This is a genomic window from Streptomyces sp. NPDC107538, assembly GCF_055657445.1.
In genome coordinates this window covers 1-57,317 of the sequence record NZ_JBVKAY010000024.1, presented here as the reverse complement: position 1 = coordinate 57,317, position 57,317 = coordinate 1, and the positions used below count along the sequence as shown (strand labels likewise).

46 protein-coding genes and 6 pseudogenes (1 of these 52 running past the window's edge) are annotated in these 57,317 nt (G+C 70.0%); 30 read left to right on the top strand and 22 right to left on the bottom strand.

Going from position 1 to position 57,317, the window contains the following annotated elements; genetic code table 11:
* A protein-coding gene (locus tag ACZ7MG_RS42090; protein ID WP_471395809.1) for a cellulase-like family protein crosses the window boundary here: on the bottom strand, positions 1-317 show its 5' portion. The gene continues 964 nt to the left of window position 1, outside the view; 317 of the gene's 1,281 nt are visible here — the first part of the coding sequence; it begins with the start codon at positions 315-317; the stop codon falls past the left edge of the window.
* Positions 318-394: 77 nt separating this feature from the next.
* Between ACZ7MG_RS42090 and ACZ7MG_RS42085 the strand changes: the two genes are divergently transcribed.
* Positions 395-2,443, top strand: a complete 2,049-nt coding sequence (locus ACZ7MG_RS42085) for a glycoside hydrolase family 2 protein (RefSeq protein ID WP_471395808.1) — start codon at positions 395-397, stop codon at positions 2,441-2,443.
* A gap of 69 nt (positions 2,444-2,512) precedes the next feature.
* On the opposite strand, the gene ACZ7MG_RS42080 is transcribed toward ACZ7MG_RS42085, so the two are convergent.
* The 3 genes from ACZ7MG_RS42080 to ACZ7MG_RS42070 form a co-directional block, all read right to left on the bottom strand.
* Complete coding sequence (locus ACZ7MG_RS42080) at positions 2,513-3,442, bottom strand: carbohydrate ABC transporter permease (protein ID WP_471395807.1); 930 nt, start codon at positions 3,440-3,442, stop codon at positions 2,513-2,515.
* A complete protein-coding gene (locus ACZ7MG_RS42075; RefSeq protein WP_471395806.1) occupies positions 3,439-4,344 on the bottom strand; it encodes a carbohydrate ABC transporter permease in 906 nt (301 codons plus the stop codon). The genes ACZ7MG_RS42080 and ACZ7MG_RS42075 overlap by 4 nt, the downstream gene beginning before the upstream one ends.
* A 64-nt stretch (positions 4,345-4,408) precedes the next feature.
* Positions 4,409-5,758 (bottom strand): ABC transporter substrate-binding protein, encoded by a 1,350-nt coding sequence (locus ACZ7MG_RS42070; RefSeq protein WP_471395805.1) that lies wholly within the window; start codon positions 5,756-5,758, stop codon positions 4,409-4,411.
* A 165-nt stretch (positions 5,759-5,923) separates the two neighbouring features.
* Here ACZ7MG_RS42070 and ACZ7MG_RS42065 point away from each other — a divergent pair, with 165 nt between their 5' ends.
* The 6 genes from ACZ7MG_RS42065 (at position 5,924) to ACZ7MG_RS42040 (ending at position 11,161) form a co-directional block, all read left to right on the top strand.
* Positions 5,924-6,667: an SDR family NAD(P)-dependent oxidoreductase gene (locus ACZ7MG_RS42065; protein ID WP_471395804.1), complete on the top strand. Its 744-nt coding sequence runs from the start codon at positions 5,924-5,926 to the stop codon at positions 6,665-6,667.
* Positions 6,668-6,731: 64 nt separating this feature from the next.
* Positions 6,732-7,478, top strand: coding sequence for a FadR/GntR family transcriptional regulator (locus tag ACZ7MG_RS42060; protein ID WP_471395803.1), 747 nt, complete (start codon positions 6,732-6,734; stop codon positions 7,476-7,478).
* Positions 7,475-8,620 (top strand): galactonate dehydratase, encoded by a 1,146-nt coding sequence (gene dgoD / locus ACZ7MG_RS42055; RefSeq protein ID WP_471395802.1) that lies wholly within the window; start codon positions 7,475-7,477, stop codon positions 8,618-8,620. The genes ACZ7MG_RS42060 and dgoD overlap by 4 nt, the downstream gene beginning before the upstream one ends.
* 47 nt (positions 8,621-8,667) lie before the next feature.
* Positions 8,668-9,288 (top strand): bifunctional 4-hydroxy-2-oxoglutarate aldolase/2-dehydro-3-deoxy-phosphogluconate aldolase, encoded by a 621-nt coding sequence (locus ACZ7MG_RS42050; RefSeq protein WP_471395801.1) that lies wholly within the window; start codon positions 8,668-8,670, stop codon positions 9,286-9,288.
* Positions 9,285-10,259: a sugar kinase gene (locus ACZ7MG_RS42045; protein ID WP_471395800.1), complete on the top strand. Its 975-nt coding sequence runs from the start codon at positions 9,285-9,287 to the stop codon at positions 10,257-10,259. Before ACZ7MG_RS42050 ends, ACZ7MG_RS42045 begins: the two co-directional genes overlap by 4 nt.
* Positions 10,260-10,273: 14 nt before the next feature.
* Positions 10,274-11,161, top strand: a complete 888-nt coding sequence (locus ACZ7MG_RS42040) for an SMP-30/gluconolactonase/LRE family protein (protein ID WP_471395799.1) — start codon at positions 10,274-10,276, stop codon at positions 11,159-11,161.
* A gap of 139 nt (positions 11,162-11,300) precedes the next feature.
* Here ACZ7MG_RS42040 and ACZ7MG_RS42035 read toward each other — a convergent pair.
* From ACZ7MG_RS42035 to ACZ7MG_RS42020, 4 genes and pseudogenes are all read right to left on the bottom strand, one after another.
* Positions 11,301-13,037 (bottom strand): annotated as a pseudogene (locus ACZ7MG_RS42035) (beta-galactosidase); the annotation flags it as partial.
* 30 nt (positions 13,038-13,067) lie between these two features.
* Positions 13,068-13,192, bottom strand: a pseudogene (locus ACZ7MG_RS42030) (carbohydrate ABC transporter permease); the annotation flags it as partial.
* Positions 13,193-13,205: 13 nt separating this feature from the next.
* Positions 13,206-13,459 (bottom strand): annotated as a pseudogene (locus tag ACZ7MG_RS42025) (hypothetical protein); the annotation flags it as partial.
* A gap of 15 nt (positions 13,460-13,474) precedes the next feature.
* A complete protein-coding gene (locus ACZ7MG_RS42020; RefSeq protein ID WP_471395798.1) occupies positions 13,475-14,785 on the bottom strand; it encodes an ABC transporter substrate-binding protein in 1,311 nt (436 codons plus the stop codon).
* A gap of 515 nt (positions 14,786-15,300) precedes the next feature.
* Here ACZ7MG_RS42020 and ACZ7MG_RS42015 point away from each other — a divergent pair.
* Together ACZ7MG_RS42015 and ACZ7MG_RS42010 are read left to right on the top strand one after the other, a co-directional pair.
* Entirely contained in the window at positions 15,301-16,350 is a 1,050-nt protein-coding gene (locus ACZ7MG_RS42015; protein ID WP_471395797.1) for a LacI family DNA-binding transcriptional regulator, read from the top strand.
* A 139-nt stretch (positions 16,351-16,489) separates the two neighbouring features.
* On the top strand, positions 16,490-18,544 hold the full coding sequence (locus tag ACZ7MG_RS42010) for an RICIN domain-containing protein (RefSeq protein WP_471395796.1): 2,055 nt from the start codon (positions 16,490-16,492) through the stop codon (positions 18,542-18,544).
* Between the two features lie 97 nt (positions 18,545-18,641).
* Here the strand turns inward: ACZ7MG_RS42010 and ACZ7MG_RS42005 are convergent, their stop codons facing one another.
* A complete protein-coding gene (locus ACZ7MG_RS42005) occupies positions 18,642-19,334 on the bottom strand; it encodes a TetR/AcrR family transcriptional regulator (protein ID WP_471395795.1) in 693 nt (230 codons plus the stop codon).
* A gap of 99 nt (positions 19,335-19,433) precedes the next feature.
* On the opposite strand from ACZ7MG_RS42005, the gene ACZ7MG_RS42000 reads away from it, so the two are divergent.
* The 9 genes from ACZ7MG_RS42000 (at position 19,434) to ACZ7MG_RS41960 (ending at position 28,999) form a co-directional block, all read left to right on the top strand.
* On the top strand, positions 19,434-20,375 hold the full coding sequence (locus tag ACZ7MG_RS42000) for an NADP-dependent oxidoreductase (RefSeq protein ID WP_471395794.1): 942 nt from the start codon (positions 19,434-19,436) through the stop codon (positions 20,373-20,375).
* Between the two features lie 31 nt (positions 20,376-20,406).
* Positions 20,407-21,087 carry an SDR family NAD(P)-dependent oxidoreductase gene (locus tag ACZ7MG_RS41995; RefSeq protein ID WP_471395793.1) on the top strand — a complete coding sequence of 227 codons (681 nt, stop codon included), beginning with the start codon at positions 20,407-20,409 and terminating at the stop codon, positions 21,085-21,087.
* A 44-nt stretch (positions 21,088-21,131) separates the two neighbouring features.
* On the top strand, positions 21,132-21,503 hold the full coding sequence (locus ACZ7MG_RS41990) for a DoxX family protein (RefSeq protein WP_471395792.1): 372 nt from the start codon (positions 21,132-21,134) through the stop codon (positions 21,501-21,503).
* 55 nt (positions 21,504-21,558) lie between these two features.
* Entirely contained in the window at positions 21,559-22,197 is a 639-nt protein-coding gene (locus tag ACZ7MG_RS41985) for an NAD(P)-dependent oxidoreductase (RefSeq protein WP_471395791.1), read from the top strand.
* Positions 22,198-22,212: 15 nt separating this feature from the next.
* Positions 22,213-23,253 (top strand): LLM class flavin-dependent oxidoreductase, encoded by a 1,041-nt coding sequence (locus tag ACZ7MG_RS41980; RefSeq protein WP_471395790.1) that lies wholly within the window; start codon positions 22,213-22,215, stop codon positions 23,251-23,253.
* A gap of 133 nt (positions 23,254-23,386) precedes the next feature.
* Positions 23,387-24,088 carry an NAD(P)-dependent oxidoreductase gene (locus ACZ7MG_RS41975; RefSeq protein WP_471395789.1) on the top strand — a complete coding sequence of 234 codons (702 nt, stop codon included), beginning with the start codon at positions 23,387-23,389 and terminating at the stop codon, positions 24,086-24,088.
* A 73-nt stretch (positions 24,089-24,161) separates the two neighbouring features.
* The gene (locus ACZ7MG_RS41970) at positions 24,162-25,079 is read left to right on the top strand and encodes an NADP-dependent oxidoreductase (protein ID WP_471395788.1); all 918 of its coding nucleotides are present in this window, start codon (positions 24,162-24,164) and stop codon (positions 25,077-25,079) included.
* A gap of 113 nt (positions 25,080-25,192) precedes the next feature.
* Entirely contained in the window at positions 25,193-26,074 is an 882-nt protein-coding gene (locus ACZ7MG_RS41965) for a dioxygenase family protein (RefSeq protein WP_471395787.1), read from the top strand.
* Between the two features lie 285 nt (positions 26,075-26,359).
* A complete protein-coding gene (locus ACZ7MG_RS41960; RefSeq protein ID WP_471395786.1) occupies positions 26,360-28,999 on the top strand; it encodes an MFS transporter in 2,640 nt (879 codons plus the stop codon).
* On the opposite strand, the gene ACZ7MG_RS41955 is transcribed toward ACZ7MG_RS41960, so the two are convergent.
* Positions 28,912-29,703, bottom strand: a complete 792-nt coding sequence (locus ACZ7MG_RS41955; RefSeq protein WP_471395785.1) for a DsbA family protein — start codon at positions 29,701-29,703, stop codon at positions 28,912-28,914. The two genes, ACZ7MG_RS41960 and ACZ7MG_RS41955, sit on opposite strands and share 88 nt — an antisense overlap.
* Positions 29,704-29,808: 105 nt before the next feature.
* Here ACZ7MG_RS41955 and ACZ7MG_RS41950 point away from each other — a divergent pair, with 105 nt between their 5' ends.
* Complete coding sequence (locus tag ACZ7MG_RS41950; RefSeq protein WP_471395784.1) at positions 29,809-30,210, top strand: winged helix-turn-helix transcriptional regulator; 402 nt, start codon at positions 29,809-29,811, stop codon at positions 30,208-30,210.
* Between the two features lie 398 nt (positions 30,211-30,608).
* On the opposite strand, the gene ACZ7MG_RS41945 is transcribed toward ACZ7MG_RS41950, so the two are convergent.
* Positions 30,609-31,286 (bottom strand): SDR family NAD(P)-dependent oxidoreductase, encoded by a 678-nt coding sequence (locus ACZ7MG_RS41945; RefSeq protein WP_471395783.1) that lies wholly within the window; start codon positions 31,284-31,286, stop codon positions 30,609-30,611.
* A gap of 182 nt (positions 31,287-31,468) precedes the next feature.
* On the opposite strand from ACZ7MG_RS41945, the gene ACZ7MG_RS41940 reads away from it, so the two are divergent.
* From ACZ7MG_RS41940 to ACZ7MG_RS41920, 5 genes are all read left to right on the top strand, one after another.
* Positions 31,469-32,161: a TetR/AcrR family transcriptional regulator gene (locus ACZ7MG_RS41940; RefSeq protein WP_471395782.1), complete on the top strand. Its 693-nt coding sequence runs from the start codon at positions 31,469-31,471 to the stop codon at positions 32,159-32,161.
* Positions 32,162-32,752: 591 nt separating this feature from the next.
* Positions 32,753-34,159 carry a C4-dicarboxylate transporter DctA gene (gene dctA / locus ACZ7MG_RS41935; protein ID WP_471395781.1) on the top strand — a complete coding sequence of 469 codons (1,407 nt, stop codon included), beginning with the start codon at positions 32,753-32,755 and terminating at the stop codon, positions 34,157-34,159.
* On the top strand, positions 34,159-35,310 hold the full coding sequence (locus ACZ7MG_RS41930) for a glycerate kinase (RefSeq protein WP_471395780.1): 1,152 nt from the start codon (positions 34,159-34,161) through the stop codon (positions 35,308-35,310). Before dctA ends, ACZ7MG_RS41930 begins: the two co-directional genes overlap by 1 nt.
* 42 nt (positions 35,311-35,352) lie before the next feature.
* Positions 35,353-36,252 carry a LysR family transcriptional regulator gene (locus ACZ7MG_RS41925; RefSeq protein WP_471395779.1) on the top strand — a complete coding sequence of 300 codons (900 nt, stop codon included), beginning with the start codon at positions 35,353-35,355 and terminating at the stop codon, positions 36,250-36,252.
* A 112-nt stretch (positions 36,253-36,364) separates the two neighbouring features.
* Entirely contained in the window at positions 36,365-37,459 is a 1,095-nt protein-coding gene (locus ACZ7MG_RS41920; protein WP_471395778.1) for a tartrate dehydrogenase, read from the top strand.
* Between the two features lie 667 nt (positions 37,460-38,126).
* On the opposite strand, the gene ACZ7MG_RS41915 is transcribed toward ACZ7MG_RS41920, so the two are convergent.
* The 6 genes and pseudogenes from ACZ7MG_RS41915 to ACZ7MG_RS41890 form a co-directional block, all read right to left on the bottom strand.
* The gene (locus tag ACZ7MG_RS41915; RefSeq protein WP_471395777.1) at positions 38,127-39,884 is read right to left on the bottom strand and encodes an ankyrin repeat domain-containing protein; all 1,758 of its coding nucleotides are present in this window, start codon (positions 39,882-39,884) and stop codon (positions 38,127-38,129) included.
* A 613-nt stretch (positions 39,885-40,497) separates the two neighbouring features.
* Positions 40,498-41,528 (bottom strand): annotated as a pseudogene (locus ACZ7MG_RS41910) (IS630 family transposase); the annotation flags it as partial.
* Positions 41,529-42,637: 1,109 nt separating this feature from the next.
* On the bottom strand, positions 42,638-42,793 hold the full coding sequence (locus ACZ7MG_RS41905; protein ID WP_471395776.1) for a hypothetical protein: 156 nt from the start codon (positions 42,791-42,793) through the stop codon (positions 42,638-42,640).
* A gap of 138 nt (positions 42,794-42,931) precedes the next feature.
* Positions 42,932-43,291, bottom strand: coding sequence for a hypothetical protein (locus ACZ7MG_RS41900; protein WP_471395827.1), 360 nt, complete (start codon positions 43,289-43,291; stop codon positions 42,932-42,934).
* Positions 43,219-43,701, bottom strand: coding sequence for a transposase family protein (locus tag ACZ7MG_RS41895; RefSeq protein WP_471395823.1), 483 nt, complete (start codon positions 43,699-43,701; stop codon positions 43,219-43,221). Before ACZ7MG_RS41895 ends, ACZ7MG_RS41900 begins: the two co-directional genes overlap by 73 nt.
* Before the next feature lie 222 nt (positions 43,702-43,923).
* A pseudogene (locus ACZ7MG_RS41890) lies at positions 43,924-44,417 on the bottom strand (dihydrofolate reductase family protein); the annotation flags it as partial.
* Between ACZ7MG_RS41890 and ACZ7MG_RS41885 the strand changes: the two are divergent.
* Positions 44,401-44,562, top strand: a complete 162-nt coding sequence (locus tag ACZ7MG_RS41885; RefSeq protein WP_471946785.1) for a hypothetical protein — start codon at positions 44,401-44,403, stop codon at positions 44,560-44,562. The pseudogene ACZ7MG_RS41890 and the gene ACZ7MG_RS41885 sit on opposite strands and share 17 nt — an antisense overlap.
* On the opposite strand, the gene ACZ7MG_RS41880 is transcribed toward ACZ7MG_RS41885, so the two are convergent.
* On the bottom strand, positions 44,550-45,548 hold the full coding sequence (locus ACZ7MG_RS41880; protein WP_471395775.1) for an ArsR family transcriptional regulator: 999 nt from the start codon (positions 45,546-45,548) through the stop codon (positions 44,550-44,552). The two genes, ACZ7MG_RS41885 and ACZ7MG_RS41880, sit on opposite strands and share 13 nt — an antisense overlap.
* Before the next feature lie 108 nt (positions 45,549-45,656).
* On the opposite strand from ACZ7MG_RS41880, the gene ACZ7MG_RS41875 reads away from it, so the two are divergent.
* Genes ACZ7MG_RS41875 through ACZ7MG_RS41865 form a run of 3 tightly spaced genes read left to right on the top strand, consistent with a single transcriptional unit; the run spans position 45,657 to position 47,463 of the window.
* The gene (locus ACZ7MG_RS41875) at positions 45,657-46,175 is read left to right on the top strand and encodes a peptidoglycan-binding domain-containing protein (protein ID WP_471395774.1); all 519 of its coding nucleotides are present in this window, start codon (positions 45,657-45,659) and stop codon (positions 46,173-46,175) included.
* A complete protein-coding gene (locus ACZ7MG_RS41870; RefSeq protein WP_471395773.1) occupies positions 46,166-46,660 on the top strand; it encodes a peptidoglycan-binding domain-containing protein in 495 nt (164 codons plus the stop codon). Before ACZ7MG_RS41875 ends, ACZ7MG_RS41870 begins: the two co-directional genes overlap by 10 nt.
* A 41-nt stretch (positions 46,661-46,701) precedes the next feature.
* Entirely contained in the window at positions 46,702-47,463 is a 762-nt protein-coding gene (locus ACZ7MG_RS41865) for a peptidoglycan recognition protein family protein (RefSeq protein ID WP_471395772.1), read from the top strand.
* A gap of 292 nt (positions 47,464-47,755) precedes the next feature.
* Here the strand turns inward: ACZ7MG_RS41865 and ACZ7MG_RS41860 are convergent, their stop codons facing one another.
* From ACZ7MG_RS41860 to ACZ7MG_RS41845, 4 genes are all read right to left on the bottom strand, one after another.
* Positions 47,756-49,102, bottom strand: a complete 1,347-nt coding sequence (locus ACZ7MG_RS41860; protein ID WP_471395771.1) for a UDP-glucose dehydrogenase family protein — start codon at positions 49,100-49,102, stop codon at positions 47,756-47,758.
* 82 nt (positions 49,103-49,184) lie between these two features.
* Complete coding sequence (locus ACZ7MG_RS41855) at positions 49,185-50,435, bottom strand: right-handed parallel beta-helix repeat-containing protein (protein ID WP_471395770.1); 1,251 nt, start codon at positions 50,433-50,435, stop codon at positions 49,185-49,187.
* Between the two features lie 32 nt (positions 50,436-50,467).
* A complete protein-coding gene (locus tag ACZ7MG_RS41850; RefSeq protein WP_471395769.1) occupies positions 50,468-52,429 on the bottom strand; it encodes a right-handed parallel beta-helix repeat-containing protein in 1,962 nt (653 codons plus the stop codon).
* A gap of 47 nt (positions 52,430-52,476) precedes the next feature.
* Positions 52,477-53,715 carry a glycosyltransferase family 2 protein gene (locus ACZ7MG_RS41845; protein WP_471395768.1) on the bottom strand — a complete coding sequence of 413 codons (1,239 nt, stop codon included), beginning with the start codon at positions 53,713-53,715 and terminating at the stop codon, positions 52,477-52,479.
* A 606-nt stretch (positions 53,716-54,321) separates the two neighbouring features.
* Between ACZ7MG_RS41845 and ACZ7MG_RS41840 the strand changes: the two are divergent.
* Positions 54,322-55,300 (top strand): annotated as a pseudogene (locus ACZ7MG_RS41840) (50S ribosomal protein L11 methyltransferase).
* Positions 55,301-55,423: 123 nt separating this feature from the next.
* Positions 55,424-57,076 carry a ribosomal protection-like ABC-F family protein gene (abc-f, locus tag ACZ7MG_RS41835; protein WP_471395767.1) on the top strand — a complete coding sequence of 551 codons (1,653 nt, stop codon included), beginning with the start codon at positions 55,424-55,426 and terminating at the stop codon, positions 57,074-57,076.
* Positions 57,077-57,317 lie beyond the last annotated feature (241 nt).

Below are 57,317 nucleotides of genomic sequence, written 5' to 3'. Positions count from 1 at the left end.
TCGAACAGCTCGACGAGCCGCCGGCGGCCGTCCAGGGGGTAGCCGCCGCGCACGTCGTACCAGCGGGTGCGCTGTCCGAACTCCTCGCCCAGACCGCGGACCTGGATCGACTCCGGATCCTTGACGCGCCCGGAGAACAGCAGGAAGGGCATGGCGCAGACGCGCACGGTGTTGAAGCCCCGGTCCACCGCCTCGGCGAAGGCGCGGTCGAGGTCGGCGAACGGCTCGCCGGGTCCTGCCTGGGTGTACCAGCTGAAGTCCCACAGGGTGATGGCCATTGCCCGGTGCTGTGTCGTCTGTGTTGTCTGTGTCGTCATGGGGGGCACGGTAGCTCAATTCATTAATTATGAATAATGCTTGACAGGGGTGACGGGACTCCCCAGGCTCATGTGCCATGACCGAACCCATCCACCCGTCCCGGCGCACCGTCGTCACGGCGCTCGGCGTGGCCGCCGCCGTCGCCCTGCCGGCCTGGCCGGAGACAGCACACGCGGCGGACGGCCCGGCGTCCGCCGCCGCGAACGGCCCGGTGCTCGACTCCCACCCGGCCACGGAACCCTCCGGCACCCATGTGCGCGACATCGGCGGCACCAACGTCGTCTTCCAGTACGGCACGGTGCTCCCCGCCTTCGACGGCTGGCGCACCCGCGAGCCCACGCGCGAGTACCTGTCCCTCGACAAGCGGTGGCGCTTCCGCTTCGACCCCGCCGACGAGGGGCTCGGCCAGGGCTGGCAGTCCCCGCGCCACGACGACCGGGACTGGGGCCGTATCGACGTCCCGTCGGCCTGGGACCTGCTGGACACCCCGGACTTCGGCTCGGAGACCGCCCCCTTCGGCAAGGGCACGGCGTTCGAGGACGGCTACGCCTGGTACCGCACCACCGTCGACGTGCCCGCGTCCTGGCGCGCCCGGCACGTCCGCATCGCCTTCCTGGCCGCCGGCTACAGCGCCGAGGTCTGGCTCGACGGCAGACACCTCGGCAAACACGAGGGCGCCAACTCGCCCTTCGCGCTCCCCGTGGCCGGGGCCCTGCGGCCGGGGACCCGCCAGACGATCGCCGTGCGGGTCTTCCGCCGGGCGAGCTACACCGACTACACCTCCACGACGCCGCAGCCCGTCACCGACGACCACGAACTGCCGTACAAGCCCGTCGACTACTGGCCCTACGCGGGACTCACCCGGTCGGCCTGGATCGAGGCGGTCCCGAAGGTCACCCTCGCCAAACTGCTCGTGTCCACCGCGAACGGGCGCCTGGAGGCCCACGCGGTCGTCGAGAACCACGGCGCCGCCGACTTCGACGGCCGGCTCACCCTCGACCCCGGCCGGGGCAGCGGCGGCCGGCCCACCGTCGTCGCGGCCCGGATCCCCGCCCGGTCGGCGGGCGTCGTACGGGTCGCGGTCCGCATACCCGGCGCACCCCGCTGGAGCCCGGCCGCGCCGCGCACGCTCACCGCCCGCGCCACCCTGACCGCCGGGAAGCACGGAGGCGCGCGCGTGGACACGCTGTCCACCGTGTACGGCGTGCGCGAACTGACGGTCGACAGCGCGCAGTTGCGGCTGAACGGCAAGCCGCTGTTCCTCAAGGGCCTCAACTGGCACGAGGAGACGGCCGCGCACGGCAGGGCGATGACGCCGGCCGAGTACGACCGGGAACTGGGCCATGTCACGGCGGTGGGCGCCAACTTCATCCGCAACTGCGTCTACAACCGCCACCCTTACGTCTACGACTGGGCGGACGAGCACGGTGTGCTGGTGATGGACGACATCGACACCATGTGGCTCAACACCCCCCAGGAGAAGCTCCAGACCGAGCGCTACGGCCTCGCCCGGGCCCTGGCCCTGACCATGGCCTGGAACCAGCACAACCACCCGTCGGTGATTCTCTGGTGTCTGCAGAACGAGTCGGAGATCGACTCCGGCGGCGCACCGGTCTACCGGGCCTGGCTCGCCGACATGAAGGCGGCCGTCAAGGCCGTCGACCTCACCGCCCGCCCGGTGACCTGGGCCTCCAACACCAGCAACGACCCCGCCTACGACCTCGCCGACGTGATCGGGTTCAACGAGTACTTCGGCTACTTCTACGGCAAGGACGCCGACCTCGGCCCCACCCTGGACGCGGTGCACGCGAAGTACCCCGACAAGCCGATCCTCATCACCGAGAACGGCACCTGGTCGATCGCAGGCACCCACGGCCCCGCCACCACACAGGGCACGGAGGAGTGGCAGGCGGCGAGCTTCACCGCCCACTGGGACCAGGTGACCGCACGCAGCGAGTTCGTCGCCGGGTTCACCTACTGGGTGCTCAAGGACTACAAGCAGCGTGCCGGATACAACCAGGCCTACAACGGCATCTCGGTCATGGGCCTGCTCACCTTCGCCGAGGAGCGGCCCAAGCTCGTCCACGACGCGTTCCGCGAGGCGGTGAACCCCCGGGGCCGGTGAGCCGGAGCCGAAGGGGGGAGAGGCGGTCCGCCTCTCCCCCCTTCAGCCTGTCGCCGGCCTGTTGAGCTGTCAGCCCTTGACGCTGCCCTCGGTCAGACCGCTGCGCCAGAAGCGCTGCAGGGCGACCATGGCGATCATCAGCGGGACGACGGAGACGAACGCACCTCCGACGGTCAGCTGGTAGAGCTGCGGTTGGCGGTCGGCGAAGGACTGCCACGACGTCAGACCGAGGGTGATGGGGTAGAGCTTGGAGTCGGACAGCATGACCAGCGGCAGGAAGTAGTTGTTCCAGATGCCGACGAACTGGAAGAGGAAGATCGTCACCAGGGCGGGGGTCATGATGCGCAGCCCCACGACCCTGAAGATGCGGGCCTCTCCCGCGCCGTCGATGCGGGCAGCCTCCAGCAGCTCGTCCGGTATGGACGCCGCCGCGTAGATCCGGCACAGGTACACGCCGAAGGGACTGACGAAGCTCGGCAGCAGCACGGCCCAGTAGGTGTTCGCCAGGCCCGCCTTGCTGAACAGCAGGTACATCGGCAGTGCCAGCGCCGTGGCAGGGATCAGGACACCGCCCAGCACGATGTTGAAGAGCGTGTCGCGACCGGTGAAGGAGAACTTGGCCAGCGCGTACCCGCACATCGCGGCAAGCAGCGTCGCCACACCCGCGCCGACGCCCGCGTACAGCACGCTGTTGGCGGCCCAGCGCAGGTAGATCGCGTCGTCGTAGGTGACCACCTGGTACAGGTTGCTCAGGAACTGGGGATGGGAGAACCACAGCCCGAAGGTGCCGAACAGATCGCCGGTGGACTTGGTGGACGCCACGACCAGCCAGTACACCGGGAGCAGGAAGTACCCCGCGGCCGCCACGAGCAGGCCGGTGACCAGGATGCGGCTGCGCGTGGTGACCCCGGTGATGCCGCCGCGCGGTGTCGTGCCGTCGTGGGAGGCCGGCGTCTCGCCCCTCGGCGGGAGTGTGCGGGCCGGTGTCTGGAGGCTCACGCGTCCCCACCTCTCTTGTTGATCAGCCGCAGGAAACCGAAAGAGAGCACGAACGCGGCGAGCGCGAGCAGCACCGCCTCGGCAGCGGCGAGGTGGTAGTTGTCGTTGGTGAACGCCTCGTTGTAGGCGCTGAGGTTGGGGGTGTAGGAGCTGTTGATGCTCGACGAGACGGGTTTGAGCACCAGCGGTTCCGCGAACAGCTGCAGTGTGCCGATGATGGTGAAGACCGTGGTGAGGATCAGTGCCGGGCGCAGCAGCGGCAGTTTGACGTGCCGTACCGTCGCCCACGCACTGGCGCCGTCGATGCGGGCGGCCTCGTACAGCTCCGCGGGGATCGTACGCAACTGGGCGACGAGAACCAGGATGTTGTAGCCGGCGAACTCCCAGGTGACGATGTTCGCGATGGACCAGAGAACCGTGTTCCCGCCCAACAGGTCGACGGATATCCCCAGGTGGCGCATGCCGTCGACGAGAGGGCTGACTCCCGGTACGTACAGGAAGCCCCACAGGATGGACGCGATGACCCCAGGGACGCCGTAGGGCAGGAAGTAGGCGGCGCGGAAGAACCGCACGCCTCGGGCCGAGGCGCTGTCCAGCAGCAGTGCGAGCCCGGCGGACAACGCGACCATCACCGGCACCTGGACGGCCGCGAACAGCAGGACGCGGCCGATGCTGCGCAGAAAAGCGCTGTCGGACAACGCGTCGGAGTAGTTGTTCAGCCCTACGAAGACGCTGTGGCTGCCGCCGAGGCCAAGGGCTCCGGTGTACTCGACGTCCATGACGCTCTGGTGGACGGCGTAGCCGATGGGGAGGGCGAAGGTCAGGAGGAACAGCAGGAGGAACGGCGCGACGAAGGCGAGGGGCGCCAGGTTTCTGCGGCGGCGGGGCGCTCGGGTGGTCATCTGGGTTCTTTCTGGAGTCCGGAGGGGGCGACGACGGCGGCCGCGTCGCGCCCTCCGGAGGTGGTCACTTGCCGGTGGAGACCTTCAGTCCCTTCCTCTTCAGGTCCTCGACGGTCTGCTGCTGCGCCTGCTTGACCGCCGAGACGAACGTGCCCTTGCCGGCCAGGGCGGCCTGGAAGCCGTCGTTGAGGTGCTGGTAGGTGGCGTCGATCGTCGGTATCCACTTCCACGAGTTGTCGATGCTCTTGTCCGCCTGCGCGAAGACCTCGTTGTACTTCTGGCCTCCGAAGAACTCCGACGGCTTGTCCAGCGAGGAGCCCTTGTACGCGTCGGCCCCCGCGGGCCAGCCGTATCCGCCCTGCAGCAGCAGATCGACGCTCGCGGGGTCGGTGTTGAGCCATTCGGCGAACTTCAATGCCTCGGGGATGTGCTTGGCGCCCTTGAGGACAGCGGTGGAGGATCCACCCCAGTTCGCGGACACGTTCGCGCCCTTCGTCCACTGCGGCATGGGCGCTACCGCCCATTTGCCGCTGGTCTTCGGAGCGTTTCCGCTGATGATGGCGTCGCCCCACTGGGCGCTGACCCATGAGGTGATGCCACCGGACTGCAGGTCCTTGTACCAGCCGTTGGCGAAGTCGGGTTCGGTCTTGATCACTTTCTTGGTGCGCAGGTCGTCCCAGAAGGCGGCGACCTTGAGGGTCTGCGGGGAGTCGATGTTCACCGACCAGGTGTCGCCGTCCACGCCGAACCACTTGGCGCCGGCCTGCCAGGCGAGCGCGGTGAACCAGGCGGAGTTGCCGGGCGGGAAGGTGCTGATGTACGCCTTCGGGTCGGCGTCGTGGACCTTCTCCGCGGCCTGGGCGAACTCGTCCCAGGTGGCGGGCGGTTCGATGCCCCACTTCTTGAACAGGTCGGAGCGGTAGAACAGGCCCATCGGACCGGACGCCTGGGGGATCGCGTAGACCTTCGAGTCGAAGACTCCCTGCTGCCACTGCCAGTCCACGAACTTCGACCGGGCCTTGTCCGCGCCGTACCGGGACAGGTCCACCAGGCCGTTCTCCAGCAGGAACGACGGGATCTCCTGGTACTCCACCTGTGCCAGGTCGGGCGCGTTGCCGCTCTTGAGCGCGGCGCGCATCTTCGCGTAGCCGCCGCTGCTGCCCGACGGGATCTTCTCCAGTTTGACGTGGATGTCCGGGTGGGTGGCGTTCCACTTGTCGACGGCCTTGTCGACACCGGGAACCCACGACCAGAAGCGCAGGTCGACCTTCTCGCCGGGCTTGGCGGGTTTCTGGAGTTCGGGGTCCTTCGAACCGCTGGAACCCCCGCAGGCGGAGATCAGCAGGGCGGTGGCGGCAAGGGTCACTGCGAGTGCGGCCCGGCTTTTTCTGCGGAGGTGTGTGGTGCGGCTCATCGGGGTGAGGTCCCTTCCTGGCTTCGTGCGGGAGGCGCCTGTTGCCTGCCGGTCAGTGTTGGAGCGTCATCGCCACGCCGTCAAGATATATTCATAATTAATTGAAAGAGCTATGGTGAGTGCAGCACGAGACAGGAGACGGACACGATGACGGAGTGCCGCAGGATGGCGGGACGCGTGGCGGTGATCACCGGTGCCGCGCACGGGATCGGCGCGGCCACCGCCCGAAGGCTCGCCGAGGAGGGCGCGGCCGTCGTGCTCACCGACGTGGACGACGCCGCGGGCAAGGCGCTGGCCGCGGGCATCGAGGACGGCGGCGGCCGGGCGGAGTACGTCCGCTGCGATGTGACCTCGGCCGCCGACTGGGAGAACCTGGCCCGCCACGTCGACGAGCACCACGGCCGGCTGGACGTCCTGCACAGCAACGCCTTCGCGCAACTCAACAAGCCCGCACACGAGTTGAGCGAGGCCGAGTGGGACGGTCAGATGGCCGTCCTGCTGAAGCCGGCCTGGCGCGGGATGAAGACCTTCGCGGGCCCGCTGCGCCAGGCCTCGGGGTGCGTGATCCTCACCTCCTCGGTCCACGCGGTCATCGGCCTGCCGGGCCATGCCGCCTACGCCGCCGCGAAGGGCGCGCTGTGCTCGCTGGGGCGGCAGCTGGCCGTCGAGTACGGCCCGCACATCCGGGTCAACACCGTTCTGCCCGGCCCCATCCTCACCGCCGCGTGGGACGGGATCCCGGAGGCCGACCGGGCGCGCAGTGTGGCGGCCACGGCCGCGAAGCGGTTCGGGCAGCCGGAGGAGGTGGCCGCCGCCGTCGCCTTCCTGGCATCCCCGGACGCCTCCTATGTGACCGGAGCGAGTCTCGTGGTTGATGGAGGATGGAGCGTCATGAAGGAGTCCTCGTGAGCGGCACGTCCCCAGCGATGGGTGCTCGGCCGCCCCGAACAGGACCGGCACGGAAACGGAGAACGTGGTGACCCATCCCGGCAGGGGGCTGCACGGCCAGGCGGTGGAAGAGCTGGGCCGACGCATCATCCGCGGCGACTACCCTCCGGGCTCCGTGGTGGACCCGGTCAAGTTCGAGACGGAACTCGGCGTCAGCAAGACCGTGGTGCGCGAGGCGCTGCGCGTACTGGCGTCCAAGGGCCTGCTCGAATCGAAGCAGAAACGCGGTACGACCATCCGGCCCCGCGCCGACTGGAACCTGCTCGACAGCGACCTGCTGCGCTGGCAGGGCAGCAGCGCTCCCACCGACGGCTTCCTGGAGGACCTCGCCGAGGTCCGCGCCATAGTCGAACCCGCCGGAGCACGGCTCGCCGCGGCCCGCCGCACCCCGGCCGACCTGGACGCGCTGCGCCGGGCGCTCGACGCGATGGCGGCGGCCGGGACGGACGCGGAGGCGATGGTCGAGGCGGACCTCGCCTTCCACCGCGCCCTGCTGGACGCCGCGCACAACGAACTGCTCAGCCGGATGGAGGTCGTCATCGAGGCCGGCCTGCGCGTCCGCGACCGCATCGTGCACGGCGCCCTGCACTTCTCCGACTCCATCCCCGTGCACCAGGAACTGCTGACGGCGGTCGAGGCGGGCGACCCGGACGCGGCGGTGGCCGCCGTCGAGTCCCTGCTCGCGCAGGCGTCCCACGACCTCGCCGCCGTCCAGGCCCAGGAAAGCCGCGACGGCCTCGCGACCGACCCGCTCCCCGAGGAAACTCCTTGAAGATAACCGGACTTGAGACCTTCCTGGTCGCTCCGCGCTGGCTGTTCCTGCGCGTCACCACCGACGAGGGCGTCACCGGCTGGGGCGAGCCCGTGATCGAGGGCCGCGCCGAGACCGTCCGCGCGGCCGTCCACGAACTGGCCGACTACCTCGTCGGCCGGGACCCGCTGCGCATCGAGGACCACTGGCAGGTGCTCACCAAGGGCGGCTTCTACCGGGGCGGCCCCATCCTCTCCAGCGCCGTCGCCGGCATCGACCAGGCCCTGTGGGACATCGCCGGCAAGACCTACGGCGTCCCCGTGCACCGCCTCCTCGGCGGCCCCGTTCGCGACCGCGTCCGGATGTACGCCTGGATCGGCGGGGACCGGCCCAGTGACGTCGCCGAACTGGCCGAGGAACAGATGAAGGCGGGCTTCACCGCCGTCAAGATGAACGCCTCGGCCGAACTCGCCCCCATCGACACCCCCGCCCGCACCGCCGAGGTCGTCGAACGCGTCGCGGCCGTCCGCGAAGTCCTCGGCGACGAACGGGACATCGCCGTCGACTTCCACGGCCGGGCCTCCACCGCCATGTCACGCCGACTACTGCCCCTGCTCGAACCCCTGCACCCCCTGTTCGTCGAGGAACCCGTCGCACCGGAACACTCGCACCACCTGCGCAGCCTGGTGGAGTCCACGAACATCCCCCTCGCCACCGGCGAACGCCTCTACTCCCGCTGGGACTTCCGCGAGGTCCTGGCCAGCGGCATCGCCGTCGCCCAGCCCGACCTGTCGCACGCCGGCGGCATCTCCGAGGTCCGCCGCATCGCCGCCATGGCCGAGACGTACGACGTCGCCATGGCCCCGCACTGCCCGCTCGGCCCGATCGCCCTCGCCGCGAGCCTGCAGATCGCCTTCTCCGTGCCGAACTTCCTCATCCAGGAACAGAGCATGGGCATCCACTACAACCAGCAGTGCGACCTGCTGGAGTACGTGATGGACCCCGAACCCTTCCGCTTCCAGGACGGATACGCCGTCGCCTCCACCCGCCCGGGCCTCGGCGTCGACATCGACGAGAAGGCGGTACGCCGGGCCGCCGAGACCGGACACCGCTGGCGCAACCCCGTATGGCGGGGCGCCGACGGGGCGTTCACCGAATGGTGAGCACCACCAGGCCCCCACACCCCCAACCCAAAGGAGAGCCCGCTCCCATGAACCTGGTGGAATCCCTGCGCACCCACCGCCTGTTGGCGATCGTACGGGGCAAGGATCCCGCCGCGGCCCTGCGCACCGTCCACACCCTCACCGAGGAGGGCGTCGCGGCCGTCGAGGTCTCCCTGACCACCGCCGACGCCCTGACCGTCATCAGCCGGGCCCGCGCCGACCTCGGCCCCGACGCGCTCCTGGGCGCGGGAACCGTACGCTCGGCGGCGGACGCGGCCCGCGCCGTGGACGCCGGCGCGTCCTACCTCGTCACCCCCGCCCTGGTCGACGGGCTGGAGCGGTACGGCGTGCCCGTGCTGATGGGGGCTCTCACTCCGACCGAGATCGAGGGTGCCCTCGCGCGGGGTGCTGCCGCGATCAAGCTCTTCCCCGGCTCTCTGGGTGGCCCGGGGTATCTGCGGGCCCTGCGCGACCCGTTCCCCGAGGTGCCGTTCGTGCCCGTCGGGGGAGTGGACGCGACGGCCGCCCGCGACTACCTGGAGCGGGGCGCCCTCGCCGTCGGCGTCGGCTCACCCCTGGTCGGGGACGCGGCCGACGGCGGCGACCTGGAGCGGCTCCGCGCCCGCGCGGCCGAGTTCCGCGAGGTGACCGGGGGAGGGGCGCCGTGACGACTTCGACAGACCGGAACACGTCCGAGGTCGTCACGTTCGGCGAGACCATGGCAGCGATCCGCGCCCACGGCGCACTACGCCTCGGCGGCAGCCTCGGACTGTCCGTCGCGGGAGCCGAGTCCAACGTCGCCATCGGCCTCGCCCGGCTCGGACACCGGGTGCGCTGGGCCGGCCGGGTCGGCGCCGACGAACTCGGCGCGCTCGTCCTGCGCACCCTGCGCGCCGAGGGCGTCGACACCAGCCACGCGAGCACCGACGACACCGGCCGCCCCACCGGACTGCTGCTCACCGAGCCCCGCCTGGGCACGCTCACCCGCGTCAGCTACTACCGGGCCGGATCCGCCGGCTCGGCCCTCACCCCGGCCGACGTCCTGCCCGCCCTGGCTCCGGGTTCCCGCATCCTGCACCTGACCGGCATCACCCCGGCGCTCAGCCCGTCGGCGGCCGAAACGGTCCTGGCCGCCGCCGGCGCGGCCCGCGAAGCCGCCATCACCGTGTGCCTCGACGTCAACCACCGCTCCCGGCTGTGGACCGCCGACCGCGCCCGCACCGCGCTCCGGCCGCTGCTCGCCCGCACCGACCTGCTCATCGCCTCCGAGGACGAACTGCCGCTGGTGGCGGACCGTCCCGACGGGAGCGAATCCGAGGCCGTCCACTCCGTGCTGTCCACCGGCGTCTCGGAGGTGATCGTCAAACGGGGCGCGCGCGGCGCGACCGCCCACACCGCCGACGGGGCCACCGACCGCGCCGCCCGGCAGGTCGACGCGGTCGATCTGGTCGGCGCGGGCGACGCCTTCGTGGCCGGCTACCTCTCCGGCCTCCTCGACGGCGCGGACATCCCGGCCCGGCTGCACCGGGCCGTCACCACCGCGGCCTTCGCCGTCGCCACCCGGGGCGACTGGGAGGGCCTTCCGACCCGGGACGAGCTCGGCCTGCTCGACCGGCCCGACGGCACGACCATCCGCTGACCAGGAGACGACACATGACCTCAACGGCAGCGCCGGCGACCCTCGTCGTGGACGGAGCGTACGAACTCGCCGAGGGAGGCCGCTGGTTCGACGGGCGGTACGTGTACGTCGACATCCTCAGCGGCCGACTCTTCGAACTGCGCGACGACCGCGACGCCACCGGCCCGCACCAACTCGCCCGCCTCGACGTGCCCTTGGGGGCGGTCGCGCCGGTCCACGGCCGCCCGGACACCTGGATCGCCGCCGCGGGCACCGGCATCGCGCTGCTCACCCCCGACGGCGCGCTGGAATGGCTGGACCGGCCCGAGGACCGCACCCCGGCCCCCAGCCGGATGAACGACGGCGTCGCCGACCCCGCGGGGCGCTTCTGGGCGGGCAGCATGGCCTACGACGCCACCCCCGGCGCGGGGTCGCTGTACCGCACGGACACCGACGGCACCGTCGTACGCGTCCTCGACGGCCTGACCATCGCCAACGGCCCGGCGTTCACCTCCGACGGCACCACCATGTACCTCGCCGACACGGCTGTCGGCACCGTCCTGCGCTGCCGGGTCGACCCCGTCTCGGGTGACCTCCGGGGCGCCCCGGAGACCTTCGCGCACCTGCGGGCCGGCGAGGGCGGCCCGGACGGGATGACCGTCGACGAGGAGGGGTGCCTCTGGATCGCGCTGTGGGGTGCCGGGGCGGTCCGCCGCTACCACCCCGACGGCCGCCTGCTCCACACCCTGACCGTCCCCGCCCCGCACCCCACCTCCGTGTGCCTGCCCCCGGACGGCAACCGCCTCTTCATCACCACGGCCCGGCACGGAGTGACGAGCCCGACCGCGGCCTCCGGCGCGGTGCTCAGCGTCCCCGTACCGGTCGGGGGAACGGCGGCCTGCTCCTGGCGGACCGGCTACTGAGACCGTCAGCCACGGCCGCTTCCCTATCAGCTCATGCATGGCGGCGCCGACGTGGCGGCTGTTGCCTCTGTGGAGCCGGAAGTGACCTGGGCCGTGCACCTGGCGTGGTGCGGAGGGGCCCGGCCCTTCGGCAGGTGGGTCAGCGGGGTTCGCGGACGACGGCGACGCCTCCCGGCGGGACGAGGACGGTTCCGGTGACCGGTGTGCCGGTGAGGAGTTCGACGCCTTCGGCGGGCGCCTCGGCGCCCTTTCCGGCGTGGTCGATCAGGAACAGGTAGTCGGCCTCCTCGCCACGACGCCGGACGACCTCGACTCCCGTAGGCACCTCACGCTCCGGTGATACGCCGGCCTCCTGGCGGATGCGGTGGAGCAGCACGGCGAGCGTGTCCCGGTCCGGGTGGGTGGCCACATACCAGGCGGCGCCGTTGCCGTACTGGTGGCGAGTGACGGCAGGGTGGCCGGTCAGCGGGCCGTCGGCGTGGGAGGCGACGGCCACCGCGCCGGTGAGCGGAATCCGTTCCGACCACAGGTCGGCCGTGGCTCCGGAGGGCACATCGCCGGTCAGGCCGGTCGTCTGTCCCGGCAGCAGAGGGAAGAGTTCGTCGGTGACGACCCCGAGGACATCACGGAACGCTCCGGGGTAACCGCCCAGGTACACATGGCAGTTGGTGTCGACCATGCCGCTGTGGAAGCCGACGGCCAGCGTGCCCCCACCTTCGGCGAACCGGGCCAGGTTCGCCGCCGCTGCCTCGGTGACCAGGTACAGCGAGGGTGCCAGGACGAGTTTGTAGCGGTCGAGTTCGGGGTCGTCCGGGCGTACGAAGTCGACGGCGATCCCCGCCCGCCACAGGGGTGTGTACCAGTCGCGCACCAGGTCCTGGTAACGCAGTTCACCGCTGGGCTGGGAGGGCAGTTCCAGTGCCCAACGGGCGTCCCAGTCCCACACGATCGCCACCTGTGCCGTGCTGGTGGAGTCCCGCACTTCGGCCAACGCCCGCAGATCCGCGCCGAGTTGGACGACATCCCGCCAGATCCGGCTGTCCGTGCCGGCGTGCGGCAGCATCGCCGAGTGCCACTGCTCGGCGCCCGCCCTCGCGGCCCGCCACTGGAAGAACGCGATGCCGTCGGCGCCGTGCGCCACGTGCGCCAGGGCGTTGCGCCGCATTTCCCCGGGGAGCTTGGCGCGGTTGACGGGCTGCCAGTTGACGGCGCCGGTCGAGTGCTCCATGAGGAACCATGGTCCGCCGGCGAGCGAGCGCATCAGGTCGCCGTGGAGGGCGATGTCGACCTCGGCCTCCGGGTCGTCGGACAGCAGGTAGTGGTCGTTGGAGAGGATGTCCAGCTCCGGTGCCCAGCGCCAGTAGTCGAGGGCGTCGATGGTGCGCAGGACAAGGAAGTTGGTGGTCACGGGGATATCCGGAGCGGCCCGGCGCAGCACCTCACGTTCGGCCGTGCACAGGGAGAGCAGTTCGTCGGAGCAGAAGCGGCGCCAGTCCGGCCGGTGGGTGGGGTTCGGCGGGGCCGAGGTGGCGCGGGGCGGCAGGATCTGGTTCCAGTCTTCGTACCACTGGCTCCAGAACGTGGTGCCCCAGGCGTGGTTGAGGGCGTCCAGGTCGTCGCCGTAGCGGGCGCGCAGCCAGGTGCGGAAGGCGGCGGCACCGGTGTCCCAGTAGCAGGCGTCGTTGTGGCAGCCGTACTCGTTGTGCACATGCCACATGGCGACGGCGGAGTGGTCGGCATAGCGCTCGGCGAGGGCTCCGGCGATGCGCAGCGCCGCCTCGCGGTAGGCGAGGCTGGACGGGCAGAACGTCTGGCGGCTGCCGTACGACAGTCTCCTGCCGTCCTTGTCGACCGGCAGCGCGTCCGGGTACTTGCGGATCGGAGTCGCTTTCGAACGGGGCTGCGGTCAGCCCTTGTCGGCGCCGGCGTGAGTCCGCTGACGAACTGGCGCTGGAGCGCGAAGTACACGATCAGGGTGGGGATCGCGGTGAGCAGGGCGCCGGCGGCGACCAGGTTGGGGTCGGTGAAGTACGGATCAGCACGTGTAGCCGGTGTGCCGCCAGGACGCGGCGACGAGGATCGCCCGCAGGTTGAGGCCGGGGTCGCCGATCGAGTCGACGTGGTGGCCGGGCTTGTTGGCCCCGATGAGGCCCAGACCAGGGCCACGTGCAGGATGGTGGGCACGCCCGCCATGAAGCCGAGCGTGATGCGGTCACGGCGGGTCAGTAGACGTTTGTGCCCCTGCGGGACCTTGCGGGGGGTGGCGCCCGGGGCGGCTCCGTGTGTGCCGCCTTCGGGTCTCGGTTTCGACGCTCATGAGGAGGCGAAGATCGTCTTCTTCTGGCGCTCGACGGACGACAGCAGACCGTCGATGTCCTTGGGGTCGCGGATGAACTTCTGGAGCGCGGGCTGCATCACCGTCGACGTGAAGTCCGGCCGGCTGTCACGGTCCATGAACTGCGTGAGGTGCTTCGCGCCGCCGATCATCTCGTAGGCCTTCTTCTGCAGGGCGCTGTAGGTGGAGGTGTCGGCCTTCGAGGAGGCGGCGATCAGGCTCGGGTCGGCCTTCAGGTAGATCTCCTCGGCCCGGGGTGTGCCCAGGAATTCGAGGAGTTCGACGGAACCGGCGTGGTTCTTGGGCTTCTTGCTGAGCATGATGCCGTCGGTGGGCGCCTCGACGGTGTCCTGGCCGTACGCCGGGTCGATCTCGGGGAAGGCGAAGAAGTCGAGGTCGTCCAGGGCCGCCTTGTCGGTGAACTGCTGCGCCACGAACATGCCGAGCAGAAACATGCCGGCCTTCTTCGCCACCAACGTCTGGGCGGCGTCCTGCCAGGTACGACCGACCGCGCCCTCCTGGTGGTAGGGGAGGGTCTCGGCCCAGGTGTCGAAGACCTTGCGGACCTTCGCATCGGTCCACGAAGCCTTGCCCGCCATCAGCTCGACGTGGAAGTCGTAGCCGTTGACGCGGAAGTTGAGCTGGTCGAAAGAGCCCATCGCCGGCCAGGCGTCCTTGTCGCCGTACGCGATCGGGACGAGGCCGTCCTTCTTCATCCGCTTGCACAGGGCGACGTACGCGTCCCACGTGGTGGGGACCTCGTAGCCGTACTTCTGGAAGACGCTCTTGCGGTAGAAGACCGCCCACGGGGACGTGGTCAGCGGCACCAGGTAGTACTTGCCGTCCTGCCCCTTGCTCAGGTCGTGCATGGCACTGGGGAAGTTGCCGCCGATCGTCTTCCACACGTCGTCGATCGGGGTCGCCAGCCCCTTGGCCGCGAAGAACTGCATCCGGTACCCGGCGAACCACTGGAACACGTCGTCCGGCGTGCCCTGCAGGTAGGAGTTGATCTGCTCCTGGAAGGTGTTGTGGTCCTTGGTGTTGAGGGCGACCTTGATCCCGGACTGCTTCGTGAAGGCCGCGTAGACATCGCCGTACGCCTTCTTCGGGACGGCGTCGGACGCGTTGGAGCCGACGGTGACGGTCTTGGTGTCCGACGAGGCGGAACTGCCGGCGCACGCACTCAGCAGGGGGATGCCGGCACCCAGTACCGCGGCTCCGCCGAGTCCGCGGAGCACGGTGCGGCGGCTGGTGCCAGGCAGGGATCGGCCAAGGGAGGAACGGTGCATTTCGGCTCCTACGGGGCTGGCGGTGCCGAGGCGGGGCGCGCCGGCTGGACGGGGAAATGGCGGAGAGTGGGGCGTCGAGGGGCCACGTGAGGGTCAGTCGAGAGCCGGAATTCAACACGATCGAACAAACGCGATCGTCGGATGTCGGGAAGCGTGGACGCTCTGTGGGCTCGCTGTCAAGACTCACCGTCCGGTGAACCGCGACGGTCCGGGCCCGGCCGGAAGCACCGCATAGCGGCCATCGGCCCCGACGGACAGGAGCGACAGGGCAGGCTGTCGAATCGCCCAAGGCAACGGAAATTGCTGTTTGAGCTGCGGGAACGCCTGCCGGGCACGCCCGCCTCGGAAGCCTCCGGCGCCTCGCTCCGACAGGGCACGGACCTCGCCGCCCGTCATGCCGTAAGGCAAGTGGGTCGCGAGCAAGCCTTGACGTGCGCTCGGCGGATGCGTACACATTGACCGCGCGGTCATGACCGCGCGGTCAGTCACTGACCTCGTTCGATGGAGAACACGCCATGGGGGACTTCATGACAACAGGGCTGGAGCACGGTGCCGGCTCCTCGGCGCCGCGCAGCGAGGACGTGGCCAGGCTGGCCGGCGTCTCGCGCAAGACGGTCTCCCGGGTCCTCAACAACGAGCCGTATGTCTCCGACAAGTCCCGTCGACGCGTCCTGGCGGCCGCCGAGGAGCTCGGTTACCGGCTGAACCACGCGGCCAGGGCACTGGCCTCCGGCCGTACCCGGTCCATCGGTGTGGTCGCTCTGGGAACAGCCGGGTACGGCACAGCCTCCCTGCTGGTGGGCATCGAACAAGCAGTACGGGACGCCGGTTACGCGCTTCGTGTGGTCAACACCCCGGACGGTGACCCGCAAGGCATCGCCGGCGCGCTGGAGTCACTCCTGGAGCAGGGCGTGGACGGCATCGTCGTCTCCGAACCCGTTGTCGAGGGCGAGGTCCCGCTCGGCGTCGACGTACCGGTGCTTTTCCTCGGTGCCCCACCCGCCTTCACCGCCGCCCGGACGCTGACCGTCGGCGTGGGCGCCCGTCAACTGGCGCGCGTGGCCACGGATCACCTCCTGGACCTGGGGCATCGGACTGTCCATCACCTCGCCGGGCCGCGGCGGTGGTACGCCACCACGGACCGTATCGAGGGATGGCGGGAGGCACTGGCGGCTCGGGACGTACGTGAACCGCCCTTGCTGAACGGCGACTGGTCGGCTGCCTCGGGGTATGCCGCGGGTCGTGCACTGGCCTCGGACAGCTCGGTGACCGCGGTGTTCGCCGCGGGCGACGAGATGGCCATCGGCCTGATCCACGGCCTGCGGGAAGCCGGGTGCCGGGTGCCGGAGGACGTCAGCGTCGTCGGTTTCGACGGAAACCCGGTCTTCGCCTACGTCTCCCCGCCTCTGACCACCGTCCGTCAGCCCTTCGAGGCCGCGTCGAGTGAAGGAATCCGGCTGCTCCTCCACGCCATCGAGAAGCCGGACACCGAACTGCCGCCGGCGAACGACCCACCCGTCGAACTGATCGTCCGCGGTTCCACCGCGCCTCCGCCCTCCCTCTGAACCACCCCGCCCCGGGCGCTCGCGAGCCGCGCCCGGCAGTGTCGCCCGGCTGTCCCGAGGCGACGCGACCAACGAACTCCGCCGCTCCGGGTTGCGCCAAGCCGGCGGACAGCGAAACCACCTTCCCCTGGGAGCCGTAATGTCCCCTGCGCAGACAGGCGCCAGACTCGGCGCCGCTCCGCTTTCCCGTCCCGTCTCCTTCCTGTCCCTGGTCTTCGTCCTGCTCGTCGCGATGATGACCGTGGTCCTGCCCGCCGGCCGGGCGGACGCCCTGGCCCGTCCCTCGCAGACGATGTACACGCCGCCCTCGGACGCGCCCTCGCCGGGGTCGCTCTACCCGCGAGCGCTGCGACTTCAGCACAACGGCTCGGCCAACGGCACGATCCTGTCGACGTTCGAGCAGTACACCTCCGGCACCCCGGTCTTCCCGATCTACCGCAGCACCGACAACGGCAACTCCTGGACGAAGATCTCGGACGTCGCCGACACCCAGAACGGCTGGGGCATGCGTTGGGAGCCCGAGCTGTTCGAACTGCCCACCGCGATGGGCGACTTCCCGGCCGGCACCATCCTGGCCGCCGGAGACTCCGTGCCGAGTGACCGGTCCGCAACCAAGATCGACCTGTACGCCAGCACCGACCGCGGACAGACCTGGAGCTTCGTCACCAACATCGCCACCGGCGGACGGGCGATATCCAGCAACGGCTACACCCCTGTCTGGGAGCCGTTCTTCCTCTACGCCAAGGGCAAGCTGATCGTCTACTACTCGGATCAGCGCGACACCGCGCACGGCCAGAAGATCGTGCACCAGGTGTCCACCGATCTCCGCACCTGGGGGCCGGTCGTGGACGACGTGGCCATGCCGAAGTACGCGGACCGCCCCGGCATGCCGGTGGTCACCCGGCTGCCCAACGGCAACTACGTCATGACCCACGAGTACTGCGGGGCGCCCGAGGGCGGCTGTTCCGTGTACTACCACATCTCCTCGGACCCAGAGGCGTTCCTCTCCGCCCCTGGTCAGGTGCTCAAGGCGACCGACGGCACCATCCCCAGCGGGGCGCCGTACGTCACCTGGCTGCCCACCGGAGGAGCCAACGGCACGCTCGTCGTCAGCGGCGACACCCAGAACGACCTGTTCGTGAACACGGCGAACGGCGCGGCCGACGCCTGGACCCGCATCCGCGCCAACGTCGCCGGCGGCTACAGCCGGGGCTTGCTCCCGTTCCCCGACGGCCACAGCCTGCTGGTGCTGAGCGGAGGGCGTGGACGGAGCACCGGCCTCAACCCGGTCACCTACAGCACGGTCGATCTCGGCGGCGGCATCTCGGACGGCGCCATCTACACCGTGTCCAACGCGGGCAGTTCTCTCAAGCTCACCATCGCGGGCGGCTCCACCGCCAACGGCACGTCCGCCACCCAGCAGAACACGGACAACGCCGCCGACCAGCAGTGGAAGTTCGTCCAGCTGACCTCCGGCTACTTCAAGATCTTCAACGTCGCCACGGGCAAGGTCCTCGGTGTGGAGAACCAGTCCACCGCCGACGGTGCCAAGATCGTGCAGTGGGACGACAACGGCACCCTCGACCACGAGTGGGCCGTCGCCCCGAGCCCGGCCGGCGGCTACACGCTCACCAACCGCGTCACCGGCAAGTACCTCGAGATCCCCGGCGCCTCCACCGCCACCGGCACCACCGCCGGCCAGTGGAGCGGCACCGGATGCGCCTGCCAGCGCTGGAACTTCGTTCAGACGGCCCTGCCGCCGCTGGGCACCGGCCAGTACGTCCTCGTCAACAAGAACAGCGGCAAGTACATCGACATCCCCGCCGCCTCCACCGCCACCGGCACGGCCGTCCAGCAGTACCAGAACTCCGCCTGCTTCTGTCAGCTGTTCACCTTCCGGTCGGCGGCCGGCGGAGCCTGGACCATCAGAAACGTCAACAGCGACCTCAACCTGGACATCAGCGGCGGCTCCACCACCGCGGGAGCCAAGATCGTCCAGAACACGCCCTCCAGCGCGGGCTCACAGCAGTGGACCCTCACGGAGGCGGGCAACGGCTACTACGGGCTCAGGAATGTGGGCAGCAGCCTCAGCCTCGGTGTCGCCCAGTCCTCCACCGGCAACAGCGCGGCCGTCATCCAATGGAACGACCTGAACGTCGACGACCAGCTCTGGCAGATCGTTCGCATCAACTGAGCGGCTGAGCTCGGCGAGCGGCGAGCGGAGCGGGCGCGTACCTGCGCCCGCTCTTCGCTTTTTCTGGGGTCGCACCGCGACCTCAGGGACCGTCCGTCTACGCGGAGCCCGGGCCTGTTCGGGCGAGGCGGACCATGGCGCGGTAGAGCGCGGTGGGCGCCGGGGCTTCGGGTACCTCGGGGATCGGTGCGCCGGGGGCGGCATACGAGCGGATCATGTGCCCGACGAGGCGGCGCCACGCGTCGGGGGCGGAGTCGCCGCCGGCGGCGATGACGCCGGCGTTGGCCATCTGCAGGATGACGAGGTCCTCCGGGACGAAGTCCGCACGGAGGTGTCCGCTGGTGCGGGCGCGGGCGATGAGTTCGAGGAAGCCGTTGTACGACTCGGTGCGGCGGGCCTCCAGCGACCTGGCGGCCGGGAAGGACATGGTCAGCACGTCCGCGAAGCCGCGGTCGGCGGCCTGCATGGCGCAGACGGCGTGGATGTAGCCGGTGAAGCCGTGCCAGGGATCGGGGTCGGCGAGCGCGTCGGCGACGGCGCCGGCGTAGCCGTCCATACGGTCGGCGAAGACCGCGTTGATCAGCTCCTCCCGGGTGGCGAAGCGTCGGCTGAGCGTGGCTTTGCCGACGCCGGCCTCACGGGCGACGGAGGCCATGGACACGCCGAGTCCTTCCGCGGCGTAGAGACGTCGGGCTGCCGCCAGGATGAGCTCGCGGTTGCGCTCGGCGTCCGCGCGCAGTCTCGCCTCGGGCTGCTGGTCCGGGGTCCGGTCGGAAGACGTGGAGGTCATGTCCCCACTCTACCCAAGTGGAACAGGCGGCCCGCTTCTGCTGTTACGCTCGGCACGAGGGGAACCGGGAAGGCCGGTCCACTTACGAGAGGTGCTGTCATGCGTGCTGTGACCGTGGACGCGGTTCCGGCCACCCTGGCCGTGACCGAGGTGGAGACTCCCCGCCCCGAGGCCGGAGAGCTGCTGGTGAAGGTGGCAGCCGCCTCGGTGAACGGCTTCGACCTCGCTGTCGCCGCGGGCTTCGTGCGGGGAATGATGGAGCACCGCTTCCCGCTGGTGCTCGGCAAGGACTTCGCGGGCACCGTCGAGGCGCTCGGTGCGGGTGTGGAGGACTTCGCCGTCGGTGACGGTGTCTTCGGTGTCGTGACGAAGCCGTTCCTGGGCACCGGTTCGCTGGCCGAGTACGTCACCGTCGCCGCCGGATACGGCGTCGCCCCGCTCCCGGCGGGCCTGGCGGTGGCGGACGCGGGCGCGCTGGGCGTGGCCGGGGCGACCGCGGTGGACAGTCTGGACGCCGTGGCCCTGGGCGAGGGTGAGACGGTGCTGATCTCGGGGGCCGGCGGCGGGGTGGGATCGCTGGCCGTGCAACTCGCCGCCGCCCGCGGTGCGAAGGTGATCGCGACCGCTCGCCCCGGCGCGCAGACCGACTTCGTCACCGGCCTGACCGGCACCGACACCGAGGTCCACGTGGTCGACTTCACCGGTGACCTCGAGGCCCAGGTCCGCGCGATCGCACCGGACGGCGTGGACGCGGTGCTGCACCTGGCGGGTGACGGCGCCCAGCTCGCCGGCCTGCTGCGGCAGGGCGGTTGTATCGCCTCACCCGCGGGCCTGACCCCGGACGCCGTCAAGGACGAGGACGTCACCGTCCACCCGATCATGGCCGACCCGAACGCGTCGACCCTGACCGCCTTGGCGGAGCAGGTCGCCTCCGGCTCGCTGCGGGTGCCGGTCACCGCCGTCTACCCCCTGGAGCAGGCCGCGGCGGCGTTCACCGCCTTCACCGGCGCCCCCGGCAAGGTCGTCGTCACCCGCTCCTGAAACCCACATCCGTCACGGAAGAGAGTCCCGTATGCCCACCATCGCCATCATCGGTGCCGGCCCCGGCATGGGCCTGGCCATCGCCCGTTCCTTCGGCAGCCGCGGCTTCGACGTCGCCCTGATCGCCCGTACCAAGGAGAAGCTCCAGACCCTGGTCGACCAGCTCGGCCAGGAGGGCGTCACCGCCGAGGCGTTCCCCGCGGACGTGCTCGACCGGCCGTCCCTGACCGCCGCGCTGGACGCCGTGAAGGCCCGCTTCGGCGCCATCGACGTACTGGAGTACTCACCGGCCGCGCACTCCCCGGTGCCCGGCCACGCCCTGGCCACCCCGTCCGAGTCCACGGTGGACAACCTGCAGCCGCAGATCGAGTACTACCTCTACGGTGCCATCACGGCTGCTCAGGCGGTTCTGCCCGCGATGCGGGAGGCCGGCGCCGGAACCCTGCTGTTCACCACCGGCGGTGGCTCCGTCGATCCCGTCCCCATGCTCGGCAATGTCAACGCGGCCTCGGCAGCTCTGCGCAACTGGGTGATCAACCTGGACAAGGAACTGGCCGGTACCGGCGTTCACGCCGCGCACGTGGCGATCAACGTCTGGATCGGCGGGGGCGGTCCGGAGGGCTTCCCGACGGCCACCTCCGAGGAGATCGCCCCGCTGTACTGGGAGCTGCACGAGAAGCGCGACCGCTCCGAAGCCGTCTTCAACGCCTGACCGGCCAGACCGCTCCCTATCTCTCTCCGCCAAGGAATTTGTACATGAACGTCTTCTTGTGGATAGTCCAGGCCGTGCTGGCCGCAATGTTCGCCATGGCCGGTGTCATGAAGTCGACCCAGCCCAAGGAGAAGCTGGCCGGTCAGCTGCCCTGGACGGCCGACTTCTCGCAGAGCACCGTCCGCTTCATCGGCATCGTGGAGTTCGCCGCCGCCCTCGGTCTGATCCTGCCCGCGGCCACCGACATCGCCCCCGTGCTGACCCCGCTCGCCGCGACCGGTCTGGCCGTGGTGATGGTGCTGGCCGCGATCACGCACGCCCGCCGCAAGGAACCCGGCGCGATCGGCTTCAACGTCGTGCTGCTGATGCTGGCCGCCCTGGTGGCCTGGGGCCGCTTCGGCCCGCACAGCTTCTGACCCCACCGCTGCTACCCCCCACCGCTTCTACCCCCACCGCGAGGAACTGTCTCTCATGCGTGTCACCGTCTTCGGCGCGAGCGGCGCCATCGGCAGCCTCGTCGTCCAGCAACTCGTCGACGACGGCCACCAAGTCACCGCCCTGGTCCGCTCGCCCGCCAAGCTCGCCCTCACCCACTCCCACCTCACGGTCGTCACCGGGCAGCTGTCCGACTGCGATGCCGTCGGGAGGACCGTCAGCGGCGCCGACGCGGTGATCAGCGCGCTCGGCCCGTCCCTGAAACGGTCCACGACCGGCTCGCAGGTGACCGACGGGACCCGCACCATCGTGCAGGTCATGGAGAGGCAGCAGGTCACCCGGTTCATCGGCCTGGCCACGCCCTCGCTGGCCGACCCCCTCGACAAGCCGCACTGGAAGCACAAGGTGCTGCCGGTCATGGCCGGGCTGATGTTCCCCAACGCGCTGGCCGAGCTGAAGGGCATGACCGCGGCCGTCACCGACTCGGCTCTCGACTACACCATCGCCCGCATCACCAACCCGACCGACAAGCCCGCCACCGGACGCATCCGTTCCGGCTTCCTCGGTCACGACGAGGTCGGCTCCGCCATGAGCCGCGCCGACATCGCCGCGTTCCTGGTCTCCCAGCTCACCGATACCCGCTACCGACGGGCCATGCCCGCGATCAGCAACTGAGGCCAGGACCCGGCCATGACCTTCGAACTGGGTGTCTACTCCTTCGGTAATACCCCGCGGCTGCCCGACGGCAGTCGCGGGCCCACCGCCCAGGCCCTTCGTGACGTCCTGGAGGCCATCAAGCTCGCCGACGAGGTGGGGCTGGACTACTTCGGCGTGGGCGAGCACCACATGCGGGCGATGCCGCTGTCCTCGCCCACCTCCGTGGTCAACGCCGCCGCGGCCGCCACCCACCGGATCAAACTCGGCACCGCGGTCACCGTGCTGTCGACCGACGACCCGATCCGGGTGTTCCAGCAACTCGCGACCGCCGCCTCCCTGGCTCCCGGACGCATCGAACTGGTAGCCGGCCGGGGCTCGTCGACGATCACCTTTCCGCTCTTCGACCACGACGAGCACGACTACGACCTGCTGTACGCCTCCAAACTCGATCTGCTGATGGCTGTCAACGCCGGGGAGAACATCACCTGGCACGGCCCCCACCGCAGGCGCCCACTGCGGGATGTCACCGTCTTCCCGCGCCCCGAGGAGCCGCTGAAGATCTGGTTGGGCACCGGCGGCAGTCCGGACTCGGTGCGGCGGGCCGTCGAGCTGGGGCTGCCGATGTTCCTCGGCGTCCTCGGCGGCACCCCCGAGCACTGGGCGCGCTACGGCCACGCCTACCGCGACGCCTGGGCCGTCTCCGGTCATCCAGCCACACGGGCGGACATCGCGGTGGCCGTGCACGGATTCGTCGCCGAGTCCGACGCCCGGGCCCGCTCGACGTACCTGGAGTACGAGCACCGCATGATGGCCGAGGGCATGGCCGAACTGGGCCGCCCCGCCCCCTCGCGCGCCGACCGCGCCGCGCAGTACGGCCCCGACGGCATGGTCTTCGTAGGCGGCCCCGACGAGATCGCCGACCGCATCCTCCATCTGCACGGGCTGCTCGGCCACACCCGCCAGATCCTGCAGATGGACGTCGGCGGCATGCCCCAGCGCGACTTCCTGCGCGGTATCGAACTGCTCGGCACGAAAGTACTGCCACAGCTCCGCGCCGAACTGGCTCAGTCCTGAGCCGAATCCGACATCTCGTACACGAAGGATGGTGGACAAGAACTTCGGCCTGGCCGGGGCGATCACGACCGTACCCATGACGTTTCGGCGGGGCTCGATCAGCCGTCCGCCCCCAGTGAGCAGGGAAGAGCCAGTGAAGATCGTCATCTTCGGGGCGAACGGACCAACCGGACGGCAGGCCGTCCGTCAGGCGCTCGCCGACGGGCACACGGTCACCGCCGTCACCCGCCGACCCGACTCCTTCCCGCTGGACGGTCCGCGTCTGCGGGTGACCGGAGCGGATGTGCTGGACCCCGACGCGGTCCGACGCGCCGTGGCCGGACAGGACGCGGTGATCTCCACGCTCGGCGCCCCTGACGGCCGTAGCCCCGTCACGGTGTATTCCGACGGCCTCACGCACATCACGCGGGCCATGACCGAACACGGGGTCCGGCGCCTGGTCTGCGTGACCTCGGTCGTGCTCTTCGGAGAAGAGGCACCCGGCGAAGGTCTCCTCTACAGGAAGGTGCTCGAGCCGTTGAGCATCCGCTTCTTCGGCCGCTTCGGGGTGTACGACGACATGCGGCGCATGGAGGAGATCGTGAGCAGGAGCGATCGCCAGTGGACGATCATCCGCCCCGGCGGTCTCTTCGACACGGACACCGTCAGCGACTACCAGGTCTCCACGGCCCGGCTGCCCGGCCGCTTCACCTCCCGTGCCGATCTCGGAAACGCGCTGCTGCGCCAGGCGGTCGACGACAGCCACGTAGGCGGCTTCCTCGACGTACGCACCACGGAAGGCGTTCCTGGCCTCCTCGACGTCATCCGGAACGAAGCGTTCGGCGGCAGGAAGTGAATCCGGCGCCCTCCATCCGGGATCGCCGCGTGTGCAGAAAAGACCCCACACCCATCGAACAGAACGAGGAACCATGCCCAAGGCATACGTCTTCACCGAGTACGGCGGCCCCGAGCGGCAGGCCTTCGTCGACCTGCCCAAACCCGTTCCCGGACCGGGCCGACTCCTGGTCGCGGTGCACGCGGCCGGCGTGAACCCGGTCGACTGGAAGGTGCGCGCGGGCTACCTGCGCGACGTCCTCCCCCTTCCCCTGCCCGCAGTTCTGGGCTCGGAGGTCTCGGGCGTCGTCGAGGAGATCGGCGACGGGATCGAGGGCTTCACCGTCGGCGACGAGGTCTTCGGCGCCCTGCCGCTGGCAGGCGGGTACGCCGAATACGCGCTGCTCCCGGCCAAGTCCGCGGCACACAAGCCGGCCGCCGTGTCGTTCACGGACGCCGCGACCCTGTCGGTGTCGGCGGCCACCGCCCGCGAGGGCATAGGCCTGCTGAACCTCAAGCCCGGCGCCACCGTGCTGGTGAACGGAGCCGGGGGAGGCATCGGAGCCACCGCGGTGCAGCTCGCCCGCGCCGAGGGTGCCACCGTGATCGGCACCGCCGGCGAGGGGAAGGCGGAGTTCGTCTCCTCCCTCGGGGCTACGCACGTCACTTACGGAGACGGAGTGGCCGAGCGCATCGCCGCCCTCGCCCCGAACGGCGTGGACGCCCTCCTCGACCTGGTCGGCGGCGACTCCCTGTACGCCGTCGCCCCTCTCGTCGCGGACAAGTCCAGGATCGTCACCGCTGTGGATCCGACGGCGGCGGCCGAACTCGGCGCCGGCTACTTCCAGGTGGAGCAGACCGGGCAGACGCTCGCCCCGCTGGCCGACCTAGTCGCCTCCGGCGCGCTCGACCCCCGCGTCACACAGATCGTGCCCTTCGCCGAGGCGGCGACGGCTCTCGCCGCGGTCGAAACCGGTCACGCCCAGGGCAAGACGGTCCTGGAAATACGGTGACGCACCCGGACACGACGGACGGACGTCGCGTCACTGACGGCCGACAGCCCGAATGGGCCGTGCAGCCCTGCGGTCCGCTGTCCCCCCCCCCACGCACACAAGGAAGGACCCTGATGAACAAGTTAGAGAACGCCAGGCTTCACGTCGTCTTCGACGACGTCCAGTCGACCGTGACGGACCTGATCCTCAAGCATGGTGTGACCCGGGAGGAGTTCCAGCAGGTCATCGGGATGATCAAGGACCTCGCCGATGCCGACGAGCTGTCGCTCGCGCTCTTCCACTTCTTCGTGTACGGCGTGATCGTGACCGACGCCGGTGGCGCGTACGCCAATCCGGAGAGGGACGGCGTGACGCCGTGGCTGCCCGCAGGGCCTGCTTATGTGCCTGGCGCACCGGTCCTGGAGCGCCCTTACGAGTTGCCGAGGCGCCCCGACGAGCCCGGCGAGGTGCTCTTCGTCTCCGGGCAGGTGCGTTCCGCGAGCGGCGAGCCGATCCCGGGCGCCGAACTCGACCTCTGGATGGCCAACAACGCCGGCGACTACTCGAGCATGACCCCGGAGATGCTCCTGCCGCTGGTGCTGGAGCTCGACGAGAGCCTGCCCCCGTTCAACCTGCGTGGCAAGATCCTCACGGATGACGAGGGACGCTTCGAGTACCGGACGGTCATGCCCGGCGTCGAGACCCTCGGTCTGCCCGAGGGCGGACCGCTGCAGAGGTTCGCCCGGAAGCTGGAGCGGGTCGACGTCCGCCCCCTGCACATCCACACGATCGTCAGCGCCGCCGGATTCCACACGCTGACCACGCAGTCCCACTTCTCCGGCGACCCGAATGTCGACCACACTCTGGAACCCCGGTCGACGCCCGGGGCCACCGTCTTCCGGGCCGAGCTGCATGACGATCCGAAAGACTTCAAGACCCGCGGCCTGGACGCGCCTTACTACACGATGACCAACGACTACGTGTTGCGTCCCGCCCCGGTGTCGTCCACCGCGTGAACATTCCGCACCCGGAGTGGGCTGCGGCGGAGCGGAGGCCTTCGCGACACTCGCTCTCCGCCGCAGCCCATGGGGGCCGGACGCCGCGACGTCCCGCCACGCCACGAGGCACAGCACGTCTCCGTGCCGCGAGGAGTGAGGGGAAAGGATCACGGCGAGCCCGTGAACCAAAGGCGCGACCTCGCTGCTCGCGCCACCCGCGGCTGCGGGAGAGCAGCGCGCCCGGTCAGCCGGGTCGGCACCGAATCACCGGCGGATCCGGCGTCCGCCGTCAGGAGTTGAGACATGCTCCATGCGGCATCCCCTTCGAGCGCCCCGCCTGTCCGTCGCACACTGACGGTCCTGGGCCTGGCGGCGTTGTCCTTCGCGCTGGCGCAGACATCCATCGCGCCCGCGCTGCCCGACATGGCTTCCGCTCTGCACAGCAGCACTCAGGATGTGACCTGGGCCTTCACCGGCTACCTGGTGTCGGCCGCCGTACTGACGCCGGTGATGGGCCGGTTGGGCGACATGTTCGGCAAGCGGCGGCTGCTCGTCGTCACCCTGCTGCTGTTCTCGCTGGGCGGGGCCATGGCCGCGCTGGCGGACGGTCTGGGACTGGTGATCGCCGGGCGGGTGGTGATGGGCGCGGGCGGGGGCATCCTCCCGCTGTGCTTCGGCATCAGCCGCGACATGCTGCCCGACGAGAGGGGACGAGCCGGCGCCCTGGGCCTCCTGTCGGCCATCGCCGGGGTCGGTGGGGGTCTGGGTCTTCTGCTGGGCGGCGTACTCGCCGATCACACCTCGTACCGCTGGATCTTCTGGACCGGCACTCTGCTGGCGCTGGGTTCGGCCGTCGCCGCGCACACACTGCTTCCCCCGTCGGTGGAGCGCACCGCAGGCCCGGTCGACCTCCCGGGCACCGTGCTGTTGGCCGTCGGCATCGCGGCCCCTCTGATCGGTATCAGCCGGGCCACGGAGTGGGGCTGGAGCAGCGGCCGGACCCTCGGCCTGGTCGCCTTCGGTCTGGCCGTCCTCGTCGTCTTCGTGCTGGTGGAGCGCCGTACGTCGGACCCGTTGATCGACATGGGTGTTCTCGGACGGCCGGCGGTGGTCATGACCAACCTGGCCAGCCTGCTGATCGGCTTCGGTCAGTTCGGGGTGTTCGTGTTGGTGCCCCAGTTGGTCCAGGCCCCCACCGCATCCGGATACGGCTTCGGCGGCGACGCGACCCTGGCCGGACTGCTCATGCTCCCCGGCTCGCTGACCATGCTGGCCGCCGGCCCGCTCTCCGGTTTCCTCGGTGCCCGTTTCGGCGGCAGGACCCCTCTCGCCCTGGGGAGCCTGATCACCGGCACCGGCCTGCTGGCGCTCGCCCTCCAGCACGACACCCGGTACGCCGTGCTGGGTTTCACCACCCTCACCTTCACCGGCATCGGCATGTCGTTCGCCGCAATGGCGAACCTGATCGTCGACGCGGTCGAGCCCACGAGGACCGGCGAGGCCACCGGCGTCAACGTCCTGGTGCGGGCGGTCGGAGCCTCACTCGGCACCCAGATCATCGCAGCCGTACTCGCCGACAGCGCCAGTGCCACCGACCCGCAGCCCACCGGCCACGCCTACGCCCTGTCCTTCGCCGTGTCCGCCGTCGCCACACTGATCGCCTCTGCCGTGGCCCTCCTCATACCGCGGGCCCGTCACCGCCACCCAATGCCGGACCCTCAGAAGGAGCCGCACCCGGAACACCCAGCCCGGAATGCACCCCCAGCCCCCTGTACCGGGAGGGGATCGGGGCCCCGGGCCCCGGGCCCCTGCCCCACCCGGCTGAGCGTCCCGCGCAGTCCTGGGCGGCAGCACGGGCCCGGTGGCACTCCGATGCGATGCCGGCGAGTCGTGCTCCGCGACGCTGCAGCGGCTCCCCAACACGCCTTCCTGATACGCGACTCTCACCTCATCCCTCATGCCACATCCCTTATCCCACATCCCTCATGCCACATCCCTCATGCCACATCCCTCATGCCACATTTCTCAACCGGAGAACCGATGCCCACTACTGAACGGGTCGACCTCACTACCCTCGGCACTTCTCTCGGCGGCTCTCTTCGACTGCACGGCCATCTCGCCCGGCCCGAGGGCGAGGGCCCCTGGCCCGGGGTCGTGGTTGTCCACGAGGCCCTGGGCGCTGACGAGGTGATGCTGCGACAGACCGAACGGCTCGCGCAGGCCGGCTACCTGACGCTGATGCCGGACCTGTTCGCCGACGGCGGCGCCCGCCGCTGCCTGGTACCGACGATGCGGGCGGCCACGTCGGGCCGCGGTCGCGCCTGGGCCGACCTGGAAGCCGCCCGGCAGACGCTGGCCGGGCACCCCGACTGCACCGGACGGGTCGGTGTCATCGGGTTCTGCATGGGCGGTAGCTTCGCGCTGATCGCCGCGGGACGGGGCACGTTCGACGCCGCCTCCGTCAACTACGGCCTCCTGCCCAAGGACCCCGAACGTGCCCTCGCCGAATCCTGCCCGGTGGTGGCCAGTTACGGCGGCCGCGACCGCATGCTCAAAGGGGCTGCGGCCAAGCTGGAAGCGGCCCTGACAGCAGCCGGCGTACCGCACGACGTGAAGGAGTACCCGGCCGCCGGGCACTCCTTCCAACGACGCCGACAACGCACCGCGCCCGCTGCGCCCTCTGACCCGCATCGCGGGGATCGGACCCGAGCCGCAGTCCGCCGCCGACGCCTGGCGCCGCATCGAGACGTTCTTCGGCGAGCATCTGGCGGACTCGTGACAACGGGCCACCGACGCTGGGGCGCTCCGTCGTCGTGCAGGCCCCAAGGCATTGGCGTACACGTCGGGGCCAGTGCTCATCCGACGGGATGGCCGACCGCCTTGGGGGAGGGGCCGTACCGGTTGGCGGTCGGGGCGCTGTCCACCGTCATCCCCACGAGATAGATGATCGGGCCGGCTATGGGGATCAGAGCGACGAACATCCGTCGGCCCGACCTGCCGGTGTCGTGCAGGCGGCGGAAGGAAACGCTCAGCATGGGCACGATGAACGGCAGCAGGAGGACGCCCAGTAGCGGGACCTCGGTCGCGAAACTGATGCCGAGGACGGCGCCGGTGGCCCCCAGACGCTGCGCCTGTTCCCGCTCGTCCTGAACCTGCTGGCGGAAACGGCCCTCGGCGAGCACTCGGCGGGTCTCCTCGCGCTCCAGGCCGATCTCGTCGGCCAGGTCGAGCAGCTCGTCGAGGCCGAAGACGGGTCGGGCCGCGCCGAAGTAGGCCCGGAAGATCGTGTCCCACGCGAGGCGGTTCTTGCCCCTGGCCGTGGCGTGGGCGAGGAATTCGTGGGCGAGCCGGGTGTTGCCGACCTGGTTCTCCAGCACCCGGTAGGGGCTCAGGCCTTCCTCCTCGGCCATCGCCTCGACCTGGCGGGTCGTCGCCTCCAGTTGGGCGCCGGCCAGGCCGTAGCGGCGCAGCGTGGCCTCACGCACGCTGATGACGTCGCCGACCGGGAACCCGTCACTGAGCGGGAACGAGCGGTGAATCACCTCCACCTCGTCGCCGTGCCCGAAGCGCTCCACGGCGCGGTCCAGGCGGTGGCTGCCCAGCCCGCACCACGGGCAGGTGATCTCGGACCAAATGTCGACTCTCAACACGGATCTCCAATTCTTACTGTTTGTGCGTAGCGCCATGATGGACCAGTATGGAAGGCCGTACAAAAGGCACATCGATGTGTGTGCCGGAGGGGAATGTGCGCCATGGACACCGCAGACCGACCTGATGTCGCCGACGGGCGGGGGCCGTGTGCCGGCATCCCCGCCGAGCAGATGCGCTTCGTCCGCCAGATCCTGGACCGGGTCGGCGACAAGTGGAGCATGCTGGTGATCTCCGTACTGGAGGGCGGCCCGCTGCGCTACACCGACCTGCAGAGAGAGGTCCCCGGCATCTCCCAGCGGATGCTCACGCTGACCGTGCGCCAACTCCAGCAGGACGGCCTGGTGACCCGGACCGCCTACGCGGAGGTGCCGCCGCGGGTGGAGTACGACCTCACGCCCTTGGGCCGCAGCCTCCATCACGTCGTCACGTCCCTGATCACCTGGGTCGCGGATCACCACGGCCAGATCCGCGAGCACCGGGACCAGGCCGTCACGACGTCCTGATGCCAGGCGCCTCGTACGCCGAGACCGCGGCGCAGTGCCGTGAGCGTGTCGGTGAGTACGCGTTCACCCGTCGCGGAGTCGGGATGATGTCTCCGTGCAGGACGCCGGGGTAGAGGGCGAGTTCGGTGGGGACGTCGGCATGGGTGAGGCGTCGGGCGGGGTCGATCCCTCGCGGCATGGGCGGGTGCGGCACAGGGGGACACTTCGGCACCGCCCCGGCCCGGCGGCCTTCGCCGAGGTAGCAGTCCCAACTCACCTGACTGGCACGGCTGTTCCACAGCGGGACGTCGTCGGGGACGGTGGTCAGGGTCGGCGGCTGTCGAGGATCGCGCCGCCGCAGTGGGACGCCGCGGCGGCGCGATCCGGCTCTACGGAAGCGGGACCAGCCCGGCGTGCGCTCAGAGGCTGAAGACGAGTTCGGCTCGGTCGCGCTTGGTCGTGTGCAGGTCCCAGTAGACGGGGGAGATCTCCTCGGGCTGGGCCGTCGGGAAGCCGGGCACGGCCGGGGTGCCGATCGAGACGTCGATGCCGACGTGGGCGGCCTGGATCCCGGTGCCGTCCAGTTCCTTGTGCAGGTTGATCGCCCAGTTGCGCAGCGCCGCCGCGGCGGCGTTGACGTTGCCGACCTGCGGCACCGGGTCGATGGAGCCGGCGCCGGTGGTGTAGAGCAGGGTGCCCGCCCCGGCCTCACGCATCGCGGGTAGCACTGCCCGCGTGGCGGTGATGGCGCCGTAGAGCTGGAACTCGATCTGGAGCTGGACGTCTGCCGGTGTGGTCTCCGTGGGGGTGGTCAACGTGGTGGTGCCGAACGTCCCCACCGGGGAGTACTCCAGGACGTCGATGCCGCCGAACTTCTCGCCCGCGTCCTTGAGCGCCTGACCGAGGGCGTCACGGTCGAGGACATCCGCGGGGAACGCGGCGGCGGTGATGCCCTCCGCGGTCAGTTTGCCCACGAGGGTGTCGAGCTTCTCCCGGTTGCGGGAGATCAGGGCGACATCGAGGCCATGAGAGCCGAAGGTGCGGGCTATGGCCAGGCCGAGCTGAGGGCCGGCCCCGATGATGGCGATGCTGGTCACGGCGATCCTTTCCAAAAGACAGACAGACAGACAGACGGGCGGGCAGACAGACGAACGAAGTGGGAACACCCGGAAGGGGAAAGGGTTATCCGGTTCGCGATCCGGATAGGTCGTTCCGGTTCCTTGTGGTCAACCGTACCAGCAAAATTGGATAGGGCAATCCGGTTGCTACACTCCTGCATATGACCCCTGGTGACCAGCACTCCGACGCCCCCACCGGGCAGTCCTTGCGCAGTGACGCCGAACGCAATCGGGAGCGGATCATCGCCGCGGCGCGCACGGTCTTCGCGCGGGACGGACTGAACGCCTCCATGGCGTCCGTGGCCCGCGAGGCAGGGGTGGGGATCGCCACCATGTTCCGACGCTTCCCCACCAAGGCGGAGCTGGTCGACGCCGTTTTCATCGACCGCATGGGTGCCTATGCCGACGCGGTCACCGCCGCGCTCGACGACCCCGATCCCTGGCATGGCTTCGTCGGCTATGTCGAGTCCGCCTGCGCGATGCAAGCCGCCGACTACGGCTTTGCCGACGTACTGACCACGACATTTCCCGCCGCCAAGGCCCTGGAGCGCCGCCGCAACGAGGCCTATGAGGGCATGGTCGAACTCATCGGCCGCGCCAAGGCCACCGGCCGCCTGCGCGAGGACTTCGACCCCTCGGACCTGGTGCTGGTCCACATGGCAAACGCCGGTGTCGTCAACGTAACCGGTGGCGCTGCCCCCGACGCCTGGCGGCGCGTCGTCGCCCTGCTCATCCAGTCCTTCGAGGCCCCGGCCCGCGGCCCTCTGCCCGCCTCACCCGAACACGGCGCCCTCTACCAGGCCATGCTCCGGGCCGGCACGGCGAGCAACGCGGCGCCGGACCCCGGCCCGTGACCGACGGGAAGACGCCGGTCGGCGCAGTGGCCTGACGCGTTTGTCGCCAAGCCGTTGATGAGGGAGGCAGGGGGTCGCTTTTTCCCGGAGGCGGCCACTGTCCGGTCGGTGATCGACGCCGCCGCCGCGCGCGTGTTCCGTCGAAGGTGTGACTTCCTCGGCGCCGTCCCGCTCGGAACAGCCGCGCCCCGGAAACCACGATCGCGAAGACCGCGGGCGGCGATGCAGCTCACCGGCCCTCTCCGGTAGCGTGCGCTTCGCGCCTCAGACGCTTCGCCCTGGCCGCTTCCCACAGCGGTACGACGCGCGCGGTCTTCTGTCTCCGGATCAGTCAGGGGCGGCCCCGATCGGGGGCGCGCGGACTGTCTTCCTCATTGATCAACATAAGTAGTGCCGGTCGTTCCATTTATTTCTCGCGCTGGACCTGATGCGCGTCACTTCGCGGGGATGTGCTGTGCCGGTACTGATAGGCGCGTCCTATACGGGGCATCGATTTTTGGTCGTGGACCCCCTGCCCCGCCGCCCGGTTCACTGTGGCCCAAGCTGGCGCGTGCCGATCGGGCTCGGTGTCGCGCGATCAGGGAGGCTGCAATGACGCAAACCCCAAGCAACGAGCGAGCCGCACAGGCCACCCGCATCGCGGCGAAGCCGTGGTACCGGCAGTTGTACGTCCAGGTTCTGGTGGCGATCGTGATCGGCATCGTGCTGGGCTGGCGGTGGCCGGATCTCGCCACCGCCATGGAGCCGCTCGGCACGACGTTCATCACCGCGATGAAGATGCTGATCGGCCCGATCGTGTTCCTGACCATCATCGGAGGCATAGCGAGTGTCGCCGACCTGAAGAGGGTCGGGCTCACCGGCATCAAGGCGCTGACGTACTTCCAGGTCGGCACGATCATCGCCATGGCGGCGGGCCTGGTGGCGATCAACATCTTCCGGCTCGGTGACGGCGTACACGCCGATCCGTCGACCCTGGACACCTCCGGCGACGCGGGCGCGTACATCGAGAAGGGCGAGCACCAGCAGTGGTGGGAGTTCCTCACCCACATCGTGCCGAACAGTTTCTTCGGCCCCTTCGTCGAGGGCGACATCCTCCAGGTGATCTTCCTGGCGGTGATCTTCGGCGTCGCGCTGAAGGCGGTGGGGAAGGCGGGCGAGCCGGTCATAGCGGGCGTGCACCGGCTGACCGAGGTCGTCTTCAAGGTGCTGTCGTACATCATGAAGGTCGCGCCGCTGGGCGCCTTCGGCGCGATGGCGTACGCGATCGGGAAGTTCGGCCTGTCCACGCTGACCAGCCTGGGTTCCTTGATCCTGCTCTTCTACGTCACCTCCGCCCTGTTCGTCGTGGTGGTGCTCGGCGGTGTGCTGGCGGCCTACGTGAAGCTGAACATCTTCCAGTTGTTCCGCTACTTCAAGGAGGAGTACTTCCTGATCCTGGGCACGTCCACCGCCGAGCCCGCGCTGCCCGGGCTGATGCGCAAGCTCCAGCACATGGGGGTCGAGAGGTCCACGGTCGGCCTGGTCGTGCCCACCGGCTACAGCTTCAATCTCGACGGCGCCGCGATCTACCTCTCCCTGGCCACGCTGTACATCGCCCAGGCGACCGACACCCCGCTGTCCGCCACCCAGCAACTCGGGCTGCTCGCCGTTATGTTGCTCACGTCCAAGGGTGCCGCTGGTGTCGCGGGCGGCGGTTTCATCGCGCTCACCGCGACCCTGTCCACGGTCGGTACCGTGCCCGCCGCCGGCATCATGCTCGTCTTCGGCATCGACAAGTTCATGTCCGAGTGCCGGGCCATGGTGAACTTCTCCGGCAACGCCGTCGCCACCCTCTTCATCGCCCGGTGGGAGAACACCCTGGACCTGGCGCGAGCACGCGAGGTGCTGGCGGGCAGGGTTCCGGAACCGCCGGTGACCGCCGAGCCGACGGCGGACACCGGAGCGGGAACGGCCAAGGGCAGGCCGGTGGCGGCTCCCACCGCCGAGGTGGCGTCCTGATGATGTCCGTCCTGGTCGCGCCGGACAAGTTCAAGGGCTCCCTCACCGCCGACGGTGTGGCCCGCGCGCTGGAGCACGGGCTGCGGGAGGCCGCCCCGCACGCGCGGATCCACCGGCTCGCGCTGGCGGACGGCGGCGAGGGCAGCGTGGCCGCCGCCTGCGCGGGCCGGTTCCGTCCCGAGGAGATCACGGTGACCGGGCCGACCGGGCAGCCCGTCGCGGCCGCGGTCGCCGTGCACGGCCGTACCGTCCTCATCGAGGCGGCGGCCGTCTGCGGACTCGGCGTCCTGCCGGGCGGCCGCAAGGAACCGCTCACGGCCACCAGCCTGGGCATCGGCCAGGCCGTCCGTTACGCGCTGGCGGGCGGGGCGGACACCATCGTCCTCGCCCTCGGCGGTGTCGCCACGACCGACGGCGGCGCCGGCCTGCTGCAGTCCCTCGGCGCGGTACTGGCCCGCGAGGACGGTACGCCGATCGACCCGGGCGGCGCGGGGCTCGCCGACCTCCGTACGGCCGACCTCGCCGAGGCCCGCGCCGCGCTCGCCGGGATCGACCTCGTCCTGGCCACCGACGTGGACAACCCGCTGCTGGGGCCGACAGGCACGGCCGCCGTCTACGGTCCCCAGAAGGGGGCGACCGAGCACGACGTACCGGAACTCGACGCCGCCCTCGCCCATTTCGTACGACGACTCGCGGCGGCCGGCACCCCGGACGCGGGCCTCCTCGCCGCGGCCCCGGGGGCCGGGGCGGCCGGGGGGCTCGGATACGCCGGACTGCTGCTGGGCGGGCGGATGTGCTCCGGCGCCGACTACTTCCTCACCCTGCTGGGCGCCGACGAGTTGCTCGCGGGCGCCGACTTCGTGGTGACCGGCGAGGGGAGCCTCGACGAGCAGTCCCTGTCCGGCAAGCTGCCGGTCGCCCTCGCGAGGCGGGCCCGGCGGCAGAACGTCGAGGTGCACGCCGTCGCCGGCCGCTGCACCCTGCCACCCGAACGGACCGCCGCCCACTTCCGCTCCGTACAGGCGCTGACCGACCTGACCGAGGAGGACTGCGCGCGCGACAGCGCCCTGTCCGCCCGGCTGCTCACGCGGTGCGCACGGACCCTCGCCGACCGCTGGATCGGACGCGGAGGAACGGAAACCGGCAGGTAGGCTCGCTCCGCCTGTCGTACCAGCACAGAGCGGAGAGACGCCGTGGACGCCCGGCAACTGGAGTACTTCCTCGCCATCGTCGAGCACGGTGGATTCAGCAAGGCCGCCGCCGCCCTCCACGTGGCCCAGCCGTCGCTGTCCCAGGCGATGGCGAACCTGGAGGCCGATCTCGGGGTGGCCCTCTTCCACCGGGTGGGACGGGGCGTCGTCCTGAGCGAAGCCGGTGCGGAACTCCTCGAACCGAGCCGACGCGTGCTGCGCGACCTGGCAGCCGTACGCGACACCGCGGCCGCGCTCGCCGGGCTGCACGGCGGCACGGTCGAGGTCGCCACCATGCCCTCGCCCGGTATCGAACCGCTCACCACCCTCATCCACCGCTTCACCGAGCTGCATCCGTCGGTGACGGTGAGCACCCAGGCCGCCTTCACCCCGGACGAGGTCATCTCCCTGGTGCGCAGCGGCGCCTGCGAACTGGGGCTGCTGGGCAGCTCCGGCCCCGTGAACCCGTCCGGGCTGGACGTGGTGCACGTCGAGGACCAGCCGTTCGTGGTCGTCGCCGCGCCCGGCGGGGCGATCGAGAACGACGTCACGATCCGACCCGAGGACCTGGCCGGACAGAAACTCATCGCCTCCCGCACCGGCAGCCTCATGCGGCACATCGTCGACGACATCACCGCGGGCGGCACCGACACGGAGATCGTGACCGTCGTGGACCACCGCACCTCGATCCTGCCCCTGGTCCTCACCGGAGTGGGCGTCGCGGTGCTGCCCTCCTCCTGGACCCGGCTGGCCCGCCGCTGCGGAGCCGTGGTCGCCCCCATCGAGCCGACCGCCCACCTCCACGTGGCGATGGTCAGCCTGCCCGCGCACCTCACCCCGGCGGCCCGCGCCTTCCTCGCCCTCACCGGGTCGCTGGCGCAGCGACGGGGCCGTACCGCCTGACGCAGGACCGATCGGCCACACCTATACGTCGTATCGAAAGCAGGTCTTGGACGCGCCCTGATGTCGGTGTGTTGACTCGAACCGACCGCACGACAGCGAGCCGGAGGCACCCATGACAGCCGCACCCCGCACGTTCCGCATCGCCGCCGTCCCCGCCGACGGGGTCGGCAAGGAAGTCGTCGCCGCAGGACGCGCCGTCCTGGACGCCCTGGCCGAGACCTCCAAGAACTCCGCGGACCCCTTCGCCTTCGCCTGGGAGGAGTTCCCCTGGGGCTGCGAGTTCTACGAGCGCACCGGCAAGATGATCGACGACGACGGACTGGAGCGGCTCAAGGACTTCGACGCGATCTACTTCGGCGCGGTCGGCTGGCCCACCGTGCCCGACCACATCAGCCTGTGGGGCCTGCGCCTGAAGATCTGCCAGAACTTCGACCAGTGGGCCAACGTACGGCCCGTGCACTTCCTGCCGGGCGTCCAGAGCCCGCTGCGCAAGGCCGACGACACGGACCTCGACTGGGTCGTCGTCCGCGAGAACAGCGAGGGCGAGTACGCGGGCCTCGGCGGCCGCAACCTCGGCGGACGCGGACCCGGCGGTGAAGTCGCCGTCCAGTCCGCCCTGTTCACCGAGGTGGGCTGCGAGCGGATCATGCGGTTCGCCTTCGACCTGGCCCGCACCCGGGACCGCAAGAAGGTCTCCTCCGTCACCAAGAGCAACGCCCAGCAGTACGGCATGGTCCTGTGGGACGACGTCTTCAAGAGGGTCGCGCTCGACTATCCGGACGTCGAGACGGAGAGCGTCCTGGTCGACGCGATGTCAGCGAAGTTCGTCCTCAGGCCCGAGGACCTCTCCGTGGTCGTCGCCTCCAACCTCAACGCCGACATCCTCTCCGACCTCGGCAGCGCGCTCGCCGGCAGCCTGGGCCTGGCCGCCAGCGCCAACCTCAACCCCGAGCGCCGCTTCCCGAGCATGTTCGAGCCCGTCCACGGCTCCGCCCCGGACATCGCGGGCCAGGGCCTGGCCAACCCGATCGGCGCGGTCGGCAGCGCGGCGCTGATGCTGGAGCACTTCGGCCTGCCGGACCAGGCGGCCCGCCTCAACAAGGCGATCGAGGCGACGACTTCGGCGGGTGTCCTGACCCGTGACGTCGGCGGCAACGCATCGACCGACGACGTCGTGAAGGCCCTGATCGACGCGCTCAACGCCTGAGGGTCGGAAGGCGAGCCACACCGCGCCGAACGGGCATGCCCGGCATCCGCCCGCTTCTCGGTCGAGGCGACCCGACACCGCACACGCGTTCACGATGACGCGGCCCGCAGGCCGCGCTATGCCTGCCCCAATCGACGCCCGGGTCACGGAGATGGAGCGCGACCCGGGCGAAGTACGGTTCTGGCCGACCCGAAGTGCTCGCCTCAATTTGAGACACGGTGTCGTGGTTCAGTGACGTGCACCGACGTCACGAACCGGAACGGGAAAAGGAAGCGTGCGATGGAACAGGCACCACCATCCGACCTTCTAGTGAATCTCCTCGACACCGCTCGCGCCTACACGACCGCCCGATGAGGAATCGCACAACGAGCGTCTGAACTCCGTCCGCACAGGCAGAATCACGCATTGGTCCCCAAGCGGTTCGATGAGCCATGACGACAGCGCGGGCCCAGGTCTCCCAGTGTCGCAAAGCGTGAGCGCTCGTCGCCCGTACCGCAGTGACGTCTCCGCGACGCCCGTCCGTCCGTTTCGCACGCCTGAGCTACGACCTCACCCTGCAGCAGACACCGCCCTTCACGTCATGGACGACGAGCCAGACGGAGCCAACAGCCCTGAAAGCCCTTTGCTTCCAGGACATGTGCGCTGCCTGGCCCGTGCGCCGGAGTTCTCAGCGCTGAAGCTGCGGCGGCAGTTTCACCCAGCGGCGCGGGGCGCGTCGATCGACCGCTTTTCGGCCGTCGCTGATCCGCAGGCCGGCCGCGGCGCAGGCGTAGGCGAGGGTGGCGGCGTCGTAGGGGAACGCGCGCCCGCGCTGCCAGAAGCGGAAGTGCCAGTGGGCGGGCGGATCCGACTCGCCAGGCGGCAGACCGATCTCCTCGTGCTCGACGGCCTCGCCGTCGCGAGCCAGGGTGCCGAACGTCCCGCCCTTCGCATTGAAGTACAGCCCGTATGCCTCCGTTCCCGCCGATATCGCCCGCATCACAGCATCGTCGCTCGGCAGGTAACCGTCCTGTGTGATCACGCAGCCGCCAGGGGCGCCGGGCATGCGCGTCACACCGACGTAGCGGAGGGAATCGTCGTAGTCCCCCGGATCGAAGGGCGCGTGCTCAAGGTCTACTTCCGGGCACTGCGCGGGGTCGCCGCCCAGCCGCCGGATCAGCTCGTCCTCCCTCAGGTCCCGCACAAAGCTGATGCCGAGCCCTTCGGTCCACAACTCTCGCTCGCCGAAGGCCGCGATGAGTGCGTCCGCCTCCCGGAAGGCGGCGGCCTCCTCGGCGGGTAGCTCCACGGCTCCCGGGAGTTCCGCGACGAGCGGCGCGAGTGGCGTGGTCAGCAGCAGCCGGCCTGGCGACCAGAGCCCTGTCTGCGGGGTCCAGACGTCGGCCCCGGCGTTGATCAGTGCGCGGACTCTGTCCTCGTTCACTTCGAGGGCGGCGTACCACAGTGGTGTGTGCTCGTCGTCGTCGCGTGCGTCGACCGCCGCGTTGTGCGACAGGAGCACGGCCACCGCCTCCGCCGCACCCCACTCCGCCGCCAGGTGCAGTGGCGTGCCGCCCTGCCCGGTGATGCGGGCGTTGGGCGGCGCACCCCCGTCGAGCCGGGCCTGGACAACCGCCGCGTCCGCCCAGCCCCCTCGGTAGCCCATCCCCTGCCAGTCAGCCCGCGGCACATACCGCAGCCGCTCTTCCTCCTGACGGCGCAGTATCGCGCGCTGGCGCTCGCTCAGGGGCGGCGCGAGGAAGCTGGGCGGTCCGCTCCTCTCCATGGTCGCGAAGGCCCCTGGCTGCCCCGCTGGATCCGGCGGCTCAAGCCCCGGCCAGACCTCGATCACCCGCGCCGACGCGGCATGCAGTGCCGCCACGTCGATCGAGGTTCGGGTCTCGGCTATGTCCTCGTCCGGCCACTCGACAACCAGTTGTGCCTCGCCGGGCGGTGGGAGTTCCGCCAGGTACAGGTCGACGTCGGTCTTGAAAAGGGACCGGCGGGGCTGGTGCAGGCCCGGATCCAGCGGGATCAGCCCGAAAGCCTGCGGTGTTGATCCCATGGGCACCTCCCCCTCGGGCCCGGTCCAGCGCACCGTCCGCAACTTCGTGCCGTCCAGCGAGGTCACCCGGTGGCCGTCAGAGAACAGCAGGCCCACCCTGAGCCCGGACTGCCGACCCGCGTCCGCGGTCTGCCAGCGGGCTTTGCGGAACACCGCGAGGTGCAGGGTGGCCCCGCGCGGCCACACGGACCATCCCGTCAGCATCACCCGGGCGTGCGGGCCTGCACCGGCCATCTCCAACTGCGAGAGCGGCGCCGGCGCGAACCAGTCGACGGGTGGCGCGTATCGCGCCGCGTCCTCGCCCGGTGGCCCCAGCCTGATCAATGCAGTCCGTTCGGCGGCCGGTTCCTCCGGAAACACCAGATCGTCGAAGAATCCCATGTGCCGATCGTGGCATGAGAGTCTGACACTGCCTGAGAGCCTCCGGCGCATGGGCCGGGGCTGCGCAAACACCTGGTCCTCCCTTTCAGATCAGAATTCCTAGTATGTCTTCTGAGTCCGTCGGCCGAAGAGGCCCTCCCAACCGTCTGGGTGGCCGGTCCCGGACCCAGAGAACCCGGTCTGCTCCTGTCGCCGGGCCGACCGATGACACCGAGGAAGCCACAGGGTTGGCGATCGACCTCGCCCGCACTTCCACCCCGGCCTACGGGGGCTTCTACACGTTCCGGCCTGTCGTCAACGGCGACGTGTGTCCCTGGAACCTGAACTGCCGCACCCGCGACAAATTCGTGCTGCGGTGCCGATCTCCTGTATCGGCACCGTCAACGCGAACAGTGGCACTCACTGGCCGAACGCACCCCGGACGACGCGACGGCCGACTTCCTCCACGACGTCTTCGAACCCACGGCCCAAGCTGACCGAGCAAAAGGTCGACCAGATGAAGACAGCCATCGCCCAACTCCGCCGCGAACGAAAGCGGCGCAGCGTTCGGGCGATCGCGCAGCGGGCCAGCTGCTCCGCCACGTTCTGCCACGACAACGGCAACGCCCGCGCTCCCATCGAGCAGGCCGGGCCGGTAGTGCATCCGTTTGAGGCGGGTACGGATCAGCGCGGCCATGTCATCGATACTGCATGGCGCAAGGTTGCCCAGGCTCTTCTTCAGGTGAGCCCACTCACCCTCGGCCGGGTTCAGGTCGGGGCTGTAGGTGGGGAAGCGGAAGACCGTCAGCCAGGGCCGCTTCCCGATCAGCTCACGCATGGCGGCGTCGACATGGTGGCTGTAGTTGTCCCGGACCAGCACGATGTTGCCACCGAGCTGCTGGTGGGCGGCGTCCAGCAACGCGGCGAAGTCCTTCTCCCGAAACCCCTTCTTCTCGCCCTTGCGGCCATGGTGGACCAACATCCGGAAGACCAGCCGGGTGCGCTGGCCGGCCTTGCGGCAGACCAGGCCGGCCAGCGAGATGCGGCCCGAGCCGGCTGCACGGACTTCGACCAGAGGCGGACGTCCGCGCCGGGACCAGGTGCACGCCTTCGGCGGCCGCAACAGCTGCCCTGCCTCATCCGCGAAGCACAGCCAGGCGTCCTGGTCCCTCACCGTCTTTCCACCCGCGGCCACGTCTCCTTCAACCACGTGGCCACGGCCTCTTCGTCGCGTTCGGCAGCCCGCCGCACCGGCACCTGCACCGTCCAGCCCATCTGACGCAGGACGCGCCAGGTCTGGGCCGTGCTGAAGCGCATGTGGAACCGCCGGGCGATCACGGTGGCCACCCGGGCCGGCGTCCAGCGCTGGTCCTCCGTCCAGCCGTGCGCGGCCGGCCCCTTCTCCAGCTCCGCCGCCAGCCAGTCCCGCCACTCGGGCTTCATCCGTGACGGACGCCCGGACGGCCCCTTGGACCGCAGCCCTTCAACGCCGTCCTCCCGCCAGCGGGCATGCCAGGCATAGGCGGACTTCCGTGACACCCGCAACCGTCGCGCAACCTGCGGCGGCGTCACCCCTTGCGCAAATAACTCGGCAGCCTCAAACCGCACTTGCTCCCGCCGGGCCCGCTGCGTCGCGGTCAGGCCACCCCCATCGGGATACCGCATAACACCGGCATACACCCACCAGCATGATCACCGTCACCCTAGGCCGAAACCCTCAGTAGCCGTTCGTGGCACCAGCGCACCCCACGGGCCCCGGCCTCCTCGGGAGCTCTGACGGCTCTGGAGTATCAGGAGGTCACCGTGCGGCGGGCTCGCACCACCAACACAACGAGTGATCAAGCGGCCAGTGCAGGTAGGTGGCAGCCTCGAAGACACCGAGCGCCGCCGCTCTGGATAAAGGGATCGAGTGCCCAGACGGCTCCAGGCGTACGTTCGGTGCCCGCGAGGCTGCCACCTACCTGCACTGTGGAAACCGGGATGAGCGAAGGGCATCGGTCCCTGGCGCTCGAACGGACTGGTGGCTAACCCCGGTTCCCATGGCCCGTTGCCAAGGAATTAGGACGGCTGCGACGCCGTGATCACACCAGCCACGCGGTGATCATTTCAGCGCCACATCGCTGCCGGGGCCGGACTCCTCACCCAGCCTCCCGGCCGCCGGCCAGACGTCGACGCCACCAGAGGTCAGAACGCCATTGCCGATGAGTGGCGAACGGATCCGGCAAGGTGCGCGCCAGATACCTGGCGTCCAACACACGGACTCGCTGTCCCAACTCGGTGCGGGGCCGGGTAGGCAACTGCTGCAAGACCTCATCAAGCACGTCGCGGGCGTGCCGCACGTCATCGAAGGAACAACCGCGGCACGAACACTGCGAACCCTGCGGATAGAGCGGCCGCCGTCCCGGTGCTTGCAGAAACGCTCGATACCGTCGCAGCGCGCGGTCGGTGGCACCGGGATAGACGTAGAGTCACCCGAGAATCTCTCAACTCGATCTACCGCGACGCTGGTCCGGGCAGAGAGACCGTGGATGCGGAGGGGAGGCAAGCTCCATGCGACACGAGGAGACTGTTCAGCGCGCAGCGCGCCGGGCCGTCTACGCGGCATCGGCCTTTCGGTACGTGGTCATGAGCATCATCATGCCAGCACCCATGGTCCGATGACGTCCAGGACGCCGCATCCGATCTCCGTCCATCACCTCTGCGCTCAACCCTGCACGCCGGGGTGGCCGTTTCGCCCCACCCGTGGCCTTCCCCGAGCCAGGGGCGATGTGTTCTCAGGCTGTGAGTCGGAGCATGGCTGTCGCGTGCAGGGGGTGTGACCGGTAGTGATCGGCTGTGGCGGCGATGTTGGTCCAGCCCGCTTGGCGCATGAGTCCGATGGCGAGATTGCGCAGGGTGGCCATGGCGCGGGGTGCGGTGCCGGTGCGCATGCGCGAGGCGTCCTCGCCGAAGGTCCCGTCTCCGACGTGGTGCAGGGCCTCAACTGACCAGTGATTCTTGATGAGTTCGGCGAGTTGCGCCGGGCTGGCCTGTTCAGGGCGGGAGGCTGGTGACCGTGTAGACGGTCTTCATCTCGACCTTGCCGGTCTTCCGGTTGGGCGGCGGCGCTCGATCTCCATCGCTTGGACGCCGTGCGGGAAGAGCAGAGCGGGACGGACGGTGCAGACCTTCAGGCGGCGGACCTCGCGGCGGCCGTGCGCGGCTCTGATGGCGCGGGTCTGCAGGGGGATCTGGCGCCACGGCAGGTGTCGCATCGCATCGGCGGTGACGATGACACCGCGCAGGTCGATCCGGCCCAGCAGCGGGGCGAAGGCAGGGATTTCGTTGCTCTTCGCGGCGATCTGACGCTGGGCGATCACGGTCGGGCAGGCGTGCAGCGCGGCGGCGAGCGGGTGGACGGCTGCGCCGTCGGTGCGGGATCCGCGCACGGTCTTGCCGAACGACGGCCAGACCGTGCCAGCGTGTCGCCGGGGTCGTCGGCCGGGTCCGTGGCGTACCGGGCGAGCCAGGCGCCCGCGGCGTCGTCGAGCACGTCGTCGTTCAGATGGGCCAGGAGCCGTCCCAGTGTGGATGCGTTCGGCGTATGGGAGGGCAGTCCGAGTTGTTCGCGCAGGTCGTAGTCGGTATCGGCGGCGAAGCGGGCGATGGCGGCCAGGGACGTAGCTCCGCCGAGGACGGCGACCAGGCACAGCGGGAGCAGGGCCCAAGCGGTAGCGGCGGCCCCGGACCCGGCGGGGATCGGGTATCCGCCCCAGCACCTCGGCGAGGGAGGTGAACTGCTGCGGTTCCGGATCCGGGAAGGCGGAGTCGATGTCCTCGCAGTGGCGCCGCAGGACACCGAGCCATGCCCCACGCCCTGTGGTCCGGTTCGGCGTCGAGGTGTCGGCAAGACTCGTGCGACCAGGTACGCCCGGTTTGGTTCGCTCGGGTCAGCGGTGTCCTACCAACCGGTGGGGAGGCGTTCGACGGCGTCTTCGAGGCCGACACCGACGCGGAGGTGGTTGGTGGCGAGGTGTGGGCGCACAGGGCGAGGTTGCCCGCGTCGTCGGTCAACGGCGCAGCGCTTGCCGGACCCGAACACGACGGGTACGACGTCCATGTGCACCTCGTCGATCAGGCCCGCGGCCAGCACCTGACCACCGACATCACCGGCGACCTCGACCACGCGGTCACCCGCGAGCTCCTGCGCCTTGGCCACGGCTGCCTCGACGCGGTCGACGAAGCGGAACGGCGCCTCGGGGTCCCAGCCTTCCGGCCTCGGCCGGTGCGACACGACGACCACGTGGTCGATCCCGGATCCCGCCCGGAGGCTTCCCGTCCCAGCCGTCCGTCAGGTCGAAGACGTGGCGGCCGACGATCGTGACTCCGATCCGGTCCCAGTACGGCCGGGTGTAGTCGGTAGTCGTAGGGCCCCTGCGACACCTTCAGCTCGCCGCTTTCGTCCAACGGGACGTCACCGCGGGACAACCAGTCGAACAGCGGTCCCGGCTCGTCGTTCTCGTCCACGATGAAGCCGTCCACCGACACCGAGCTGCACATGACCACGTTGCCCACGGGCCCACCTCTCCTCCGGGGCGCCCCAAATCAGCGCTTGCCCTGGCTGCTGACGTTCGGGCTGCCGCTGGCCTTCGTGGCGTACTTCCCGGCCGGGCTCTCGCCACTGCTGTGGTCGCGGAGCCTCAAGCACTACCCGGGGTGAACGGCTGATCGCAGCAGTGCGGCGCCCGTGGGTGTCAGGGTGTGCAGAACGGTCTGGCCCTGGCGGTGGCTGATGAGCAGCCCCGCGTCGCGCAGGACGGTGGTGTGGCGGCTGGCGGCTGCCGCGGAGACGCACGCGGCGCGAGCGAGTTCGCCGGTCGTCGCGCCGACCGTGGCCGCCCGGAGTATGACGGCGCGTGTCGTGCCGAGGAGCGCGGAGAGCGGTGCCCGTGGCTCCTGGGCATCGGCGGCGTCGGTGTCGCTGCGGGGGGCTTCGTGGCGCAACGGATAGGCGAGGACGGGTGGGAGACCGGAGTCGGCCAGCGACACCGGGCCGCCCCAGCAGAAGTACGAGGGCACGAGCGTGAGGCCGCGTCCCCGCAGATACAGGTCGCGGTCCTCGGCGTAGTCGACCTCCAGCACGGGATACCGCCAGCGCATGTACGGCCCCAGCCCGGCCAGGAGCCCGTCGGTGCCGCCGTCGAGCAGGGCTCGGGCGCGGACGGAGCGGTCGGCGTCGACGTGTGCCTGTATGTGATCGCTGTGCGGAAGGATCGCGACGTCGTAGTAGGTCCGGACCGTCCGGACGAATTCCTTGCGCCCTCTCTGGTCGGCCAGACCCTGGGACCAGGCAGGAGCACCGCTCACCCGGTCCAGGATGCTGAGTTCACGCAGGATCCGCGGCCGGGGGACGGCGAGGATCGCGTCCAAGCCGGCGTCCAGGCCTTCGGACGCTTCGCCGGGCGTGAGGAAATCCGGGAAATAGGCGCCGCGCGGATAGAGGGGTAACAGCACGTCGCGGACAGCGGGTGCGAGGCCTTTCCTGTGCACGGCCGCGCGAGCGGTGCGGTGCCAGTCGGCGTACGACCACCGGCCTCGGCGGATCTGGAAACGGAGCAGGCTGAAGAAGATCTCCCAGAGCGGATCCGGTCTGGCCGCCACCCGTACGCGCGCGAGATCGGCGTCCGAGAAATGGATACGGAGCATGCAACTCCCCTTGTTGAGCTGCTCATTTACGCTCGGTCGTAAAAGTATGTCGACGCTGCGCGGTACATGACAAGGTCCACCTCAGTAACTTCGACAGGGGAGGAACCAGTGAGCGGTTTATCCGTGTTCGGTACGTGGGCACGACGCGGCGCGGTCACCGCCGCGGCGGTCATGCTGGCGGGAGTGGGGCTGGCGCCGTCGGCGCAGGCGAGTGTGTCCCAGGGCGGCATATACGGCTCCGGGGTGGTGACGGACGACTGGGGGGACGAAGGGCCGCTCTCCACCACGAGCAACTCGCACAACATCGTGGTGGGCCTGTGGCAGTCCGTCCTGATAGCTGACGGCTATCTGCCGGGAGGCAGCGCCGACTGCTACTTCGGGCCCAACACGAAGGCGGCGACGATCAGATGGCAGCGCGACCGCGGCCTCGGTGCTGACGGGATCGTCGGCCCGCTGACGTTCGGCAGGGCGGACAACAACCTCTACTGGGTCGGGTCCGAAATCCGGTACGACGGAAGCGATCTGAACCTTTACAACATGCACCGGACGAGTTCCGGCCGGTGGTATGCCGACGGCGGCGGCAGCACGGTCTACTTCAGCTACACCAGCACCAACGGGTGCCCCTGACCTCCGACCGACGGGCCCCGGCCGCCACCGGATCGTGGCCGTCGGGGCCTGTCGCCCTGCCCGGCGCCATGGCCGCCACCTACCTGGGAGAAGACACCGTGCGCACCCGTACCCGTACCTGTACCCACCGCTCGGCCCTCGCCGTCGGCACCGCCGTACTGGCCGCCGGAGGGCTGCTGACCGGCGCCCCCACGGCGAGCGCCGCGGCGGCCGAGACCAACTGCAACCACATCGACGACTCCGCTCGCCCCACGGTCAGCCCCGGGGCCGCGGGGGACGCGGTCCGCCAGGTGCAGTGCCTCATCAACTACTACAGCAAGTACTCCAACTGGCTTGAGGAGGACGGAGGTTACGGCCCGAAGACGCTGGAGGGCGTGCACTGGGTGCAGACCTGCAACGCCACCACGGGCGGTGCGGACGGCGTCGTCGGCCCCAGCACATGGTCCGCCCTCTACACCCCCAAGCCCGCCTGCGCCCTCTCGTGACAGCCGCGTCCCGCGGATCCACCCGACAGGAAGACCACACCATGACCTCCTCGGACTTCCACGGCTCCCGGAGCACGGGACGGACGGCCCCGCCGTTGTCCCGACGTGTGCTCCTCGGAGCCCTCGGAGCCGCCGCCGCGCTCAGCGCGGTGCCCCGTCCGCCCGCTGCGGCGGCTGCCACGTCCGCCGCCTACCCACTGCTGACCCGTGCACAGTGGGGCGCGGACGAGAGGCTGCGTTTCGCCGCCGACGGCACCGAAATCTGGCCGCCGCAGTACTACCCCGTCCAGACGATCAGCGTTCACCACACCGGCGACAACATCTACAACCCGGATCCGGCCGCGTGGATCCGCTCGCTCTACCGCACCGATGTGCAGGTCGACGGCTATGGCGACATCGGCTACAACTACCTGATCGACGACAACGGCCGGGTGTACGAGGGGCGTTGGTCCGGAACCGACGGTACGGTCGCGCATGATGCCGCGGGACGGCTCGTCACCGGGGCGCACATCCTGGGGTACAACACCGGGAACATCGGCGTAGTTCTGCTGGGCACGCTGATCGACACGCCCGCGTCGCCCGCCGCGCGCAGTGCGCTGGTCCAGCTCCTGGCCGACCTCGCCGTGCGGCACTCGATCGCCCCCTTGGGCAAGGTGGTGTACCGCAATCCCGTCAGCGGGGTCAGCCGGCCGGCGCCGGCCATCGGCGGCCACCGCCATTGGGCGGACACCACCTGCCCGGGCACGCTGTTCACCGCCATGCCGGCCATCCGTGAGGAAGTCGCCGACCTGATCACCGGTTGACGCATCGTCAAGTAACGGCACCGGCAAAGACTTCATCGACGCACCGGACTACCGCAGAGCCCGTAGTGCAGCAGGTGTCGCCGAGAGACTCGGCAGAAGTTCACCGCACCGGCAGAAGTGCATCCCACCGGCGGGTCAACGCCACCGTCGTAGTCCCTGCTGGGCGTGGGAACCGGGGACGGGGTCGACAGCGGCCGGTACTTCGCGCACGAGGGCGAGGATGCCCCCTTGCGCCGCCGGGGTCATCATAGAGAAACGACGCCTTCAGTCTCTTCTTCGTCCGGGCAGGCGGTCAGGGTCGGCCCAGTGCCCGGTAGTCCCATCCGGCGGCGCGCCACTGTGCGGGGTCGAGGGCGTGGCGGCCGTCGACGATGCGCCGCTGGGAGACGACCGCGCCCAGGGCGTGGGGGTCGATCTCGCGGAACTCGGCCCATTCGGTGAGGAGTACGACGACGTCGGCTCCGGCGGCGGCGGTGAGCACGTCGGTGCCGTAGTGCAGGTCCGGGTAGGCGCGGCGGGCGTTGTCGACGGCGGCGGGGTCGATGACGGTGACCTGGGCGCCGGCCTGGTGCAGGGTGCGGGCCACGTCCAGGGCGGGGGCGTCGCGGATGTCGTCGGAGTTGGGCTTGAACGCGGCCCCCAGCGCGGTCACCCGGGCACCGGCCAGCTCGCCGCCGGCCAGTTCGCGGACCAGGTCCACCGTGCGGGCGCGGCGCCGCTGGTTGATGGCGTCGACCTCGCGCAGGAAGGAGACTGCCTGGCCGACGCCGAGTTCCTCGGCGCGGTGGCTGAAGGCGCGGATGTCCTTGGGCAGGCAGCCGCCGCCGAAGCCGAGGCCGGGCTTGAGGAACCGGCCGCCGATCCGGTCGTCGTACGCCAACGCCTCGGCGAGCGCGGTGACATCGGCGCCGGTGGCCTCGCAGACCTCCGCCATGGCGTTGATGTAGGAGATCTTGGTGGCGAGGAAGGAGTTGGCGGCGGCCTTGACGAGTTCGGCGGTGGGCAGATCGGTGACGACCACCGGGGTGCCCTGGGCGATCACCGGGGCGAAGGCGGCGCGCAGTTGGTCCTCGGCCCACTCCGACGCGACGCCGAAGACCAGCCGGTCGGGCCGCAGCGTGTCGTCCACGGCGTAGCCCTCGCGCAGGAACTCCGGGTTCCAGGCGAGTTCGACGTCCGCTCCGGCCGGCGCCGTCCGGTGGACGATGTCCGTCAGCCGGGCGGCGGTGCCCACCGGGACCGTGGACTTGCCGACCACCAGGGTGCGTCTGCGCAGATGCTGGGCCAGTTCGCCCACCGCGCTGTCGACGTAGCGCAGGTCCGCCCCGTACGAGTCCGGCAGCTGAGGCGTGCCCACGCAGACGAAGTGGACGTCACCGAACTCCCCGGCCTCGGCGAAACTCGTCGTGAACCGCAGCCGGCCGCTGTCGAGTGCCTTCGCGAGCAGCTCGGGCAGACCGGGCTCGAAGAAGGGCACCTCACCCGAGTTCAGCCGCTCGACCTTGGCCGGGTCGACGTCCACGCCCAGGACGTCGAAGCCGAGGACGGCCATGCAGATGGCGTGGGTGGCGCCCAGGTAGCCGGTGCCGATGACGGTGAGGCGGGGTGAGGTTCTGCCGGTGTCGTCCGAAGCGGTCATCGTGGTCTCCGTAGGGTGTGCGCGGGCAGCTCGGTGCCGCGGGGCCGGCGGTGGCCCGCGGTGGCGACGAGGGCGGGGGTGGTCAGGAGGTGCAGTCGACGTTGGCGAGGCCCTCGCCCGCGTCCTTCGCCTTGTTGTCGCAGGTGACGGTGTTGCCGTCCGACGTGAGGTGGAAGCCGTAGCCGGGACCGTCCACGTTCGCGGTGTTGCCCTTGAAGATGTTTCGGGTGCCCCAGCCGTTGACGATCTTGTGGGTCTGGAAGCCGTCCTCCGTCGAGTTGCTCCCGGTGTTGCCCTCCAGCAGCCAGCCGTTGCCCTTCACGTCGACCCAGGAGTCGTTGTTGTGGGAGCCGCTCAGCTTCGAGCCGTCGAAGGTGTTGTCGATGACCTTGCCGTCGCTGGTGCCTTCCTTGATGTCGATGGACTCGGCGGTGGTGTCGCTGATGTGGTTGCCGAGCAGCACGTTGCGGTCGCTGGCGTCGGTCTTGCAGTCGCTCACGGTGCACCAGTTGGATTCGGCGGTGCCGATGTAGATGCCCTCGCCGTACTTCTCGCGGCGCAGCCCGGTGGTGCGGATCGTGTTGTCGCGGACCATGTTGTCCGAGCTGAAGTTCCGCAGGTGGATGGCCTCGTCGCCGATCTGTTCGACGGTGAGGCCCTGGATGACGCTGCCCACCGTGCCGTCCGCCATCACCCCCTTCTGCGCGTTGCGGACGGTGAAGCCCACCAGCCGCCAGTTGCTGACGCGGTCCAGGTGGAAGGCGTAGCCGTCGTCGGTGTCGCCGCCGTCGATGACCGCTCCGGAACCGCCGCACAGGAAGATCGGCTTCTCAGTGGTGCCGGAGGCCTCGGCGGTGAAGTTGCCGACGTAGGTGCCGTTGGCCAGCGAGATGCTGTCCCCGGGCCGCGCCTGGGCGAGGGCCTGTTCCAGCTCGGCGGTGTCGCTCACCTCGGCGGAGGCCTTCGGGCAGTCGACGGCGGAGGACGGGACCGAACCGCTGGACGCCCGCGCGGTCGGAGTCGCCTCGACGTCCGACCGGGTCGGCTCGACCGACGGCTCCTCCTCGGCCGCTGACGCCTCGGGCAGCCTGGGCCCGGCCGTGGTGGCCCCGGCCGTCACCTCCGGACCCGCGTCGCCGCGGTCCGCCACCGCCACGGCGAGTGCCGTCAGGGCGATCACGAACGCGCCCGCCGCCAGCCAGACGGCCGGCTGCCGGGAGGGACCGTTCCCGTTCGGAGACGGTGCGGGGGAGGAGGTGGTCGGCGCGTCAGCAGGCTCGGAGGCGGGCTCGGAAGTGGGCTCGGAGGTGGGCTGGGCATCGGGCTCGGACATGGGTGGCGGCTCCGGATCGGCGGACGGCGTCGTCATCGGGGCTGGCGGACGGACTGGGAGGTCAGGGCGCGCAGTGCGGTGGTGTCCTGGTCGTCCCTGTCATCCCTGTCAGCCTTGTCGTTTCTGTCGTCCCTGTCGTCTCTGGAGGGCGAGAACCAGTCGTGCCCGGAGGTACGGGGGGCGGTGACCTCGACGACGGACGCGCTGTCGGTCACCGGCCGCTTGTCCTCGTACGGGTGCCCGCCCGGGCGTCGTCCGTCGCGTTGGTGGCTGCGGCGGCGTCGGCCCAGGACGGCGGAGAACAGGATGAGCAGCAGGATGAAGGTCCACAGCAGCGTCATCGGGCTGGCGTAGTGCCGGAACTTGGTCCAGAAGGAACTGGTGTCGTGCCAGGCGAACGTCTGGTTCTGCTTGACGGCGATGTCACCGTGCGCCCGGGTGGTGTCCACGGCGCTCGGGCCGACGCCGGAGATGACGTTGTACGTGATGACCGACTCCTCGACGCCGCCGACGAGGGTGATCCCGTGGTTGGTGCCGTCCTGGATCGTGTTGCCGCGGATCTCACCGACCGAGTCCCGGATGTAGATGCCGGTCTCGGTGCCTTCGACGATGTTGCCGGTGATCGTCGCGGCGGTCACTCCGTCGCGTACCGAGATGCCCTGCCGTGACTGGCCGACGAGCCGGTTGCCGGTGATGGCGACCTTGGTGGCGTCCTTGCGGGCCACGATCCCCATGTCGCCGCCCTCGACGCGGTTGTTCTGGACGCCGACGTCCTTGCCGCCGAAGATCTCGATGCCGTAGTGCCCGTTGTCCCTGGCGGTGCTGTCGGACACGGAGTTGGAGCCGTAGCTGCTGACGGACTCGCCCGACGCGGAGGGGCCGCTGGCGAGCGGTCGGCCGCTGAGGGTGAAGCCGTTGCCGCCGTTGCCCTCGGCGGTGGAGCCGCTGACGCGGACCTGCTCGGTGGCGCGGGCCAGCACGAACCCGTCGCCGCCGTTTTCCTTGGACACGGTCCGCTCGACCACGGCGTTGGTGACGAACCGGTGCAGGACCAGGCCGTGTTCGAGGCTCTTCTGCACCGTGCTGTCGCTGATGCTGACGCCGTTGGCGCCGGACAGGAACAGACCGAAGGCGTTGCCGGTGAGGGTGGAGTGCCCGATCTCGGCGGAGACGTAGGAAAGGCTGGGCACCGAGAACCGGGTGTCCGGCGTGGCCAGCGAACCGGAGGGCTGGGCCACCACGCCGCCGCTGCCGCCCTTCGTACCCGGGGCGACGGTCGTGTCGTCGATGTTGCCGGTGTCGGGGCGGTCGGTTCCGGTGAGGCTCAGACCGCCCGTCCGGCCGCTCCAGAACCCGAGATCGCCGACCTTGGCGTAGCTCATGGCGAACTGGCCGCCGATGGCCCGGATATAGGCCCGGCCGTCCCGCACGTCCTTGTCCGGCTTGTTCTTCTTGTTGTCCCAGCTGGTGATCTTCAGAGGCGCCTGCGCGGTGCCCTCCAGAGTCAGCCGGCCGCCGAACGAGACGATGCTGACGAAGCCCCGGTTGCTGCTGGCCATCTTCAGCGTCAGGCCACCGGGGTTGGACAGCTTCAGCTTGGCACCGGCGTTGAGATAGATGTTCTCGGTCAGCAGATAGGAGCCGTCCGGTTTGCGGACGAAGGTCTGCGGGGCCAGTTCGAGCAGATCCGAGACGGTGTAGGCGTTACTGCGCTCGGTGAGCACCAGCGTGTAACCGTCCCCGGTGTCCAGCCGGTACGGCGCCTTCCACTCGCCGCCCTTCAAGGGGGCGACGGCGGCGACCGCGCGGACCTGGTCCAGCCGGTGGTCCTCGGCGGCCACGAGCGCGGTCTCGTTCTCCGCGTCGGTGGCGTTGACCTTCGGCTTGTCGTCGCTGTCGGCTGCCGGGGCGGCGCCGGCGGAGGCGAGGAGCAGACCGGCGGCGAGAGGCAGCACGACAGCGGCCCGAAGCACCCGTGGTGCGAACGGAGGCATCCGCAGAGCGGACAGACGGTGAAGAGCGGAGGGAGAGGAAAGACGCTTCATGACTGCTGCACCTCCGGCCACGCGGCCGTCGCGGTCCGGGGCGCACCGCCGTTGGTCGCACCGCCGTTGAGGGACGCCGAGTTCTGTCCCTCTCCGCCGATGCTGTCGCTGGTGCGGGTCAGCCAGCCCTGCCTGTTCATGGTGAGGAAGGCGAACAGCTTGATCGGCAACGAGATCATGATGACGACGAGGGCCAGCAGCGGCAGCAGCAACACCTCCTGCGGATGTCTGCGCAGATGCGAGTAGCCGCGGATACCGCGTCCCACGATCAGCCAGATCAGTACGAGGACCGCGCCCCGACCGGTCAACTCCAGGCGGCTGAAGAGCAGATACCCCAGCGCCATGCCCATGGTCACCGGCGTCAGCAGGATCTGCAGCACGGTGATCTTGGTGACCAGCGGGACCCGCCAGAGCCAGCCCTTGTACAGGGCGGTGAGATAGCAGCGGTAGGAGTTCCTGCTCCAGCGCACCCGCTGCTTGACGAAGGCGCGGAAGGACGAGGGGAACATCGATATGGCCCGCGCGGACGACTGGTGCACGGTCTTGTAGCCGGAGGCCAGCACCAGCCAGGTCAGCCGTCCGTCGTCACCGGCGACGCAGCGCCGGCCCAGGAAGAACTCGTTCTCCAGGTTCTCCAGCACGGGCTCGATCGCGGCCCGCCGATAGGCCGCCGTCCGGCCGGACAGACAGGCCACGGCGCCGGCCCGGCCCATCGCCGGGACGTAGTCGTAGTAGCGGAGGTTGACCAGCCAGTCGGCGATACGCCGCCACACGCTGGTCCGGCGCTGGTAGACGTTCTGCTGGGTGCCGACACCGCCGACCTCGGGATCGACGAAGGGCATCTGGACGGCGGCCAGCAGCCCCGGCTCCCACCGGGTATCCGAGTCCACCAGCACCACGAGCTCGCTCGTCGCGGCCCGGATGCCCACGCCCAGCGCCGACCGCTTCCCGCGGTGCTCGAACGCCAGCACCCGGACCCGGGGATCCTGCACCTGCGCCAGCCTGCGCAGGACTTCGGTGTCCGCCACGTCCGGGACGATGATGATCTCGGCCGGATCCTGTTCCAGCCAGGTGTCCAGGCAGTCCAGCAGGATGTCCGCGTCCTCCCGGTAGGCCGGGACCACCACGGACACCGTGGTCCGGTAGTCGTTCACCACGGGATGGGCGAACCGGGAGAGCACCGCCCGATAGAGCCACAGGCCCCAGACGAAGGCACCGGCGATACCCAGCGGCATCAATTCCCGCCATGACGTCTCGGCGGTAGCCAGGACTATCCATGACCAGAGATCGTCGAAGAAGCTCGACACGAACCCAGAACCCCCACCCCGGAGCCTTGCCCACACGCATGGGCGAAATGTGCGCTGTTCGCGAACTACAGAGCGAAATCTAGGGCCGAAGCGATCCCTCTCGACACATGAGAAACACAAAATTCACCTTGTTCACCCATGGGATGTTCGCTCGGCGAGAGTCCCCCTCGGTGAACGACCCGTCGTCGCATCGCGCGGACGGAGGTCCTGGCCGCCTCCCTGACGTCCCGTCATATAGGCTCTGTACTGCGGGATTTGCCCATACCGCAGGTGAACTCCGGTACCCCCTTCGCCCCTCTCTCGGTCACGGGTCCGCAGTGTTCGCGAGTGCAAAGCCTGTGTGGTGCACATCACATGCCTGTACGTGTGTCAGTGAACCCTGTCACCACCCCGGAGGCCGGCGGCGGGGGTGCGGTCGATGACCCGTGCGTACGGTTTTCGGCTCGGCATGGTTCTCGGCGACTCCTCCTCTCGCGCTGCGACGCGGGAGCGGTAGCCCTACCTGCCTGACGCACACGCCCGTAGGAGTGCGTGGTGTCCACCATCCGCTGGACCGAGACGAACGCCCCCCGTTCCGCCCGTTGGCATTCCGAGAGCGCGACATCGCCTCCCCGCCGGATCATCGGCGCGGACGACCGTATGAAGGCCGACGCCGCTCACCGTCTGGCCTGCGAAGGAACTGCCTTGGCAGAGCGACAGCCCGGCAGAGTTCTTCCACCTGCACCGCAGGGCCCGCGGCCACCGTGCCCGCGTGCTGGGCAGGTTGCTCGTTCTGCGGGACGAGGATCACCGCTTGGACCTGCGCAGAGCTCCCGATGTGCGCCAGGCGTGCACCGAGGCGTACGGTCCGCCGTCCGGGCCGATGGCCGTCTCGCTCACCGAATTGCTGGGCGTGGTCGGAGCGCATCAGTGGCGCACGAAGGGCGTGGAGGTACCGGCCCTCGGCGCTCGCATTCACCCGCACTACGGAGTGTTCTCCCCGGTCAGAGGCGAATACGTCGACCTCGTCGCACATGCGCCGCTCCCCGCACCGGCGGCCCACCGCGCGGGCAGCCGCACCGCATTCGACCTCGGGACGGGGACGGGAGTGCTCGCCGCCGTCCTGGCCCGCCGGGGGATCGGCCGCGTCGTGGCCACCGACGTCAGCCCGCGCGCGCTGGCCTGCGCACGCGAGAACGTCCGCCGACTGCATCTCGCCGGGCGCATCGGCATCGTGGGCCCCGGCCTGTTTCCCGAAGGGTGCGCGGACCTCATCGTCTGCAACGAACCGGGAGGTGAAGGATGGCTCATCCTGTCGGACTTGGCCGAGCACCTCGGACTCAGGACGCGCGGCGAACTTCTGGCCGACATCGAGGCGGCGGGCCTGCACGTGGTGGACAGAAGGGACGCCCGGCCGCGGCATCCACGAGCGAGGGACGTCGCTGATTCCCTCCACGCCGCCCGCGCCGCGGAAGTCACTTCGCTCTGGCGTCTCGCCACCCGGGAGTGCGGGCTTCGTCCCCCGCACAGATGAGGCGAGACGTCTCGTTCTGTTATGGTGGGGTCATGGCTTTCCTCTTCTTCGTCTGAGTCCGGGCACGGCCCCTGCCGCCGTTTCTGCTGCCCGTAGACCCTTCGTATGCCCAGGGAAAGTTCCATGCGCGATCGCGCTCATACCGCCCCGCCCACCACCGCCCCCGCTGTGGCGCAGCTGTCCGTCAGGTCCGTCACCAAGTCGTATGGCACCCGGACCGTCTTCGACCAGGTCTCCTTCACCGTCCGGCCGGGCGAGAAGGCCGCCGTCATCGGTGAGAACGGCTCCGGCAAGTCCACCTTGCTGCGGCTGCTCGCCATGGCCGAGATGCCGGACGCCGGGGAGGTCACCGTCCGCTTCCCCGGCGGAACCGGCCACCTCGCCCAGACCCTCGACCTCGATGCGGACCGCACCGTGCAGGACGCCATCGACGTCGCCCTGGCCGAACTGCGCGACATGGAGCAACGGCTCCGTGCGGCAGAGGAGTCCCTCGCCGACGCGTCGGACGATGAACTCGCCGCGTACGGCCGGCTGTTGAACGCATACGAGGAACGAGGCGGATACGAGGCGGACGCCCGTGTGGATGCCACCATGCACGGGCTCGGGCTCGCCCGGATCACCCGGGATCGCCCGCTCGGCTCCCTGTCCGGCGGCGAGCAGGCGCGCCTCGCGCTCGCCTGCGCCCTGGCCGCCGCCCCCGAACTGCTGCTCCTGGACGAACCGACGAACCACCTCGACGCGGCCGCCGTGCGCCGTCTGGAGGAGCATCTGCGCGCACACCGCGGCACTGTCATCGCGGTCACCCACGACCGCGGCTTCCTTGAGCGCATCGCCACCACGATCCTCGAGGTCGACCGGGACGAGCGCACCGTGCGCCGGTACGGCGACGGCTGGGCCGGCTACCGCGCCGCGAAGGCCGCCGCCCGGCGCGGAGCGGAGCAGCGGTACGCGGACTGGGTCGAGGAGGTGGCCCACGCGGAGGAGCTGCTGGAGGCCGCCGACAGGCGGCTGGCCGCCACCGGCCGCGACCCGAAGCAGGGCTTCGGCAAGCACCGCCGCTCCAGCGAGGCGAAGCTCGGCGGGCAGGTGCGCTCGGTGCGGGAGCGCCTGGACCGGCTGCGGCGCGACCCGGTGGCGAAGCCGCCGGTACCGCTCCGGTTCACGACGGCGATGCCGTCGGCGATCGGCGGCCCGGCCCAGGGCACGCTCGCCGAGCTCGACGACGTACGGGTCGGGGAACGGCTGCGCCTGGACGGGCTCCTGGCGATCGAGCCCGGAGGGCGTCTCCTTGTCACGGGCGAGAACGGCGCGGGCAAGTCGACGCTGCTTCGCGTCCTGGCGGGCGATCTGCGTCCGGACGCGGGCACGGTGCGCCGCCCTGCCCGGATCGGCTACCTCGCCCAGGAACTGCCCGCGCACGCCACGCGGCTGCCGCTGCTCGCCGCGTTCGCCGCCGGGCGGCCCGGGCTGCCGGACGAGTACGCCGAACAGCTCCTGTCCCTCGGCCTGTTCCGCGAACAGGATCTGCACGTCCCGGTCGCCGCCCTGTCCGTGGGACAGCGGCGGCGGCTGCAGATCGCGACCCTGGTGACCCGGCCCGCGGACCTCCTCGTCCTCGACGAGCCGACCAACCACGTCGCTCTCGACCTGGTCGAGGACCTTCAGGCGGCGCTCGCGGCGTACCCGGGGGCGGTGGTCGCGGTCTCGCACGACCGCGACTTCCGAGCGCGTTTCGAAGCCGAGCGGTTGGAACTGCACGCCGGCCGCAGACACTGACCCCGTTCGGCCCGCCCCCGCCCCGAATCGCCTGGCATCCATCAATGACTGAAACGAGGGCTCCATGACCACCTTCCTGACACCACAACAGCGCGCCGACCGCACCTCGGCTGCCGTCGAGGCAGCCGTCGCGGCCGGGCGTGGGCTCGGCCTGACCGTCGCCGAGCCCACAGTGCTCCACGACGTCTTCTCGGTCGTCGTCCACCTGGCCCCCTCGCCGGTCGTGGCCCGCATTCCCACC

Excerpts from the sequence above, each read along its gene's own strand:
- ACZ7MG_RS41920 (WP_471395778.1), top strand. The coding sequence starts at position 36,365 with ATGACAGCCGCACCCCGCACGTTCCGCATCGCCGCCGTCCCCGCCGAC.
- ACZ7MG_RS42075 (WP_471395806.1), bottom strand. The coding sequence starts at position 4,344 with ATGACCACCCGAGCGCCCCGCCGCCGCAGAAACCTGGCGCCCCTCGCC.
- ACZ7MG_RS41985 (WP_471395791.1), top strand. The coding sequence starts at position 21,559 with ATGCGTGTCACCGTCTTCGGCGCGAGCGGCGCCATCGGCAGCCTCGTC.
- ACZ7MG_RS42020 (WP_471395798.1), bottom strand. The coding sequence starts at position 14,785 with ATGCACCGTTCCTCCCTTGGCCGATCCCTGCCTGGCACCAGCCGCCGC.
- ACZ7MG_RS41930 (WP_471395780.1), top strand. The coding sequence starts at position 34,159 with ATGATGTCCGTCCTGGTCGCGCCGGACAAGTTCAAGGGCTCCCTCACC.
- ACZ7MG_RS41940 (WP_471395782.1), top strand. The coding sequence starts at position 31,469 with ATGACCCCTGGTGACCAGCACTCCGACGCCCCCACCGGGCAGTCCTTG.
- ACZ7MG_RS41905 (WP_471395776.1), bottom strand. The coding sequence starts at position 42,793 with ATGCGCACCGGCACCGCACCCCGCGCCATGGCCACCCTGCGCAATCTC.
- abc-f (WP_471395767.1), top strand. The coding sequence starts at position 55,424 with ATGCGCGATCGCGCTCATACCGCCCCGCCCACCACCGCCCCCGCTGTG.
- ACZ7MG_RS41990 (WP_471395792.1), top strand. The coding sequence starts at position 21,132 with ATGAACGTCTTCTTGTGGATAGTCCAGGCCGTGCTGGCCGCAATGTTC.
- ACZ7MG_RS41960 (WP_471395786.1), top strand. The coding sequence starts at position 26,360 with ATGCTCCATGCGGCATCCCCTTCGAGCGCCCCGCCTGTCCGTCGCACA.
- ACZ7MG_RS42005 (WP_471395795.1), bottom strand. The coding sequence starts at position 19,334 with ATGACCTCCACGTCTTCCGACCGGACCCCGGACCAGCAGCCCGAGGCG.
- ACZ7MG_RS42015 (WP_471395797.1), top strand. The coding sequence starts at position 15,301 with ATGGGGGACTTCATGACAACAGGGCTGGAGCACGGTGCCGGCTCCTCG.
- ACZ7MG_RS42065 (WP_471395804.1), top strand. The coding sequence starts at position 5,924 with ATGGCGGGACGCGTGGCGGTGATCACCGGTGCCGCGCACGGGATCGGC.
- ACZ7MG_RS42050 (WP_471395801.1), top strand. The coding sequence starts at position 8,668 with ATGAACCTGGTGGAATCCCTGCGCACCCACCGCCTGTTGGCGATCGTA.
- ACZ7MG_RS41865 (WP_471395772.1), top strand. The coding sequence starts at position 46,702 with ATGACCTCCTCGGACTTCCACGGCTCCCGGAGCACGGGACGGACGGCC.
- ACZ7MG_RS41845 (WP_471395768.1), bottom strand. The coding sequence starts at position 53,715 with ATGCCGCTGGGTATCGCCGGTGCCTTCGTCTGGGGCCTGTGGCTCTAT.
- ACZ7MG_RS42040 (WP_471395799.1), top strand. The coding sequence starts at position 10,274 with ATGACCTCAACGGCAGCGCCGGCGACCCTCGTCGTGGACGGAGCGTAC.
- ACZ7MG_RS41880 (WP_471395775.1), bottom strand. The coding sequence starts at position 45,548 with ATGCTCCGTATCCATTTCTCGGACGCCGATCTCGCGCGCGTACGGGTG.
- ACZ7MG_RS41850 (WP_471395769.1), bottom strand. The coding sequence starts at position 52,429 with ATGCCTCCGTTCGCACCACGGGTGCTTCGGGCCGCTGTCGTGCTGCCT.
- ACZ7MG_RS42085 (WP_471395808.1), top strand. The coding sequence starts at position 395 with ATGACCGAACCCATCCACCCGTCCCGGCGCACCGTCGTCACGGCGCTC.
- ACZ7MG_RS41855 (WP_471395770.1), bottom strand. The coding sequence starts at position 50,435 with ATGTCCGAGCCCGATGCCCAGCCCACCTCCGAGCCCACTTCCGAGCCC.
- ACZ7MG_RS41885 (WP_471946785.1), top strand. The coding sequence starts at position 44,401 with ATGACCACGTTGCCCACGGGCCCACCTCTCCTCCGGGGCGCCCCAAAT.
- ACZ7MG_RS41950 (WP_471395784.1), top strand. The coding sequence starts at position 29,809 with ATGGACACCGCAGACCGACCTGATGTCGCCGACGGGCGGGGGCCGTGT.
- ACZ7MG_RS42070 (WP_471395805.1), bottom strand. The coding sequence starts at position 5,758 with ATGAGCCGCACCACACACCTCCGCAGAAAAAGCCGGGCCGCACTCGCA.
- ACZ7MG_RS42010 (WP_471395796.1), top strand. The coding sequence starts at position 16,490 with ATGTCCCCTGCGCAGACAGGCGCCAGACTCGGCGCCGCTCCGCTTTCC.
- ACZ7MG_RS41915 (WP_471395777.1), bottom strand. The coding sequence starts at position 39,884 with ATGGGATTCTTCGACGATCTGGTGTTTCCGGAGGAACCGGCCGCCGAA.
- ACZ7MG_RS41965 (WP_471395787.1), top strand. The coding sequence starts at position 25,193 with ATGAACAAGTTAGAGAACGCCAGGCTTCACGTCGTCTTCGACGACGTC.
- ACZ7MG_RS41970 (WP_471395788.1), top strand. The coding sequence starts at position 24,162 with ATGCCCAAGGCATACGTCTTCACCGAGTACGGCGGCCCCGAGCGGCAG.
- ACZ7MG_RS41860 (WP_471395771.1), bottom strand. The coding sequence starts at position 49,102 with ATGACCGCTTCGGACGACACCGGCAGAACCTCACCCCGCCTCACCGTC.
- ACZ7MG_RS42000 (WP_471395794.1), top strand. The coding sequence starts at position 19,434 with ATGCGTGCTGTGACCGTGGACGCGGTTCCGGCCACCCTGGCCGTGACC.
- dctA (WP_471395781.1), top strand. The coding sequence starts at position 32,753 with ATGACGCAAACCCCAAGCAACGAGCGAGCCGCACAGGCCACCCGCATC.
- ACZ7MG_RS41980 (WP_471395790.1), top strand. The coding sequence starts at position 22,213 with ATGACCTTCGAACTGGGTGTCTACTCCTTCGGTAATACCCCGCGGCTG.
- ACZ7MG_RS41995 (WP_471395793.1), top strand. The coding sequence starts at position 20,407 with ATGCCCACCATCGCCATCATCGGTGCCGGCCCCGGCATGGGCCTGGCC.